Raw genomic sequence first — 57,671 nt, 5'->3', positions numbered from 1 at the left:
TTAGATAGATGACAGAAAATCAAAAGCCCGGCAGCAGAAGAAGACAGTACAAACAGAGCTTTAGAACAGCTTCTCCTTTATATCCATCGGATGTGGAGGAGAAGCTTGGTTTTGTTAAGACTCGGGAAGAGATTTTGGAGAGATGCGGCAATGAAGTCAGCAGATATCTTGCGGAAAGCATTAAGTTCTCTACCGACTTCAAGGAGATTTCCCATCAGCTCTCCCTGGTAAGAGAGATGCAGACGCTTACCGCATCTTCCGGAAGTGCTTTCCCCTCCACAAGATATGGGGATATTAAAGAAGCTATTTCTGCCATTCGCCCCGAAGGAACGTATCTGCCCATAGAGAAGTGCATTTCGTTGAGAGAGCTTCTGTCTGCTTCCGAAGAGGTGCAACGCTACTTTGAGCAGTATTCCAAGCAGGAGGGCGAAGATTCTCCGATTTGTATCGACAATCTCAGAGAAGTAGCCTCTCAAATCGTACCTGTAAGGAATGTCTCCAAAAGACTTTCCGTGATTCTGGACGATGAGGGCAATGTTTCGGACAGTGCTTCTCCGCTTCTTCGAGAGATTCGGAGGGAGATGGCAAGAATGGAAGTCGGCATTGGGAAGACGATCCAGTCTATCCTCGCCCAAGCACATGCCGAAGGCTGGGTAGACAAAGATCACAGCGTTACGATGAGGGATGGCAGACTTGTTCTTCCCGTGATACCTCATGCCAAAAGAATGGTTCGAGGGATACTGCACGACGAGTCCGCCACGGGTAAGACGCTCTTCATAGAGCCGGAAGCCGTTGTCGAGGCGAATAATAAGCTTAGAGAAAAAAGGAGCGAAGAGAAGAGAGAGATCGTGCGCATACTGAAGGAGTTCACGGCACTTGTTCGCGAGCATCTTCCCGAAATCAAAAGCAACTCGCTTGCTCTCGGAGTGTTGGACTTCGTCACTGCCAAAGCGAAGTGGGGCAGCAAGTACAACGCGATTGTTCCTCTTCATCTTTCTGCCTCTCCGGGGCTTCAGTGGAAGGAAGCCCGCCATCCTTACCTGGAGCATCACCTCAAGCAGGAGGGGAAAAGCATTGTGCCTCTGGACATAAGGCTGACCAAGAGGGAGCGCATATTGGTCATTTCCGGTCCCAACGCCGGAGGCAAGTCCGTCTGTCTGAAGAGTGTCGGGCTCCTGCAATATATGCTGCAGTGCGGTCTGCCCGTGCCGATGTCCGAAGAGAGCCATGCCGGCATCTTCAACAACATCTTTCTCGACATCGGAGACCAGCAAAGCCTGGAGAACGACCTCAGCACCTACTCCTCTCACCTCTCCAACATGAAGCACTTCATTCTTCATGCGGGGTCTCACTCTCTGCTGCTTATCGACGAGTTTGGTTCCGGCACGGAGCCCGTCATCGGTGGAGCCATTGCGGAGTCTCTGCTGGAATGCTTCATAGAGAAAAAATGCTTCGGCGTGATCACCACCCATTACACCAACATCAAAGACTTCTGCGAGACCCAAGAGAGTGCCGTCAACGGAGCCATGCTTTTCGACCGGCACAAGATAGAACCTCTTTTCAAGCTCTCCATCGGTCAGCCGGGAAGCTCCTTTGCGATAGAGATCTCCAGGAAGATAGGTCTGCCGCAGGAGATACTCGGCCGTGCTTCCGAGAAGGTGGGTGAAGAGTTCATCATGCAAGACCAGTATCTTCAGAGCATCATGAGGGACAAAAAGTACTGGGAAGAGAGAAGAGCCGACCTCAAGACAAAGCTGAGCGAGCTGGAGCAGGAGAAAAGAAAATGGGAAGAGCGGAACGAAAAGCTCAAGCTCAAACAGACACAGCTGATCAAAGAAGCAGAAAAGCAGGCGGCAGCAATCATAAAAGGCGCCAACTCCGAGATCGAGAAGACCATCCGGGAGATCCGGGAGTCCGGCGCGGACAAGTCCGTAACCAAGGAGCTGCGACAAAATCTCTCCGAGCAGCACCGCCGCCTGGAGACCAAGAGCCGATCTTCCGAGAAGGCATCCTCCCCTGCCCCGACCTTCAAGCCCGGAGACAGCGTAGCCGTAGAAGGTTCGGCAGAAGTGGGAGAAGTCCTGGAGATAAAAGGCAAAAAAGCGCGCATTCGTTTAGGGCAGATCTCTATGGAAGTGCCGGTGAGCCGGCTCAAGCCCTCCCTAAAATCGCCCACGAAAGTACAGAAAAGCACCTCGAAGATCGTTCTCGAATCCGGCTCCGAGAGCAGGCTCCACTTCAAACCTCAGATAGACCTGAGAGGCATGAGAGCCAACGAAGCCATGGAAGCGCTGGCGTACTACATAGACGACGCGTATAAGATAAACATCTCGCCCGTCCGCATCCTTCATGGCACGGGCACCGGGGCATTAAGAGAGATGGTACGAAGCTTTTGCGCCTCCTCACATCTCGTCAAGTCGTACCGGGACGAACACGCCGACAGAGGAGGAGCAGGCATCACCGTCGTGGAGCTGTAATCCTCTCTCTTCTACCCTCTTTCCCGGCTCCTTACCCTCTTCCGAAAGAGCTTGCGACAAGCCCCAAAAATCTTTTTTCGGAGACCTCCCAATACTTATAGACACAGAAAAAACCTTCCGTTCGGAAGAGCAAAAATTTCTATGGGCATAGAAAAAAATTTCTATGGGCATAGAAAAAAATTTCTATGGGCATAGAAAAAAATTTTCATGGGCATAGAAAAAAATTTTCATGGGCATAGAAAAAAATTTCCGTGGCCAAGAAAAAAAATTTCCGTGGCCAAGAAAAAAAATTTCCGTAGGTAAGAAAAAATATTTTCGTAGGTAAGAAAAAAAATTTCCGTAGGTAAGAAAAAATATTTTTGTAGGTAAGAAAAAAAATTTCCGTAGGTAAGAAAAAAAATTTCCGTAGGTAAGAAAAAAAATTTTCGTAGGTAAGGAATTTTTCATGCTTCCCGAAAGCGGCTAAATGCCTGAGTATTAAAGCTGTTTTCGGAGAGGGCGACTTTTAAGATCAAAAAGCAGAAAAAGCATCCCCGTCCGGCTTGTGGCGACACAGGACAGAGCAGCGAGAAATGAAAAAGTTCCCGGCGCCAACAGATGCGGCACCGGGAACTTTTTGTTCGTTGGCGGATGCCCGAAACGAAGATTCGGGACATCGGCGGATCATATTGCAGACTAATCGTTCATGTTTTCGAGGAAGCTCCTGTTGTCCAACGTCAGCTCCATGTTGCTCTTTATCTGCTCCATCGCCTCTATGGAGTTCATCTCCCCGACCATGCGGCGGATGATTCTCATTCTGTTGAGCGTGAGGTCGTCCTGGAGCAGGTCGTCGCGCCTTGTGCTGGACGCCAAAATGTCCACCGCCGGGAAGATGCGCTTGTTGGCAAGACGCCTGTCGAGCTGAAGCTCCATGTTGCCCGTTCCCTTGAACTCCTCGAAGATCACTTCGTCCATCTTGGAGCCGGTCTCGGTGAGTGCCGTAGCCAAAATGGTGAGACTCCCTCCCCCTTCGATATTGCGCGCGGCACCGAAAAATCTTTTGGGCTTCTGGAGCGCATTCGCTTCCACCCCACCGGTCAAGACCTTTCCGGATGCGGGCTGAACGGTGTTGTAAGCACGTGCCAAACGGGTGATGGAGTCGAGAAGAATGACCACGTCGTGCCCGCACTCCACGAGTCGCTTCGCTTTGTTCAGGACAATCTCCGCAATCTTGACGTGCTGGTCTGCCGGCTCATCGAATGTGGAAGCAATCACCTCCGCATTGACGCTCCTCTGCATGTCCGTTACCTCTTCGGGACGCTCGTCTATGAGCAGCACAATCATGTAGACCTCAGGGTGATTGTACGCAATGGCATTGGCTATATCTTTGAGCAGCATCGTCTTACCGGTCTTTGGCTGAGCCACGATCAAGCCTCGCTGACCCTTGCCGATGGGAGAGAACAGGTCTACGATGCGCGTGCCGATCTTGTCGAAAACTTTTGGGGACTTGGGTGCTTCCAGGTTGAACTTCTCCGTCGGGAAAAGTGGCACCAGGTGGTCGAACGGAACGCGGTCTCTCACCTTCAACGGGTCGCAGCCGTTGATGCCCTTGACCGTGGCAAGAGGGAAAAACTTGTCGCCATCTTTCGGTGCTTTTACGACGCCTTCGATGACGTCGCCCGACTTCAATCCGTAATACTTGACCTGCTGAGGAGAAACGTAGACGTCATCGGGAGAAGAGAGATAGTTGTAGTCCGCCGAGCGTATGAAGCCGAAGCCCTCACTCATCACTTCCAAAACACCGCTCATGACGAGCGCCTCGCCAAAGTCGTAGTAGGCATCCGTGGGCAGAGCACTCTTCTTGCCGGACTGCTGATGAGGGGCAGGAGGATTTACGGGAACGACCTTAACGCCTTTTGCCACGGGCTGAGCAGCTTTGTGATCTTTGGCTTCAACATTTGCTCCTGCTTGAGGTGCGCCTGCCGCTTGGCCATTCTGCTGTTTCTTCTTGTTCTCCTGCTGCTTCTTCTGCAGGTTGGGAGTAGAGATGAGAGGCATCATCTCTCCAAGCAGAGAGTTGTTGGCTTTCGGATTTTTGAACACAAAAGCACCCTGCGATGCCTCCGCCGGCTTTACCACCTCCTCTCTTGATGATTCTTCCGGGTGCTCCGAAAGGAGATTCTTCTGCACTCCGTTCTCCTGCGATGGCTCGGAAATCTTCTTTGGAGAGCCGGATGGAGATACAATCTTGATATGTGAGTCCGGTCTCGCAGGCAGAGATTTTACTTCCTCCGAGGTTGGCTGTCTGTTTTCTTCCGCACGAGGAACCAGCCTGATATTCTTGGAAATCTCTCTTGTTGCTGCGTTATTATCGGTCGACGGAGTAGCAGAAGATACGGGTTGCTCCTGCTCCTTTTTTCCCTTTTGAGAGGGTACGAGCTTGATGTGAGACTTCTGAGACTTGCCCTCTTCCGCCTTCTTTGCAGATGCTCCTCCCACAGGATCTTTTGCTCCCTCCGGGGTCTGAGCAGAAGGCTTCTCTTTTCTTTCTTCCGCCGCTTCGGCTTGCTGTTCTTCCTTCTTGGGACGCCCTCTTTTGCGCTTGGCTTGAGCCGTATTTCCGGCTCCGTTGGGCTGTTTTGCCGAATCTTTCCCCTGCAATTTCGCAGCCATCATTACGGCTTGCTTGTCTAATATGGAGTATATAAGATTCTGCTGAGTGGCACTCTCCGCATTGGGAATATCCATGGACTTTGCCACCTCTTGCAACTGCTCCGGCGACATTTTCTCAAGTTGAGAAATATTGTAATTCTGTGACATACTTATTTTAATCTCATCTCCATCCGCAAAAGAATGAAGAGTATCGGTTTATAGTAATTTGATGTATGAACTTCTAATCGGATTTCCTTAGATACAAAGGAAAACGTACAAAACTAAAAATGAAAAGAAAACACTCGGTCCGGAAAAAGACCAAATAAGATAAAAACAAAACAGAGAATCTTTCCAACTTTCAGTCCTTAAAACAGGAATTTAGAAGATAAAAGGTTATTCGGAAAGAAGCTCTAAGGAATTTTGTTCTGCGCAAAGGTAGATTAAAAATGCGACTTATACAATATTCAGAGGTGGATACGAGGATCGGAATCAATTAAAAACCTCTTATTATCTATCGGAATGACAAGGATGTTCCCATTTGAGGCAGAAAACTTTCCGTGTATTAGGACGGATCTTGACGGAATCTGCGACTCTAAAGGGCAAAACTCCCAATACCTCTCCCACAGCTTCTATTACCAAATAATTGGGTCTGAAAATATTGGGTACTCCATGATCTTTAAGAAAGTCCGTTGCCTCCTTTCGTCCCCTCATCCCCATGGGAGAAAAAGAGTCTTTGGTATCTACGGTACGGAGAACGAGTGTCTCCGGAATTGTATCCGCATCCAGATATAAACATCCTTTATCGTATGCTCCGACTTCCTCGACATCGAGAAACGAAGCAGCAATAGTACCTTTTCCTACGTGCCAAGAGCCATTGACTTTGGGTATTGTTATCTTAAACTCTCTTTCCGCATTGGCAGGAGAGAGATAGAGCGCGCCTCTAAAGAGTTCGGCCTCATAAGACAAGTCTCTATTGAAAAAACGACGTCCCGAAAGCATAGGCTCTCTTAAAATATCCGCGATAACTTCAGATGAAAAATTATAGTCCGAAAGATACTCATGTAAAAAGGCAGCAGGAGAAGTGCTTATCACAAGTTTGTGCATATCTAACCTCTGCCCGAAGCGTGTAATTGCAACCTTTGCAAAATCCAAATAGGACTTCTGAAAAGCAAGATGCTCTTCCTTCCAGTAATCTACACTCTTGAATAACGTGTCTTCTATCGATGGATTAAACTCTTTAAGCAAGGGTAACAGCTCCAGTCTGACTTTATTTCTCTTGTAGATAGGCTGATAATTAGAGGAATCTTCTATGGATGGTATGGAATGAAGCTTCGCATACGCCCTCAACTGTTCTTTTTTTATTCCCAAAAGAGGACGTAAAATAGGAGATCTCCACTCTTCCATTCCCAAAAGGCCTCTGATTCCTGTTCCTCTAATCAGATTTAGAAGGATCGTCTCTACTTGGTCCGTATGATGATGCCCAAGGGCTATAGCTTCTGCTCCATAGGTCTCTTTTAGTTCTTTCAGCCACGCATGACGGAGATCTCTCGCAGCCATTTCGATGGAAATACCTTTCTCTTTTGCTACCTTTTGTGTATTAAACACCATGTAGAAAAAACGGTGATTAGACCAACGTTCTGCGCAGACATCACGCACAAAAGCTGCATCTCGTTCCGACTCTTTGCCTCTAAGCTGAAAATTACAATTGGCTATAATAAGATTGTAACCGGCCGCATTCAATAAGTGGGTTAGAACCATGGAGTCCAAACCACCACTAAGACCAACAACTATGGTAGCACCTTCCGGTAAAATATCGGAAGTGCGCTCCATAACATACGATTTCAGATCTATTTGCATAGTAAGACCTGCAGGAATATAAACGACAATAATTACAATCTAAAAGCCAATCTTCCCTCTCCCCTTCGAGAAGTGAGGAAAAATCAAGTAAAGAGTATCACAAAGAGAAAACCTTACTTCTCTTCTCCAAGATTCTTATCTACCAAGATGCGCCCGCAGTACTCGCAAACCACAACTTTCTTTCGAGTCTTAATCTCAAGCTGTTTTTGAGGAGGAATCTTGTTAAAGCAACCCGAACAGGACTCTCTATCTACTGTTGATACAGCCAATCCGTTTCTGGCAGATTTGCGGATACGCTTGAATGCTTTGGAAAGTCTCTCATCCAACTTTGTCTCCAACTTGGATGCCTTCTCTCTAAGTTTCTCTTCTTCCACTTTGGTTTCCGAGACTATCTCATCCAACAAGCCTTTCTTTTCTTCAAGATCTTTGCTTCGTTCAGAAACAACCTCCATGATCTCTTCCAAGACCGACTTGATATGCTTGATCACACCTTCATCTTCTCCAATCTTCTTTTCCAAGAACTGAATCTCAAGAGACTGATACTCAATCTCCTTGGTTAAGCTCTCATATTCTCGATTGTTCCGAACAGAGTCCAACTGAGCAGTATATTTTTCAATCGCTGTCTGTGCTTCTTTGATCCGCACCTTTCTGTCAGCAATGATTTTCTTAATCTCTGCAATGTCTGCCTCGCACTTAGACTGTCTGGTTTGAAGGCCTGCGATTTCATCTTCAAGCTCTTGAACTTCTATCGGAAGCTCTCCGCGAAGAATACGAATACGGTCAACCTCAGACATTACGTCCTGAAGATCATAAAGCACCTTCAGTTTCTCCTCGATGCTTATCTCTTGTTCTACTTTTTTCTTGGCCATGTATATATTACTAATGTATATAGTGAATCGGATTTTGATTTCTTTCTGAGAAACAGAGTGCAAAGTTACTGAATTTCTGTGATATTACCTCCTTAAAGCATTTCAATGCAATCATTTCGGATTCATAATGCCCTATCGTTGCCAAGACGATGCTCTCTTTTGCGTCCAGATAATCGTTATATTTTGCCTCTCCGGTGATAAAAATATCAGCATTGGCACGTATGGCGTGCTTTAACAGGAATGCACCGCTACCTCCACAAAGCGCAACCTTCCGAATCTTTGTCTTAATCGGATGGGAATGAGCTATCTGCTTTATGTTCTCATTACTGCTTTTCAGCAAATTCCAAACCTCTTCAAGGGGCATTTCTTCGGGAAAATCTCCCACGATACCTGCTCCATAAGAAGAAAAAGATGTCTCAAGAGGCAAAATATCCATAGCAACCTCCTCATAAGGGTGCACCGCCTTTATTCTTTTTACTCCTTCATGCAGAAATATTCGTGGTACCACCGTAGATATTGCCTCTTCCGGCTCGGTGTGAATCTCCCCCGGAGAACCACAGAACGGATTCGCTCCATCAAGTGCTCTAAAACGTCCTTCTCCTGTATGGGTAAAGCTGCAGACATCATACAACCCCTGCTTCCCCCAACCGGACTCTGCCATAGCTTCACGAACTTTTTGAGCATGAGACTGCGGCACATAAACCTGCACTTTACAGTACTGCCCCTCCATAGGAAGAACGGGGCGAAGATTTACGAGCCCCAACTCTTTCGCCCAATAGTGGTTAAGCCCGTCGGGATGATTGTCCAAGTTCGTGTGGGCTGCATAGATTGCTATACCATTTCGTAAAGCAAGTACGACGGCTCGTTCCTCGTACGTGGCTCCGGTAATCCTCTTCAGCCCTCTGAACAGAAGAGGATGATGCGCCAAAATAAAGTTATATCCTTTCTTTATAGCCTCTTCCACCACCTGCTCCGTAACATCAAGGGTCAGAAGTACTCCCGTCACCCGATCAGAAGGGATGCCCACCTGCAGTCCGCTATTGTCGTAAGACTCCTGCAAAGGGAGTGGAAAAACCTCCTCTATGGCACGACAAACATCTTGAACAGTAACAATCATCCGAATCTTTTATTACTTCTTCTGAGGAATACAGACCTGCAAACAAAGCTCTTCCAGCTGTGCATTATCTATGATCGAAGGAGCATCTATCATGACATCCCTTCCTGAGTTATTTTTAGGGAATGCGATACAGTCCCTTATACTGCCAAGACCGGCAAAGATGGAAACCCATCTATCCAATCCGTATGCTATACCGCCGTGAGGAGGAGCCCCATATTTGAAGGCATTGATAAGGAAACCGAATTGATATTGAGCCTGCTCATCCGAGAAGCCAAGCACTTTGAACATCTTTTTCTGAAGCTCGGAGTCGTATATTCTTATAGAACCGCCACCCACTTCTACTCCGTTTATGACCATGTCGTAAGCATTTGCACGAACAGCGCCCGGATCGGAATCGAGAAGAGATATATCTTCCGGTTTTGGAGATGTAAACGGGTGGTGCTTAGCATAGAACCTCTTGGTATCTTCATCCCACTCCAATAGAGGGAAGTCCACAACCCAAAGACAAGCATACTTATTCGGGTCCATGAGTCCGATACGACGCGCCACTTCAAGACGAAGTTCACCAAGCTGTTCTCTCGTCTTCATGATATCGTCTCCGCTCAGAATCAGGATCAAATCTCCCTCTTTGGCATTCATCTCCTTCTTTAGCTGCTGAAGCACTTCCGGAGTATAAAACTTATCCACACTGCTCTTTACGGATCCGTCTGCTTCCACACGGGCATATACCATACCCTTAGCCCCAACCTGCGGACGCTTCACATAGTCTGTCAGGCTGTCTATCTCCTTTCTTGTCATGGATGCTTTGCCTTCCACACAAATGCCTCCTATGTATGCGGCGTTGTCAAAGACGCTGAATCCGTGTCCTTTCAAGATGTTATCCAGCTCCACAAACTTCATATCGAAGCGGATGTCGGGCTTATCCGAGCCGTAATATTTCATGGCATCGTGCCAAGACATACGAGGATAGCTCTCTGTCTGCTCTACTCCGAGAATATTCTTGAAAAGATGTTTGGAAAGCCCTTCAAAGGTCTGAAGAATATCTTCCTGCTCTACAAAGCTCATCTCACAGTCTATCTGTGTAAACTCCGGCTGTCTGTCGGCACGCAGGTCTTCGTCTCTAAAACACTTCACGATCTGGAAATATCTGTCGAAACCACTGACCATAAGAAGCTGCTTGAATGTCTGTGGAGATTGTGGCAGAGCATAAAACTCTCCTTCGTTCATACGTGAAGGCACCACAAAATCCCTTGCTCCTTCCGGAGTGGACTTGATAAGCACCGGGGTCTCAACCTCCAAGAAGTTAAGCGAGTCCATGTATTTTCGCACCTCGATAGTCATTTTATGACGAAGTTCGAGGTTCTTTCTCACTGCGTTTCTTCTTAGATCGAGATAGCGATACTTCATCCGAAGATCGTCTCCTCCGTCTGTATCATCTTCGATGGTAAAGGGCGGAGTGGCTGCTTTGTTCAATATCTTAATCTCCTTAACATCTATCTCGATCTCTCCCGTCGGGATATTTTTGTTCTTAGACACACGTTCTATGACTACTCCACGAGCTTGTATCACAAACTCTCGCCCAAGATGCTCTGCCTGTTCCTTTAGATTGTTATCTCTTTCTCCATTGAGAGTCAGCTGAGTAATGCCATATCTGTCTCTGAGATCGACAAAAACCAATCCTCCCATAGTACGTACTCTTTGTACCCAACCGGCAAGAGTAACCTCTCTTCCTGCATCTTGAAGTCTCAGACTTCCGCAAGTCTCTGTTCTAAGCATGATATTTATTCTGTTAATCTATTACTTGTCTCATAGTCTTTACACTTCCACAAAAGTACATAAAATCTCTGTATTATTTGTAGATTTCCTTTGCATTAAATCTCTTACAAACTCTGCTTTTTTCTCCAATCTGTATCTCAAATATTCTGAGCAAATGATCGAATTAAACCGGTCTTTTTTAGACGTAAAAATCGACATAAAAAAGAGGCTTTGGAGATGGTATTTTTATATAAAAATGAAGAGCGAAAAGGTCCCGAAAAATGAAGTCGTCAAAACAGGGAATCTCCTAAAAATTTCAGGATAAAACCGATAACAAACTCACCATGAAACGATTACAAAATATCGCGAATTTGAAAACTTTTTCCTCGTGATCGAATTGAAGCCCCAAATTCGAGTTAATAAAGATCAAAATAAGCCCACAGAAATGTAAACAAAACACAACGAGGAAAATCGGGTAAAATCGGCAAAATCGACCACGAAATAGATAAAACACTAATAACCAACCGATTATATAAAATTTCTAAACACGTTAATCGAATCCGGTAAACGTGTTTAATGAAATCACTAAACGTGTTCATTGAAAAATTAAACACGTTAAGCCGACAAAATATGCTCGNTTAATCGAATCCGGTAAACGTGTTTAATGAAATCACTAAACGTGTTCATTGAAAAATTAAACACGTTAAGCCGACAAAATATGCTCGTTTAGCGTTTTTGCTTAGCAGGTATCAGAATTTGTGTTAATAAAACAGGCTCAATTTAACAATTCGATCGTGCTCTGAAAACGACCCCTCCGATCAAAATAGAGAGAGCGAAAAAAGTGAGCATTTTTCGGGATGGAATATATAAAAATGAGGCTCTGAAAAAGGGGTCTCTATTGACAAAAAAGAGCGTAAAATGTACACGATACAGGGTGTATTTTTTAGGATATTTATCCGAAGAGTTTTGAGTATCCATTTGGGTGCCGAATAGCGATCGAATAAATCCGAAATCAGGAAACATAGAATGATTGGAAAATTGAGATAAAAACGAGAGACATTAGAACCGGATTGGTCAAACGCTCATCACTCGTTATTTTTTGTACATTTGTAAGCTATATAGAATAACCCTATAAATTTAACTTTAAGTAAATGACAACTCAAATTAACCACACTACCCTAAGAGAAAATGTATGGGTAAGATGGGGACTGCTTCTCGCAGTATCCTTCACGATGTTTTTTGCCTACATGTTTGTGGATGTTCTCTCTCCTATTAAGACAGAACTGGAACGCCCCGAAGTGTTAGGCTGGTCTTCTTCCGTGTTCGGAACGTATGCCGGCAGTGAATTTTTCATCAATGTCTATCTGCTGTTCCTCATATTTGCGGGTATCATTTTGGACTCTATGGGGATTCGCTTCACTATCCGTCTCTCCGGAGGGCTTATGGTGCTCGGTGCGCTCATAAAGGTTTATGCCCTGAGTGGTACCTTTATCAATGGAGGACCCGGATATGAGTTCTTCAACTCTTTTTGGCCCGAATTTCCTGCAACGGCTAAGCTTGCCTGTGTAGGATTTGCCATATTCGGCACCGGATGTGAAATGGCCGGCGTTACCGTGTCTCGCATCATCGTGAAGTGGTTTACAGGCAAAGAGCTGGCTTTGGCAATGGGGATGGAGATGTCTATTGCCCGCCTTGGTGTTTTTGCCGTATTCTGGCTCTCTCCATACTTGAACAAGACTTTTGAAAGTGTGCAAGCACCTGTTATCTTCTGCACAGCGCTTCTCATGATAGCATTCCTGCTTTATCTTGTTTACTGCGTATTCGACAAAAAGCTGGACAAGCAAGAAGGAGAAAAATCCATGGAAGCACAAGAGGATGAAGCTTTCCACATTAAGGATCTCAAATATATCGTTTTCAACAAGATGTTTTGGATTGTTTCGCTGCTTTGCGTTCTGTTCTATTCTGCAATATTCCCATTCCAAAAGTTTGCTTCGGATATGCTTCAAAGCAATCTCGGACTGAGTGTCGAGACAGCAGGACAGATATTCAGCTTGTTCCCTCTCGGCGCTGTGTTTATCACGCCACTAATGGGTATTTTCCTCGATAAAAAGGGTAAAGCAGCAACCATGCTGATGATGGGATCTTTCTTGATGTTTGTCTGCCACTCCATATTTGCTTTCTACGATTTTGACAGAGGAACAACAAGAGCCCTTGTTGAGGCTATCATGGCAATAGTTTTGCTTGGTCTTGCATTCTCTCTTGTACCTGCCGCTCTATGGCCTTCCGTACCTAAGCTAATAGACAACAAGGTATTAGGATCGGCATACTCTGCTATTTTCTTTATTCAAAACATCGGACTGATGCTTGTACCAACGTTTGTAGGTAAGGTTTTGGACTCTACCAACCCCAATGTTCAGGCAGGAGAACCAAAGAACTTTATGTTTGCAATGATGGTATTTGCCTCTTTTGGTGTTTTGGCATTCTTTTTGAGTCTTCTTCTTAAAATAGAAGATAAAAAGAAAGGCTACGGATTGGAAAAACCGAACGCCAAATAAACAACAAGAACATACACTTTTATTTGAATGATAAAATCAAAAGACATAGCCCTTGCGGCTATAAAAGGACTTGAAGAGAAGAAGGGCAAAGATATTGTCCTTCTTGATCTGACTGTTTTAGATGATCCTATCTGCGACTATATGGTCATTGCCAATGGTAACACCAACACGCAAGTGGAGGCTCTTGAAGACTCTGTCAGAACCATTGTAAGAAAAGAGACCGGAGAAAATCCGACCTGGAGTGATCGTGGTAACGGCGAGTGGATCGCAATAGACTATATTTCCGTTATGGTACATATATTTGTACCCGAATTGCGTAACTATTATGCTCTGGAACAACTTTGGGCAGATGCTAAAATTACGCACATAAAAAGCGAAGAATAGAGTTTCTCCGACAAATTATCTAATACCAAAAACAGCATGAACGGAAATACGAACAACAATAGACCTCAAGGACCGAACTCTTCAAGGGGTAGAAACCCCATGAAGGGTATCGGTTTTGGGTGGATATATGTCGTTATTCTAATAGTACTGGGAACGATGTTCCTAATCAGTCCATCTCCGGAAAACAAGATGGACTGGAGCGAGTTCCAGTCTTATATGGATAGCAATAGTTTTGAGTCCATAACAGTCTATACCGAAAATGGAGAAGCTGTGGGGACTCTGAAAAAAGAGGCTGCCGAGAAATATCACAAGTCAAAGCAAGAAGAAGCCGGTAATGACGATTCCATAGGAGCCAAAAGGACTCTATTGGCAAATAACGATGTTACGACGGAAGTACCCGGAGCAGGAAGTTTTGAAGCCTACTATCAGAAGTTGAAAGAAGCAGACAAACTCCCGGATGCAAGGATCAAGTATATCAATCCGAAACCGTCCATATTCCAATACATCTTCTCTTCTCTACCGCTCATCATTCTCATTGGCTTCTGGATATTCGTGATGAGTAGAATGTCGGGAGCTAAAGGTGGAGGTGGAGGCATCTTCAACGTGGGTAAGAGCAATGCCCAGCTGTTTGACAGAGAGAACAAAGTACGAGTAACATTCTCCGATGTTGCAGGTCTGAGTGAGGCCAAAACAGAAATAGAAGAGATCGTACACTTCCTTAAAGAGCCCAAGAGATATACTCATCTTGGCGGTAAAATACCTAAAGGTGCTCTGCTTGTAGGACCTCCGGGAACAGGAAAAACACTTCTTGCAAAAGCCGTGGCGGGAGAGGCTAATGTCCCTTTCTTCTCTCTATCCGGATCCGATTTTGTGGAAATGTTCGTAGGAGTCGGAGCTTCGAGAGTTAGAGACCTGTTCAAGCAAGCAAAAGAGAAAGCACCTTCTATCATATTCATAGACGAAATAGATGCCATAGGTAGAGCAAGGGGTAAAAATGCCGGATTCGGAGGAAATGATGAAAGAGAAAACACATTAAATCAGCTCCTCACAGAGATGGACGGATTTGATACCAATAGCGGGGTCATCATACTTGCCGCAACCAATAGGGCCGATATCTTGGATAAAGCTCTGCTTCGTGCCGGACGATTCGACAGACAAATCCACGTGGATCTTCCGGATCTCAACGACAGAAAAGAGATCTTTAAGGTGCACATGAAGAGGCTGAAGATGGACGAAAGTGTCGATATAGATCTTCTCTCCAGGCAAACACCCGGATTTTCCGGAGCGGACATTGCAAATGTATGTAACGAAGCTGCTCTTATTGCAGCTCGTAATGGTAAGGATGTAATACAGCGTATAGATTTCATGAACGCTGTGGATAGAATAGTGGGTGGTCTTGAAAGAAAATCCAAGATAACCACTTCGGAAGAGAAACGCTCGATAGCCATTCACGAAGCCGGTCACGCAACAATCTCTTGGCTGTTGGAGCATGCCAATCCTCTTATTAAGGTTACTATTGTACCTCGCGGTAGAGCACTTGGAGCAGCTTGGTACTTACCGGAAGAGAGACAGATTACCACTACTGAACAGTTGTTGGACGAAATGTGTGCTCTCTTGGGAGGACGAGCAGCCGAAGAAGTTGTTCTTGGTCGTATATCCACAGGTGCATCCAACGACTTGCAAAGGGTAACAAAAATGGCACAAGCAATGATTACCTACTTTGGGATGAGTAAGACGATGCCTAACATCAACTTCCAAGATTCTCAAAATGAGTATGGATTTACCAAGCCTTTCAGCGAAGAGACTGCACGAAAGATAGATGAAGAGATCCTTGAACTGATCAATGAGCAGTACGACAGAGCTAAACAAATACTGAGAGATCATAAAGATGGTCATGCCGAAATAGCCCAACTTCTACTGACCAATGAAGTGATCTATACGGATGATGTGGCTCGTATCTTGGGAGAGCGCCCATGGAAAAGCAGGACCGAGGAGCTTCTATCGCACGATATTCCCGAAGATAAAGTAGAACCCAAGGAAGAAGAAATCTTTGAATAGAAGAAATACCTCATTGATAGGTAGTTTTTTCTTAACTTTGTTCATGATATACTGACTTTTAGATACAAGAAACAGAAAAAATATGCTTGAAAAGATACTGATCTTAGACTTTGGCTCTCAGACGACTCAGCTTATTGGAAGAAGAGTGAGAGAGTTGAATACTTACTGCGAAATAGTCCCCTATAACCAATTTCCGGAAGACACCACTAATATAAAAGGTGTTATCCTTTCGGGCAGTCCTTTTTCTGTTTATCAAGAAGAGGCTTTCAAGATAGATCTGCAAAAGATTCGAGGGAAGTTTCCTCTATTAGGAATCTGTTATGGTGCACAGTATATCTCACACTCTTTGGGCGGAAAGGTAGAGTCATCTAACACTCGTGAGTTTGGAAGAGCAAACCTTGTAGAGATATCTTCTTCCGATCCTTTGATGAAAGGAATTGCTCCGAACAGTCAGGTTTGGATGTCTCATGGAGATACGATAACCTTCCTTCCCGATAGTTTTTCAGTGGTAGCATCAACAGAGAGTGTGAAGAACGCAGCATTCCGTGTGGAAGGAGAAAAGACTTGGGGCGTTCAGTTCCATCCGGAAGTGTATCACTCCGAATGCGGATTGGGTCTGCTCAGCAACTTCTTGGATATTTGTGGTTGCGAAAGGAATTGGACACCTGCATCATTCATCGAAACAACCGTGGCGCAACTCAAGCAGGAGTTAGGCAATGATAAGGTTATCCTTGCGCTTTCCGGCGGCGTCGACTCTTCTGTTTGCGCCGTTCTATTGAATAGAGCGATAGGAGACAGACTCACTTGCATCTTTGTAGATCATGGGTTACTCAGAAAGAATGAGTTTGAAAATGTTCTAAAAGACTATGAGCATCTTGGTCTGAATGTCAAGGGAATTGATGCAAAAGACTATTTCTATGAACAACTGAAAGATGTTACAGACCCTGAGACCAAACGCAAAATCATTGGTAAAGGATTTATAGATGTTTTTGACCGTGAGGCGCATAAAATAGATGATGTAAAGTGGCTGGGACAAGGAACAATCTATCCTGATGTCATAGAGTCTCTTTCCATTACCGGAACGGTCATAAAGAGCCACCACAACGTGGGGGGGCTTCCTGAAAAGATGAAACTTAAACTTGTGGAACCTCTTAGAACTTTGTTCAAGGACGAAGTACGTAGGGTCGGACTTGAATTGGGTATGAGACCTCATCTTATTCATCGCCATCCATTCCCCGGTCCCGGCTTGGGTATCCGTATTATTGGAGCAATAGATGCGGAGAGAGTAAGAATACTCCAGGATGCAGATGATATTTACATCAGTATGCTTAGAGAGTATGGGCTATATGATAAGGTATGGCAGGCAGGAGTGATCCTTCTTCCAATAAAATCTGTCGGAGTAATGGGAGATGAACGCACGTATGAAAATACAGTAGCTTTAAGAGCCGTAACTTCTACGGATGCCATGACAGCAGATTGGGCACATCTGCCTTATGAGTTTCTTGCAAAAGTTTCAAACGAAATCATCAATAAAGTCAGAGGTGTCAACAGAGTGGTGTATGACATAAGTTCAAAACCACCGGCAACCATCGAATGGGAATAAAGGCAGAAGCCTCTGAGTCTCTTGTGTGCTCAGAGGCTTTCTTTTTTTGAACAAAACAGATTAGAATATTTTGTATATTTGTTCAAGCTAGTAACCAACCATAAACATCGCGCAAGCGATAAAACTATTATGCAAATGAGTACCAGAAAAAACTTCATCTTGGATACCAATGTTATCCTGCACGACTCCGAATGTCTAAAAAAGTTTCAAGAGAATGATATTTACATTCCCATCACCGTTGTAGAAGAGCTTGACGGTTTTAAGAAAGGGAATGAACAGCTCAACTATAATGCCAGACAGTTTATACGCACACTCGATCGCTTTGCTTCAAAAGAGGATATAACCAAAGGTGTGTCTTTGGGAGAAGATATGGGAAGACTCTATGTCGTTGTAGATACCAACTTGGACCCCAAAGTACATAACGCTCTTGTACAAAATACACCGGATCATCGTATTATCTCAATAGCCATCGCCGTGGCAAGAAGCGAACCGGAAACAAAAACAATTCTGGTCAGCAAGGATGCCAATCTCCGTCTCAAAGCACTTGCATTCGGGGTACAGGCGGAAGACTATAAAAGTGGGCGAGTAGAGAATATCCATCACATGGAGCAGCAACATATCTGGAGAGTTCTCACCAAACCGGATGTTTTGGCAAGAGTGGCGCAGAAAGAAGAGGTAACCATAAAGGAGGTTATGTCCACAAGAGGCAAGAAAATCCTCCCGAACTCCTGCTTCGAGCTACGCGAAAAACGTGGAGATACTCCCCTACTATGCAGAACGCATGGAGATAGTCAAATATTAAAACCGGTAGAGTTCTCCGTCAATGCGGGCATAAAGCCAAGAAATATCGAGCAACAGTTTGCATTTGATCTTCTCAATGACGATGCTCTCTCTCTTGTTGCTATCACAGGAACATCCGGAACAGGTAAGACCTTGCTTGCCATCGCTTCTGCTATCGAGCAAAGAAGAAGGTTTAAGCAGATCCTTATTGCTCGTCCTATCGTTTCTCTTTCAAATAAAGATTTAGGATTCCTTCCCGGAGGTTATGAAGCTAAAGTAGAGCCTTACATGCAGCCGATCTTTGACAATATCAACGTCATAAAGGATGTTACCGGACAGCGACATGGTTCAAACTCTGAGATAGATGAACTTTTAAGGACTCGTTTTATCTCTGTGGAAGCATTAGCATATATCAGAGGTAGAAGTCTCAGCAACGTTATCTGTATTATTGATGAAGCTCAAAACCTCACACCTCTGGAGATAAAGACAATCATCACCCGCGCCGGAGAAGGTACGAAGATAATTTTCTCCGGAGACATTTATCAGATCGACTCCCCTTACTTGGATGTCAAAAGCAACGGGCTATCTTACATGATAGACCGCATGGCAGGACAAGAGTTTTTTGCGCACGTACATTTGGAAAAAGGAGAACGCAGTCTTCTCAGCGAAAAAGCAGCCAAATTGTTATAGATAACAGAAAAAATTCTCTTAATATACTTGCCGTGTCTATCTAACTTTGTATCTTTACAATCAGTAGTATAACATCAGTGTATATATATGAAACGACAAATCAAATTTAGTTTAGTTTACCGCGACATGTTCCAATCGTCCGGTAAGTATCAGCCAAGATTAGACCAGTTAGCAAGAATAGCACCCGTAATCGTTGATATGGGTTGTTTTTCAAGAATAGAGACCAATGGAGGTGCATTCGAGCAAGTGAATCTTCTTTATGGTGAAAACCCCAACAAGGCTGTCCGTACTTTCACAAAGCCATTCAATGAAGCAGGTATCCAGACTCACATGTTGGACCGTGGATTGAACGGACTGCGGATGTACCCTGTACCTGCAGACGTAAGACGTCTCATGTATAGAGTCAAGAAAGCACAAGGAGTAGACATCACACGTATTTTCTGCGGACTCAACGACGTCAGAAACATCATCCCATCCATCAAGTACGCATTGGAAGCGGGCATGATACCTCAAGCGACACTCTGTATCACACACTCTCCGGTACATACTGTGGAGTATTACTCGAATATTGCGGACAAACTCATCGAAGCAGGCGCACCGGAAATCTGTCTGAAAGATATGGCGGGAATCGGTCGTCCGAAGATGCTCGGACGTTTAGTGAAGTCCATCAAGACTAAGCATCCTGAAGTGATTGTTCAATATCATGGACACTCCGGGCCGGGCTTCTCGGTTGCCTCCATGCTTGAAGTGTGCGAGAACGGAGCAGATATTATCGACGTGGCAATGGAGCCGCTATCCTGGGGAAAGGTTCACCCGGACGTGATCACCATCCAAGCCATGTTGAAAGATGCGGGATATGATGTTCCGGAAATCAACATGAATGCATACATGAAGGCACGCAGCCTGACACAAGAGTTTATGGACGACTTCTTGGGATACTTCATGGATCCGACCAATAAATACACCTCATCACTTCTTGTCGGATGCGGACTTCCGGGAGGTATGATGGGATCTATGATGGCAGACTTGAAAGGGGTACACTCCGGCATCAACATGTATCTCCGAAACGAAGGCAAAGAGGAGCTTACGATAGACGACTTGTTGGTGAAGCTCTTCAACGAAGTGGAGTATGTATGGCCAAAGCTCGGCTATCCTCCTCTGGTAACGCCGTTCTCTCAGTACGTCAAGAATGTCGCTCTGATGAATGTCTACAACATGGAGCGAGGAGAAGGCAGATGGCAGGCAATTGATGCCAATACCTGGGATATGATTCTTGGAAAAGCCGGAAGACTTCCGGGAGCATTGGATCCGGAGATCGTGGCGCTTGCAAAAGAGAAAGGTCTTGAATTCTCCGATGCCGATCCTCAATCCAACTATCCCGATGCTTTGGACACCTATCGTCAAGAGATGAAAGAGAATGGTTGGGATTTTGGTCAAGACGATGAAGAACTGTTCGAGCTTGCGATGCACGACCGTCAGTACAGAGACTACAAGAGCGGTGTGGCAAAACAACGCTTCAATGAAGAAGTAGAAAAGGCTCGCAACGCAGAGATGACCAAACAAGGCTTCTCCGCCGAAGACATCCTTGCCATCAAGAGAGCCAAATACATCGCCGTACCTGCCACTGCAACGGGGCAAGTCTTCTGGGAAGTGGACTTCCAAGACGGCTCTACACCTCCATCCGAAGGCACCGCTTACCGCGCAGGTTCCAAGCTTTGCTTCGTCATGACACCTATGGGCTATCCTGAAGACGTCAAGGTGAACATCTCCGGACGCATCCGCGAAGTAGCCGTAAAGCAAGGTCAGGTGGTAAAGAAAGGCGACGTCATTGCCTACTTTGAAGAGATCACGGACGAATCTCAGCTTCCACCCGTTGAAAACTCACAAGCGGCAGTGGACAGAGTAGAAAAGAAAAAGTTTGAATCCAAACCAAAAGCAGAGAAGAAGAAGTAACACGCTTCTTTCGGGATAAAAATAGAAACACCAAGCAGAGCTGCGGATCTTTCCGGTCCGTGGCTCTGCTTCTTTATATCTCCACATTCAGACAAAAGCCGCAAAACATCCGCTCTGTTCGGAGAGCTCTCTTCCTTTCGTCCAAAATCTCACCGGTTTTGCTCTGAAAACCGACTAAAAAAAGTTTAATTCCTATTGACTAAAAATCAAAAACTTACTTATCTAAAATTGATTTCCCAATAACCTTTTCTATATTTCACGGCGAGAAACTAATATTTCACGGCGAGAAACCAATATTTCACGGCGAGAAACCAATATTTCACGGCGAGAAATATAGAAATACTTATTAGTAATATGACTTTTACTCATTAGAAATCTATCTTTTATTCATTATTAAAAGAAGTATTATTCATTAATAAGGCAGCTATCACTCATTATCAAGACAGACATCGATAATTATCAAAATAGAAAACGATAATTACCAAAACGAAAAACGGTAATTATCAAAACGAAAAACGGTAATTATCAAAACGAAAAACGGTAATTATCAAAACGAAAAGCGGTAATTATCAAAATAGAAAACGATAATTATCAAAATAGAAAACGATAATTACCAAAATATAAAACGATAATTATCAAAACAGAAAACGATAATTACTAAAACAGAAAACGGTAATTACCAAAACAGAAAACGATAATTATCAAAGTAGACATCAGTAATTATCAAGACAGAAAATAGTAATTACCAAAACAGAAAACGATAATTACCAAAACAGAAAACGATAATTACTAAAACAGAAAACGATAATTACTAAAACAGAAAACGATAATTACTAAAACAGAAAACGGTAATTACCAAAACAGAAAACGATAATTATCAAAGCGATCTTCAAAAGCAGAGAGTGCAGCCTTTGCTCCCTCGCCCATTGCCACAACAATCTGCTTATAGGGAACGGTGGTGCAGTCTCCCGCTGCGTAGATGCCGGGAGTATTGGTGCGACATGAAGGATCTATCAGAATCTCTCCGCGAGGATTGGTCTCGACCAAATCCTTCACAAGTGCAGTATTGGCAGCAAGACCGATCTGAACAAAGACACCTTCCAAAGCGATCTCCGTCTCCTTGCCGGTGGCACGATCGGAGAGAACGATGCTTGTTACCTTGCCGTTCGTTCCGCGGATCTCCTTTGTGGCAGTGCTGAGGATGATCTTGATGTTACCCATTTCCTGCGCTTTCTTCTGCAACACTTCGTCCGCTTTCAACACGTCAAGAAACTCCACTACGGTAACCTCCGTGCAGATCCCTGCAAGGTCAATGGCAGCTTCCATGCCGGAGTTTCCGCCCCCGATCACGGCAACACGCTTGTTCTTGAAGAACGGACCGTCGCAGTGAGCGCAGTATGCCACGCCGTTGCCTGTGTATTCCTTCTCGCCCGGAACGCCCAGCTTGCGCCAGGAAGCACCGGTCGCCATGATAAGAGCAGGTGCTGTGAAGAGTTCGCCCGATGTTGTTTCCACTCTCGATATGCCTCCGTCCTGAGTGATGTTCTTCACGGTGCGAGCCTCGAAGAGCGATATGTCGTTCGCATCAATATGGTTGCGAAGATTGCCCGCAAGCTCTCCGCCGGTGGTGTAAGGCACGGAGATGAGGTTCTCTATACCGACGGTCTCGTTCACCTGCCCGCCGACACGCTCCGCGACGATTGCCACTTTGAGCCCTTTACGTGCCGAGTAGATCGCAGATGCGGCTCCGGCAGGACCTCCACCTACGACAATCACGTCGAAAGATCGCTCCTCCGGCTCTCCGACAGACTCTTGCGGTGTGCTGCCATAGCTCTCTTCCAGCTTGTTCAGCAGTGTCGCCATGTCTCCTCTGCCGACATGAATCACCTTGTCGCCCGCCATCACGGTCGGAACAGATGCTATGCCGAGGCTCTCCACTTCGTCCGGAAAGAAAGATCCGTCCACCATCGTGTGAGAGATGCCGGGGTTGAAGATGGCAAGAAGATTAAGAGTCTGAACCACGTCGGGGCAGTTCGTGCACGAAAGAGAGACATAAGTGCGCAGCTCTATCGGGCCATTAAGGCTCTTGATGCGGCGGCAGACGCCCTCGTCGGGAAGATTCTTTCCGATGCCGTCGTGGTTAAGAATGGAGAGAAGAAGCGATGTGAACTCGTGTCCGCCCGGTATGCCTCGGAAGCTGATGCCCGAAGGTGTTCCGTCCACCAAAAGATCTATCCGGAAGTTTTCGCTCTCCTCATACGCAGCCGACAGCTTCTCCGATGTGGAAGCAAGCTCTTCGATCATCTCCTTGGCATCGTTGTACGAAGGATGAGAGGATTGTGCTTTCAGCAAAAGCGTATATTCCCTCTTGAGTGGCGCAAAGTAGCTGCCCACCTGCACAAGTGTATCTTTATCAAACATGGGTATAAATATTCTTTGTTTTTCTTGTTTCAGACTAAAAAAATAGCCCCCGACGGACTAATAAATAGTAGTCGAGGGCGTATTTGACTCATCTCTCAGCCCACCGGGCTACAGCATAAAAGCTCCGGAATCAGATCTTACCTACAAGGTCGATGCTTGGCTTCAGTGTCTGCTGACCTTCGCGCCACTTTGCAGGACACACTTGACCATCGTGAGAAGCCACATACTGCGCAGCCTTGATCTTACGTAGGATCTCTTCTGCATCACGACCCACGCTGTTGTCGTTAAGCTCTACGATCTTGATGACCCCTTCCGGATTCACAACGAAAGAGCCACGGTATGCCATCTGATCCTCTTCGATAAGGATACCCAACGCACGTGTCAAAGCTCCCGTAGGGTCTGCCAACATAGGGTATTGCACTTTCTTGATGGCAGCAGAAGCGTCCGCCCAAGCCTTGTGTACGAAGTGAGTATCGCAGCTGCAAGAGTAAACCTCAACACCCAGTTGCTTAAACTCTTCATACTTGTTCGCAAGGTCTTCAAGCTCGGTAGGACATACGAATGTGAAGTCGCCCGGATAGAAAACCACCAAAGACCATTTGCCTTTAAGATCTTCATTGGTAATCACTTTGAATTCGCCGTTTTGGTATGCGTTCAGCTTAAACTCCGGAAATGTTGTGTTCAAAATTGGTGTCATAATAAGTTGGATTGTTTTATGGTTTATAATTTTACTGACATCTATATTATTGCAAAACAAAGTTAGATATACTCATCAACCCGTTCAACAGATAATATATATAGGGTTATAGATACGATCTATAAGAAAAGCTTTACAAGCTCATCCATCGGATAGTCTTTTTGCTCTCCGCTCTTCATATCCTTGATGTTCACCACGCCGTTCTCCAGCTCTTTTGTCCCCACAAACGCGACGAACGGGATGTTAAGGTCATCGGCATAGCTCATCTGCTTCTTCATCTTGGCGGCATCCGGGTATAGCTCTGTCCGCACACCCTGCATACGCAGCATGTTCAATACGGGCAGCACGGCATCCACCTCCTTTTCGCCGAAATTGATGAACAGCAGCTGCGTGCCTCTTGCACTCTCTTTCGGATAGAGATCCAGCATGTTCAGCACATCGTATATACGGTCCGCACCGAAAGAGATACCCACGCCGGAGATATTGTCCAGACCAAACACGCCGGTAAGGTTATCGTATCTTCCGCCACCGGTGATGGAGCCCATCTCCACACCCACAGCCTTTACCTCGAATATCGCACCCGTATAGTAGTCCAGCCCGCGAGCCAGTGTCAGGTTCAGCTCAAGCTCATTCTTCAACGGCGTAAGGGCAAGTTTGTCGAGGATGAACTCCACTTCGTCCAAGCCCCGAATAGCTGTGGACGACTCTGCAAGTACCTCCCGAAGCACCGCGATCTTCTCTCTGTTGCCACCGCTAAGGCGCAGTATCGGAATCAGTTTCTCTATTGCGGCATCAGAGATTTCACGCTCTTTCAGCTCCTCCACCACTTTGTCCAGACCAATCTTATCAGTCTTGTCCATCGCCACGGTAATATCTATGATCTTGTCCGCATGCCCGATGTACTCCGCAATACCGGTAAGAATCTTTCTGTTGTTCAGCAAGATGCGCACCGGGAAGCCGAGCTTCGTGAAGACCGTGTCTATAATCTGCGTCAGCTCCACCTCATTGAGCAGAGAGTCGGAGCCGATCATGTCCGCATCGCACTGGAAAAACTCCCGATACCTCCCCTTTTGAGGGCGGTCGGCACGCCATACGGGCTGAATCTGATAGCGTCTGAAAGGCAGCGTTATCTCATTGCGGTGCTGCACCACAAAGCGAGCAAACGGCACGGTAAGGTCGTAGCGCAACCCTCTGTCGCACGCTTTGGCGGCAAAAGAAGCAGAGTTTTTTGCCAAAAGCTCCTCGTCCGTAAACTTCGCCAGACAGTCTCCCGAATTTAAGATACGAAACAGCAGCTTATCCCCCTCGTCTCCATATTTTCCGGTGAGAGTGGAGAGGTTTTCCATTGCAGGCGTCTCTATCTGACGGAAGCCGAAGCTGTGAAACACGCTCTTTATGGTCTCGAATATATAGTTTCTCCGCTCCATTTCGTGAGGAAGAAAGTCCCTTGTTCCTTTGGGTATGGATGGTTTTTGCATCTTTCTCTCTGTTTTTTTGATTCTACTACAAAAATACGACTAAAAACCGACTTCCGGAAGCAAAAATCAAAATGCACTCCTCTCTCTCCAATCCCTCATATCTTTACCAACAGACTGCCATCTACCTGTCCCTCTCCCCTTTCCCAAAACACGATATACGGCTTAAAAACTTTCTCTGATCACGTCTAAATCTTTGATTGAACAGATTTAGAAAAAGAAATCGCGGCTTGATTTCTAAAAATCAAACCGCGATCTGTACCATTCAAGCCTTGCTTTCTCTCATTCAAGCCCTCATCTCCCTCTCTTTACACGTTCACCCCATCTTTTATCCCCTTTCAATCATTCTTCTGAACCCTTTTATCTCAACTTTCTTACTTATCAATCTGATGTAAATAGGCTTAATGACTGAATGTGTATAGATACTCACCTACATCTTCAAAGATTATAGAGAGACAAAAGAGTCTTGATAGTCTTACTGACTGAATATGTATAGATACGGCTCTGCGAAAGCGGAGCCGATCCCTATAAAAAAGTCTTGATAGTCTTACTGACTGAATATGTATAGATACGGTATCTATAAGACCAACTCCAGTCCCCGAATTAGGGTCTTGATAGTCTTACTGACTGAATATGTATAGATACCGAAATATGGTTGATGGTAGGAATGGAGTCCGAAGTGTCTTGATAGTCTTACTGACTGAATATGTATAGATACGCATCGTTGTGATAATGATTATATTCCTTTCTTTTTGTCTTGATAGTCTTACTGACTGAATATGTATAGATACCTTTTTTGAAGGAATCGGAGAGGGGATTTACCCAAATGTCTTGAGAGTCTTACTGACTGAATATGTATAGATACAAAACAAAAATAAAAATTTTGATACTCGGCATTATTAGTCTTGATAGTCTTACTGACTGAATATGTATAGATACCGAAGGAGCAGGCAGTCCTGAAAAATTAAATAGAATAGTGTCTTGATAGTCTTACTGACTGAATATGTATAGATACAGGACAATCCGAAGAGAGGCACACCATACCCCATCATCGTCTTGATAGTCTTACTGACTGAATATGTATAGATACTACAATGTTCCTCTTATCAAAAAACTTACAAATATAGCGTCTTGATAGTCTTACTGACTGAATATGTATAGATACACTTGAAAGTCTACAAAGAGAAAAAAGAAAAATTCGTCTTGATAGTCTTACTGACTGAATATGTATAGATACTTGAACTCTCTGCTTAATCCCAAACGGGAAGGGGTCTTTCGTCTTGATAGTCTTACTGACTGAATATGTATAGATACTCAGCTTGTCATCGCTCACACCGAGCGAATTGACGTCTTGATAGTCTTACTGACTGAATATGTATAGATACTCCAATACATCAAGGAGAATTTTTGATCAACCAAGAGTCTTGATAGTCTTACTGACTGAATATGTATAGATACTGTTCAGTGAGTTTGAAGTCTATCTAGTAACTAGAGGTCTTGATAGTCTTACTGACTGAATATGTATAGATACTGTAGGATGGATGAAGAGAATGAGAATAACATTCTCGTCTTGATAGTCTTACTGACTGAATATGTATAGATACTAAGCCTGAGAAACCAAGGCGGAGAAGAGGGCATTCGTCTTGATAGTCTTACTGACTGAATATGTATAGATACCGGTCAACTTCAAACTAAAACTAACAACCCCAAAAAGTCTTGATAGTCTTACTGACTGAATATGTATAGATACGACAATCCAAGAAGGGAAGCCCTCTTCCCTATCCGTCTTGATAGTCTTACTGACTGAATATGTATAGATACCTGAAGGTATCTATAAACCCAACTCCAGTCCCTGAAGTCTTGATAGTCTTACTGACTGAATATGTATAGATACGCCTTTGAGGTAGAAAATACAATCACAGGAGGATTCGTCTTGATAGTCTTACTGACTGAATATGTATAGATACACGGATTTGCTCAAAGTACAGATTCTCTATTACAGTCTTGATAGTCTTACTGACTGAATATGTATAGATACCATCATCTCTTGGCAAGCAGGAGGCAATGAAAAAATGTGTCTTGATAGTCTTACTGACTGAATATGTATAGATACTTATAGTAACACATACTATGATCGTTATATTTCCGTCTTGATAGTCTTACTGACTGAATATGTATAGATACGCAACCCTGACCATTACAGGCAAAAAAGAGGGTGAAATCGTCTTGATAGTCTTACTGACTGAATATGTATAGATACAAAAATTTAAAGCGATTTGGTGGTACGGAAAAAGGTCTTGATAGTCTTACTGACTGAATATGTATAGATACTAGATGAACAACAGGAGAGAGGATATCTTGAGCAAAGCAGCGTCTTGATAGTCTTACTGACTGAATATGTATAGATACATGGCATATTACAATCTCGTCTCTTTAAGGACTTTTCTGTCTTGATAGTCTTACTGACTGAATATGTATAGATACGGAACCGAGAGCCACTCTCAGAAGGCTTTCCCCAAACAGTCTTGATAGTCTTACTGACTGAATATGTATAGATACCAAGTGACGGTTACAGCTACTGCCAACAGTGGTTATAAATTCGTCTTGATAGTCTTACTGACTGAATATGTATAGATACAGATACAACCCAGGTTCAAGCTGGGTCCGACCTTTTAAGTCTTGATAGTCTTACTGACTGAATATGTATAGATACAACAGCTCTCTGAGCCTTTGAAGGGGAACCTCAAAACGGGTCTTGATAGTCTTACTGACTGAATATGTATAGATACAGTATTTGAAAAAATTATACGAACTAGAGGGTTTTTTTACGTCTTGATAGTCTTACTGACTGAATATGTATAGATACTCATTAACAAGAATAAAACATAAAAGCTATGAAAAGTCTTGATAGTCTTACTGACTGAATATGTATAGATACAATTTGATTATCAACGATATACAAAAAAGTAAATTCGCAACTCTCTGATTATAAACAAGCAAAATAATTTCGAAAATACCGATATATAACTGCGCATGTGTCGTCAATATATCTCATAGAAAGATTATACTTTCTTGATTGACAAAGATATCCCGCCGGCTATCTAAAATTCCTATTCAAGAAGTAAAGGCTCTCCGTTCCGAAGAATGAGGATATTGTTCTTGGAGCAGTACTTTATCATGTTACCGCTTAGAGTAACACCTTCTGCCTCTATAGAGATCTCCCTTACTTTCGGAGCCGGCAGCTCTCTCACTATCCGGTTATCCTTGCGAATCAGTATAGTATCCCTGCTTATGCCGATAGCAGAACCCTCTTCCTCTATAACAACAGGAGCAAAGGAGTGAGGGCTTCTTCTCCGTTCTCGGAAAGAAGAAACCGACATCTCTTTAAGGGAATCCCCTTGCTCTGCTACGATCTGTCCGTTACCCGATACGGTGTGAGTACCAATATGCACCCAATGAGCCACAGCCAGCATGGCAGCTGCAACAGGATGATAGGAAGTGCGGTAGTGAAGCTGTCCCAAAATACCGGACATATCGTAGTGTCTGTTCTCCTTTATGGTAGACTTACGCGGCATGCTTACTTGGGAGAGTAGCAGATCGTCCCTGTCCGGAAAGATGTATGGCTCTATCTGCATGCGCTCATCGGTAAGGAGATAGTGCCGGTAGAGGTCGTGAAGTCTCCGAGATACCCGGTTCATGAGACGAGAATATGGAATGAGATCGGTAAGGATATGGTCTATCTTGAGCGTCGTGGGCGAAAGGAAGCGAATGGTAAGGATATCCTCCCATTTCGGTGCATGCTTCAAGAAGAAACGGATATCGAGCCGAGCATTCTCTGCTTTCAGATCGGTCTGATACTTGTCCGTTGCCGGGTCGAGCAGCTGATAGGAGTGGTAAGAGAGATGGTTCTCGTGAAAGAAGTTGTACTTCTGCCATTCGGGAAGAAAACGAAGGAATTCATCTACCGGTGCGGCATCTTTTGCCACTATGGTGATATAGAGATCCAACGGCTCTCTACGGGCTATGCGATGCCGATTGGGCTTGTCGGCACGGATAACAATCCGGGAAGAGATAGTGGATGCCTTCTCTTCTTCTCCTCTTGTACTCTCCGGCTTGAAAAGATCGGAGTAGAGATGCGAAAAGGTTTTGCTGTTTTTGAGAGCATTGCCCAAAGCAAAGCGAGGCAGGAAGTACCACTTGCCCTTAAACTCCACCTCCTTTTGTGATACAAACCTTACCCGAAAATGGTAAGCAGAGAACTCCCGAAGAAATATAGGGAGTTCTTCTGCTTTAATACCGGTATCAGGACTATTTATCTGTAAACTGTCCATATCCTACGTTGGTTTTTGCTCCGAGTCCGAACGTCAGTATGATCTCCCGGAACAGTTTTTCCTTAGCTTCCGCCGTAAAAGAGCCATTGTTCCTGAATAGAAAACGGAATCGGTAAGTAACACCGGGATTTACTCTGAGGAAACGTACCGGATTGGGATCTTTTAATGGATTTTCGTGATGCGTAATATAATCGTCTCCAAAGAGAGAAGAATCACCACTTACGGAGACAGGATAAGCATCCAGAAAAATATCCCTATCGTAGATAGACTTCCCTTCACCTTCAAAGATCTCTTTTATAAACTCTTCTTTTTTCCAACCGCTCCACACTTTTTGTTCGTCTCCTTCCTTATATTCGAGAAAATCCCACTCTTCAATGGCAGACCTCAACGCACCCTTTATGGAAGATCCGGGTATAACGGGCAGACCGGAAGTGTAATCAAAGTACATCCCAAGGTTGTAAACCTCTGGTGCGTTATCTTCCTTCGGCTCATTCTTAGGTTTGTTTATCTCATGGTGATAGCCCACGCCACACAGCAAACCCGGATAGCAAGTCGTTAGCTCAAAACCCATCCCCCCCTCAACTTCCTCTTTATAGGGAAGAGTGGCTCCCTTTAGTTTATTCTTTAGTTTATCATTCTTCTCTTTATTGAACTTCGAGAAGTTAGTCACAATACCCTTGCTATTGAGATTTATTGTATCAAAATACTCTTGGTAGTACCAGTGTCCAAAATTCATCGTTCACCCCCTTTCTGTTGTTCCGTTTCGTCTTTCTTGGACTCTTCAACGACAAAAGTTCGAAGAGCCAACTTGAGAGCAACTGCATACTCAAGTATTTTGTACTCCCACTCCTTTGCTTTGGGCTTTAACTGTTCTATGCTTCCCCCTTCTTTGCCTATTATAAGCCGGATAATGTCTGTGGAAAATTCATCAATCCCCTTTTTCTCTTCGCCCACTGCCATATAGTATAAAGCTCTGAGCCATAGAGTTCGCTCATCCTTATTGTAGAATATGAGTGTAGGGAGGAGTCCCGACTGAACTATATTAGGACCAAGCGCATTGATGTACCCCTCGTGGACTTTCTTAAACTTCTTATCCTTACCAACAATACCCACTTCTTCAATGGCCTGCATAGCCTTAGGAATCAAATTCTGTATGACTTTCTTATTCATTTTTGAGAGGATCTTTAATATTAGTAATCTTGCAAAAGCCGTAACCAATAGAACCATTAGCGCCTATTTGGATGACTCCCTTTTGGATTATCTCGTTGAAACTCGCAAAAATCTTTTCATTATCGTAAGATACGAAGAAGACAAAACGGCTCTCGGCAGGCACGACCTCTTCGTACCATAAGTTTTCACTCTTCCCATTGTCCAATTTATTACGGGCTATGACCGGGAGTTGCTCAAGATCCTCATTGGATAAATCCCTTTCAGTCCCTTCAGGTAACATCTCTTCAATATTCGATGGAGCGGAAAGAAGGTTTGCTAACTCCTTTATAGGCTCTTTCAGGGTTTCGTTTGTTTTAAGCGTATAAGAAGTAGGCTTGTCTTGTTTCGTCCGAATAGGATAGGCTAATAGGTTGGCTTGGAAGAACGTAAAGTTACCAATGCTATGCTCTTTTTCATTTTCCTGATTCCTGTTTTCTTTTTTCTCATCCCTATTCACATCAGCTCCAAACACGTGCTTGATGTCGGCAAAGCTATGCTTCAAAAAGAATTGTCTCAAAGCCCCTTTAAGGCTAGAGGAGTAAATGCAGGGCATCTCTGTGGTTACATCTCGTTGTACACATTTGTCCACCACTTCGTAAGTGGCATCTCCCTTACCCACATGCATATTGGTAAGGCAACGGATCATATAAGTTGCTGTTTTCATATTCTGATTGTTGTTATTCTTTTGTTTTTGTTGGTTCTATAATGATGGCATGATTATAGCCGATGGTATGGAAGTTATTGATGTTTTCCTCTTTGTTGACTTCTTCCTTGAGGTGCTTACAGAATAGTTCCGCTTGCTCTTTAGTATCAAAGTAAAACACGGAGCCTCTAGTGTATAGTTCATTTTGATGACTTAGGGCAGTTCCTGCTTCTTTGAGGTATTGTTTCTGTCTCTTCTTCTCCTTGTTGTAGAACTTTTTTGTCCCTATGTGAGTGAGTAAACAAGCAAAGTCTTTTACCTCCGTACTTGCGAATATCACCTCGCCAAAGTGATTAGGCTCAATCATAGCATCGGACAGGAGTACTACGGTATAGTGCTTTTCATCGCTCGTAAGAGAGGTGCTCTCAATAGTGAGGTTGAGGGTCTCTTCGCTTACCTCCATAAGGAAAGGCTGTCGTTCTCCACCGAGGTAGACAACTCTCTTATCTAACTCTTTGTATCTTATATCTTTGTGGGTCTCCAAAAGTAGTGCAAAGCAGAAGTCGTGCTCTCTTACGAGCGGTTGCTTGCACTGCTCAGTCTTTTCGCCCTTTACCTTTTTGAAGTTGTTGAAGCGATAGTATCTCTGACGAAAGAAAGCATCATCGTTAGTCGCTCCTTCATAATCTTTGCGTATCCCGATACGCTCATCTTTTGTGAAGAAGTCCTCTTCGTTAAGGAGCGTATGGCTTTTGGAAGATAGCCAGCAAGATGCCATGCCTTTCTTGGATTTGTATTTACTAAAGATAGGAGGGCATCCATCCTCACAAGAGAGGTGTAAGAGTTCATATAGGTCTTCTCCTTTCTCCTTTTGAAACCGTCTACCCACAGGTAGGAAGTACTCATCCTTATTCTTCTTATCTATGATAAAGACAGGGGAGAGCGACTCGATAATACCAAACTGCAACTTCTTCTCAGCGAATGGAGAGAAGCTCTGTTCGCCAATCAGTTCTGCAGCTTTCTCTTTGTCTTGTATTTTATTATTCTTGAAGACTTCCTCTCCTGCTATTTGCAATAGTTGATAACGCAAAAGCCCCAACAAGGCAGTTTGCTGTGGGAAGAGGGAGGAATACACAAAGTAGTTGGCATTGTCATCGCCAAACGTTTTCTTCTGCCCAAAGAAAAACTTATCCAATGGCGTAAGCTTAATAAGATAGGTAGACATATTATTTCTCTGTTTTAGAAGTTACAAATTGACAGTAGCGTAAGATGCCGTGGAGCAATTTTTTGTTGTCAGAGAATTTTCCGGGAGTATCTTCGGAATGATGCATAGAGTGGATAAACTCCTTGAGGAGCTCGAAAAATTCTTTGTTCTCCTTGTGAATCTCTTCGTCAAAAAAGTTGTCAAAGACCGCATTGATACGCTCTCGAGATTGGGTAACCTCCTCAGTGAAAAGTATCTCATACATCTCTTCTATCCAATAGATAAGACTATTGAGCATATTCCCATCGCCTTTGAAAGCTCGTACAAGCTCGACAGTCTTTCCATACAAGCTTTCCTTTCGATCAGTCTCATCAGTACTGCTATGCTTACACGGCAGCAGGAACTCTATCTTCTGCCCACTGTGTTTCTGTATGGATATAGCTACGGCATCTTTCTTGTTCTTGTTTTTGTTTTCCTTTTCCTCTTTCTCTTCCTTTGCTTTCCTTAACATACTATCGGCCATGTCTATTGCCTCTGACATGGGACTCTTGTAGTAAAAGATACTTACTCCGTAAGACATCGATAGACCTGTACCTATCTTCTTTTGGATAAATAAGTCATCTATCTTCTTGATAAGGTGGAATACATCCTTCTCAATATCACCCTCTAATACAGGAGCAAAAAGAAAGAGATCATCCCCTCCGATATAGACAGGTATAGCCTTTGTTTTCTGTATTAACTCATCGGCCACCTCGACAGAGAACTCGAAGAATGATTTCATAAATCTGCTTAGCTTATTTTCCTTTTCCTCGTCTACTTTAAGGTTTTCGATGTATGTCCCAAAGCCATCTCCATCCGCCTTTATGACTGCCAAATACTTGTAGCAGTTTCGAAATTCTGTCTTTGAGGTTAATTGGGTGTACTCTACCTCTCCCTTCTCATCTTTGGGAGGATTTTGTTCCCATCCCGATACAGCTATCTCTGAAGTGCTGGGGAAAGCTCTCTTTTTTGTAGAAGACTCCTTTAAGTCTTTATTTGAACCACTTGAAGAAGTATTCTCCTTGGAATAATCTTCTAAGAACGAATTCTTCGAAGCCTCGATAAAGAGCTCCATATAATCTTCATCGGTGTGTGAGGTGGCTTTGTTGAACAACTCCTGTGTGTCTAAGTATTTATTGAGTTGCTCCAAAATGCTACAATCGGAGCTAAGCTCTACCGTTATGCAGGAGATAGAGAGGTAATTCTCTAAGTACTCGCAAATATACTTCTCGTCCTTCGAAGCAGCATTGCTATACCGACTTTTTATTTCTTCAAACTCTCTTCCACTTTTGGGCAATATTCTCTCTTTTTCCTTCCGAAAAGTCTCCTTGAATTTCTCAGCAAGTCCACAGAAGATTTCTCTTTTTATTTCTTTGATTTTTTCCTCTTCAAGCTTCCTTTCAGCAAAAAGTCTATCGGGGAATAAGCCCACCTTTTTAGAAATCTGCTTAAAATCAAAAAAGTCCTTAAAAATGTCATCCTTGGGTTGTATCGGAGAGATGATATTTATCTCTTTTTCGGGCATCCTTTCGAGCAATTCCCCCATTATCCAAGAGAAGAGGTAGCTCGCTGTCCAAAAGGACCTCACGCTTCGAGCCTTGTCTAAGGTTTTACCTATCGGCCCAATGGTTATTGCTGTGTATACTTTATTTTTTATTTCCTTCGAGTTCATCGTGAAGTTCTTTATGAAGTTTATTGTAAATAGCTTTTATATCATTGAAAATATCCTTACCCTCTTTCATTGCTGTTGATTTTCTTTGTTCCGGATCTATATTTGAGAATATATACCTAAGAGCTTTTTTCAAATCAATATTCGTTGGAACTTTCAAGATGAGGGGCTTCTCTCTGAGAGGAGTAGCATTTTCTTTGTGTAGAGCTTTCACGCAAACTTCGCTACCTAAAAAGTCGTTCCATCCAGAAGATTCCGGGAAGACATCAAAAAACACAGTAAAATTATTGCCAAAGCAAATAGGCTTGAACTGGATGGGAGACTTCAAACGAGAAAACTCTTCTACCCCTTTATCCGTTTCCTTTTTGCAAGTCTTCTTGACCTGATACTCTTTGCCTCGTGCTTCATCGGTAGAGAAACCTAATAGATCTCTAAAATCGTATTTCTCTTTAGAAGAAATATCTTCTATTTTATGCCTCTTCTTTTCCTCTTCAAGTTGCTGAGGAAAGAAATACTCTTTGATGCTCTTTTTGTCCCATTGTTTATTTAGAACGGTCGTTACGTAGTAATGTAGTGCCGACTTGAAGTAAAGGATACTTGTCTTTTGTTCTCCTTTCCCTCTATACTCGTTTATACCACTTCTAAGGCTTTTATAAAAGTAGTTTATTCTATTCATAACCTCTTTGTAGTCGTCGCCCGAAACATCGAAGGAGTATTTATAGACATCTCTAATTCCCTTTTTTCCATCGCTCATTACTGTAAACGAACCGTATCCTTTGGATTGTCTTGTACCAAAGTTGTGAAGTTGAAAGAACCGAACAATGGACTGCTCTATACAACCTTTTAGAACCTCATCCTTTACCAATATGATTATCTTCACACTCTCTGCCGTAGCCAATCGTTTGGGCTTTTTTGCTTTTATGTTTCCAAAGTACATAGGTGCACTTTCTGCATCTATGTCTTTAAAATCTACATTATGAGCTATAATCCTCATTTTGTAGTCAAGACTTTTTCGAAACTCTTTGGCTTCTTTCTTTTCTTTATCTTCTTCTCTCTCCTTAATAACACTCTTAGGAAGTTTTTCTTTGTGTTCTTTCAAGATAAACTTATCAAGCTTTGGTTTGACCTCCGATGCACGAAGTGTTGCCCCTTTATCATTCGCCTGAAAGTGAATGATAGGGGTATGTTGAATGAGTTCAAATGTTAGTCTTTGCATACCTTTATTAGTTATGTTTTAATTATTACTCTCAGTGCTTATCTCTGCAAGACTTAATGATTTCCTCATTGGACTTTAGTACAGATTGTATTACTCTCTGCCAATCAGCATGATTATTTAAGATCGCATCCTGACGAAATTTATCAATCTTTCTCTCATGCTCCAGCTCTTCTTTTCGGATCTTTAGTTTTATACATCTGTCAATCCAAACAAATGCAATAGAGGCTATTGCTAAAATCAAAATAGCAACACAACAACATACACAACAAATAACATTCATAGCTTTTTATTTTTTATGAGTTAAGTAATATCGAATAGGGACAAATAGGCACAAAGCCATAACAAGAAGTGTTACAATATCTCCTGCATGCCATTGGATGTATAAGTCACTACCAAGGAATTCAGAAAAGATTCCTCCCTTTGCAAATGTATTTATTCCCAAAACTCCTGTTAATAGCCCTAAAGGCAGATACAGATTGGCAATTCTATTTAGCTTACTCTGTTCATCTATATCCAAGTAACCAAACAGCTCTGTCATTTCGCCTTCTAAGGCCTTGGTATCACGCTCAATATTCATATTCTTTTGGAACATCTCATACATCTCCATACCTTGTATTTGCGATGTAACCTCTCGGAAATAGAGTTCGTTCAAAAAACGAATATAGTTTTCATAAAGCTCCTTGATATTGCTACCGGCTTTCCTCTTTCCCCTACGAATCTGACTTGTAAGATAGGATATCTCTCCGCTAAATCTTAGGACAGAAGCACGCTGCACCAAACACAAAATAGCCATCTGATAGTACATACTCATAAAATGTCCTTCTATAACATCCCAACCTATGGTGTATACAGCAGAATCTCTCGTAATACCAATCAGGGTACCAGCCTCTATCCATCTCTCATAAGAGCATCTTTTGATCTCTTCCAACTGCAGACGATCACTTGCTACCCCCTTAAAGAGTCCGTCTCCGAACAGATAGCGATACCAGAAATCTCTTTTCTTTCCAACTTCGTATGCATATCCCATCTCCGGCAAAAAGCATAGTCCCCCTTGTATTTTTTCTTCTCTTGAAAAATTCCTTTCACTTTCTTTTAAACTCTCAGCTAGTTCTCTACTATAAAAACAGCTTAAAAAATACATCCTGTCATCCATGACCGGAGATATTCTAATTCGCCCTGTCTCTTCATCGCTATTTCTAAAGACAAACTTACACCGGTCATCTCCGAGTTTATCCGTTGGCTTATAACCAAAAACCTGACGAATATGATCCGGAGGTAAAAATATATCGGTATGATTTATGGGCTGTTCAAACTGACTGAAGTCATCATAAAAGCTCATATCTCCAATACTTCCGGAGATAGAGTTTGCCAAGAAAGTTGTTTTTGCTTTTAAGCGATCATCCGAAGCCATAAACTGAGGATAGAGACGACGTCCAAAATCGTTTATACGTAAAATATCTTCCTCCTCAACATATTTATCATTATACAGAGAGAAAGAAATAACACCGACACCCGTATTAAAAGCATGAAGAGAGACACTTTCAAGTCTTAATTCATAGGTTACAGACAAAGAACCCGTATTTATATCTATACAGTAACGTCCTCCATCAACCTCCAATTCATAAAAATAGATCGATCTATTTTCTTTGGTACCGTAGAGTGCTTTTCGAGCAAATGGGTGAAAATAAACATACTCGCTATAATGCTCTGCGGAAAGACCTATCTCAAAATAGCGTCGTTTCAAAGGACTGACCTTTGTAAATAGTCGGTCAAAAGCATCCAAATCGGTTCGTTTACCATACGATGTATTCTTCTTTTTGCCGGAAGGGTGGTCTATATAGTCCCACTGAAAAGGGAATATAAAAATATGTCTGCTATGTTTAGGTGTTTCCATAAAGGTGGATATTTAATACGTTTTTGAAAAAAACTCTGAACTCTTCTACCTTCTTCCCTTATTTCTGCCTTTCATAATAGTTAGAGGTATCCAAAAGAAAAAAGTAGAGATTCCATAAGCACTCAACAAAAGCAAAAATAAACAAAAATATCAACTCATTCAAGGGGTTTTCTTCTATTTATATCTTTTTCATTTCAAACTTTTCTCTTACACATTTTCTCTCCTACAAACCCAAAACAATGGCAATAAATTTGACATAAAGAGGAGGTCAAAAAGAGAGTATTTGTGGTATGGAATATATAAAAATGAGGCTTTAGAATTTTCCGGAACAGGTTACCTCGCTCTCTCTTTGGAAAGATGCGGAGGGAGAAGATATAGGATAACAGACTCATAATAAGAGCAATACAGAAAATTCAAAACTTGAGAAAAATTTTTTCTTTGGGCGTCTGATCGCTCTCTCCTGAGTTAACAAAGCAAAAATTAAAGCTATTCAAATGTAAATAAAAACTAATGCAAAATCTAAGACAAAAATGCTCTTTTTGTAGAGAAAAACGCTAACTCTCTAATAATCAATAGCATCAATAAAATTTCTAAACACGTTAATCGAATCCGGTAAACGTGTTTAATGAAATCACTAAACGTGTTCATTGAAAAATTAAACACGTTAAGCCGAAACAATATGCTCGTTTACCGTTTTTACTTAACAGGCATCAAAATTTATGTTAATAAAATGGGCAGATTTAACAGTTTGCTCGTGCTCTGAGAACACCCCCTCCGAGCAAAATAGAAAAAGGGATGAAGAAGAGATGGAATGTATAAAAATGAATTGAGAGACGATATTTTCCTTTTTCATTATTCTCTTCTAATAAAAAAGTCATCGGTCAAGAAAGAATAATTTTTCTTGACCGATGACTTTCCGGAAACACTCCTTTTTGAGAGTTCCTTGTGAACCACTAAAGAGTAATCCGATAAAGAAAATTTAAGATCTCTTTCCCAATAATATCAATGCCATGAAGCCATAAATTCCGGATAATAGAATCAAGGCGGAAGATAGGGCTAAGAGTGGTAAGGTAACTCGCTTTCTATACCGGATGAAATATATCAGAGCCAGGACAAGAGAGAGTGCAAGGGTGTAAAGATTGCCGAGCTCGCCTCTCGGATAGACGTGTGTGCTCTCCCCCGAAGAGAAAGTAAGACGAAAAGGAAAAAGGATGTTGCCGATCTGCTCTACCTTGTCTGTCTCAAACTTGATGGTATGACTCGCCACCTGATTGCCACTTTCGGTCTCTATGGCAATAAAGGAAACGCCATCGTTTTGCTGAATACGATAAGTGGTGTAGAACATATTCCCTATTGCCATCCAGCCTTCTTGGGTGTGTTTGAGTTTGGGTAGATCCACCTTCTGAAACGAGTATGGCTGATGCTTCAAGAAGTAGAGTGCGCCATCTTCGGTATAGATGTAGGCGAGCTTGGAACGGTCTGTAAATCCGCACAGCTCCATATATAGAATCGGAGCAGAAAGGTTCTCTGTGGCAATCTGCTCTAAATAGGGTTTTCCCTCTACCTGCTTGAAGTGAAAGAGAGAACCTTTGGAGTCGAGCAGGAGATAACCTTCGTCATACTCCTTTCGAGCGTTTCCATTACCGGCTGTCTTATATATAGGAAAAGAGAGATTGGAGTTCAGAAAAACGGAGTTGAAGCGTTCGTTCTTTTCTTCATCAAGAGCATTGGTTTTGCCATTGATGAAACAAATTCTGTGATTTCTAAATACAAAAATATCTTCTGCCGGATTAAGATTGACACGTCCGGAGGCACTTTCGATCAGCTGATAGGCTTTTGGAGGTGTCCTGTTTATATCTTTAGGCGAAAACCTGTGAATAAAGTTGGTGGCTCGGACAGCCTGGAAGTTAATCTTTCTGCCCAGCAGTGTGTCGGGAAAGCGATTATCCGCGACCAGCTGTCTCGCATAAAAAGTGGGGAGGATGCTGTCGAACTCTACCTCTGTGTACTCTTTTGCCCCATCTATGGTACTTCTGAGAAGTTTATCGTCCTGCACTTCGGTTTTTACAAAAGTCTGTTCCACTTCACTGAACAGAACGAATGGGACTTTATCCGACCGAGTAAAAAGATAACCATAGAGCTGTGGCAAAAAATAGCTCATCAGCAATATGGCAACAGGTATGAGTATGAATCTTATATATTTCATGATGATACTAAGTCTTTTTTGAAAGATACAGGAGCACTAATAGACATATCCTCTTCTGAAACGATACACTGCATAAAGAGGTAAAAGAGCCGTAAACAGGAGGATAGATGAAAGCAAAATCAACATTCCGAATGTGTAGGCTTCGGGCGCAGTATCCAAAAAGAAGAGACTCTGAAGCCCCACAGAGATAAGAAGAGCTATGGCTCTCATACGCATATTACCTTCGAGAATGATCCAAGAAGTGAGAAAATAGGAGGAGAAACCGCCCAAGCACCAAGGGATAAGAGAGTAGAGAATGCGCCCTAAAAGCTCTGAGGGAAGATACATTCCGTAAGAAACAGCAGACCCAAGTAGCAGTAATAGGACAAAGAGCAGGATAAAACTTACTCCATAAGCCAACATATAGTAAGTGCTTCTAATGTCTGAAAGAGGCAGGTGAAGCGTCAGCTTGAGTCTCTTTTGCAGTACTTCCGGAATCATTTGGGCAGTGGCAAGAACAAATCCAAGAATCATCGGAATATATCTGAGGCGATCCACAAAAATGGCATCCCTCTCCAACATCACGGCCCATAAGTGAGCAGCATCCTGTATGCGCAGTGCTCTATGAAAGTTGTACAGTGTATAGAGAAGAAAAAGAAGAGCGGCAAGGAAAAGAACCACAGTGGTTACCCTGGTTTTAATCCACTCTTTATAGAGTAAGGAACGAAATAAATTCATCTTGTTTTGTGTTAATATTTACCGGTAAGACCTATGAAGATATCTTCCAATGAGAGGTTACGCTCTTCTTCTACTATGACCCTCTCTCCTCCGGAAAGGGTAGTAAGAAGCTGCTCTATCTCTTGAGAGGGTAAGAAACTAAAGAGTTCGACCCGCTTACTTAACAGCCTCGACGGCTGATAAAACGCTTCATGCTGTGGCAGATCGTCATGATGCCACTCAAAGGTATAGCGTCTGAATCTCTCCATAAGCTCGCCTACACTCTTCTGTACAATGATACCTCCATATCCCATTACGATACAATCGTCTATGAGTCTCTCCATATCCTGTATGATATGGGAGGTCAGAAAGATGGTTTTCTGCGTTCCGGCTGTGTACTCTTTCAGTATATCGGTAAAGAGTCTGCGGTAACCGGGATCCAATCCGAGCGAAAAATCGTCAAGGATAAGCAGATCCGGCTCTTGAGCCAATACTACACCAAGGGCCACTTGAGAACGCTGACCATTACTCATTGAGCCTATGGTCTGGCGAGGATTGACCTTTAGTCTGGAAGTGAGTGTATGGTATATCTCACTACTCCAAGCCGGATAGAATGCGCTGTAAAAACGCTCCAACTGCTCTATACGCATAAAGTTGTACTGAACGTGTCCCTCTATCAAAAGTCCTATACGGGCTTTAGTAGCAGGAGTAAGTCTGTGACACTCTTCTCCAAAAATGGTACACGATCCGGAAAGAGGCTTCAGGTAACCGTTCAGGATGTTTATGGTTGTCGTCTTTCCCGTTCCATTCTTTCCCAATAATCCCATGATTCGTCCCTGAGGAACAGAGAAGTTGAGATTTTCGTAGATGATACGCTTGCCGTAAGCATGAGACAACTGCTTACACTCAATAACATTAGACATAAAAGTGATTGTAATACACAATAAGTGATAAACTTTGAATACAAAAATGTATCGGGAGTCTTCGGGCAGTTAGAATGAATATGCAATGTTGCATGTTCCTTCGAGAGTCTGTCCTAATCCTCTCCAATGCAAAATCTGCACTGTTCCTCCCAAGACCACAGCATTTTGTTTTTTGGCTCCGACCGGTAGCCGAAACTCTTGTTGAAGAGCATAAGCATCATCCGCTCCACGCCTAAAGAGCAGACGATCTCGCTCTATTATATATGTGGGCTGCTCTTTATTGAGCTTCTGTTCGTATCGTCCGGAGATAAGATGCCTGCTTCTGAACATTGTATGGCTGTATAGTGTTTCGTTCCGGTTCTTCCAGCGCAGACTCAATACCGGAGAAAGGCTGCTTTTATCAAAGGATGAAAAAAGAGGTTCACTAAGATGACGAGCATTAAAGTGCTGTTTCTCGTAGTCCAGTGATGCGGAAAAGATGCTGTTTTGAAAATGTTGCAGCCACTTGATTCCGGCAGTTAGATCATACTGCGACTCGGCATAACTCTGCTGAGAAGCGACTAATACCGGTTTAGTCAAAGAGCTGTGTTCGTCTATCTGAACCCTCTTGTAGATTCTCTCTTCTCCCTCTTTGGTTTGTGTGGTGTATGTTCCGTGCAGGGATAGACGGGATCTGCTCCAAAACCAAATATCTGCCTGAAAATCGGTACTGATGCTTCGCCCTCTAAGTTCACTGAGATAAACACCGGCGTCTCTCGTCTCTAAACGGGAAGATGTTCGGAGGTAAGAGAACCCAAGCAAAGCATTTCGGGAAGGCAATATCCATGCTCCCCGTCCGGAAAGAGCCGTGTATTTGTGGCGGTAAGCTCCGTTATCATTTTTCCCTGAATACCTGAAGTTGTACTCTCCAAGAGGTCTCATGATATAAATGAGCTGAGATGAATGCGGCACCAAGACACTATAACTGAGTTGTTGTATCTCCTTTTGTATTGCCGTTCCTGCCGTTAAGATGCCGAAACGATTAAGATTCAAACTTACAGAAGATGCGCCATCAACGGTGGAAGATAGATTTTGAACTCGCGGATCTTTCCTGCTATACCGGATCTCTCCTTCGTATCCGGCAGAAAGACCGATAGAAAAAAGACGATTCAGTTTATATCCTGCATCAAAAGAGAGAGTATAGATCTCGGAGTTTGCATTCTGCCTTACGGTATCCGCTATAATGAATGGATAGAAACGATCCGAGTGATTGCTCAAATTGTGCGATAGCTCTTGCTCTCTCTTTTTTCTGAATTGTGCCATTCCTCTCAAGGAGAACAGCCTGCTATCTTTTGCTCCTTGAGCAAAAAGAAGATAAGAATCTTCCCTCTTTGGAATAGATGATAAGATGCTCGGATAAGAGCTTTTTGAGATATAAGAGACTCCTACATCGGATGGTTTTCCCTTAGGAGCAAAAACAAGAAGAGAGGGCAGCCGAAGCTGCTCACCCACAAGATAATGCAGAGAATCGCTTCTCCAAGTCCAATCAAGAGTAGACGGAAGAGAGGCAGAACTCCTCTGCTGACCTGAAGCCTGAGATACAGATGAAACTCCCAGTAAGACTGACAGCAGTAGAAATATTATTCTTCTGTTTGGATGAACGAGTCTCGGCAATACCATATCTTTTTTATTTAAGCCAAGTCCACCTCTTCCCTTTATTCCGAAAGAGGTGGCAGCTCGATGAGTTAGTTAAATAGATTATCCCGACTTACAGAAGAGAAGATGGTTTATCTCTTTCAAAGTCATTCTTAGAGTCGTTGGTATCTACGCATACAACGCGATTGTCCTTGTTTGTTGTCTTACGCTGTATGGTGAATCCTTTACCTGTCTCGGAACAGAAAGTATGAGACTTATCCACAGACGATGGCAATGCTTTTGTTATACCGTTTTCAGCGTTGAAAAGTTCCACACCATCCAATATCCAAGAAGTAGGAATTACAGGTCTCTTAATGGGAGGAATAGTAGGATTAGGGAATGGGAACATCTTTGCATGCTTCTCAAACAACTCTTCCTTGCTCATGTTCAACTTGAAGATAAAGTAAGATGTAAAGCCTCTTGAGTGCAAAGCTGTAATAGTTCTACTCGTTTTGAAAATGATCTCCATGTTAGGAACATCAGGATTGTCTGTTAACTGATAAAGATCATTAGGCTCAAACCACTCGAAGTTTGCTTTCTTCGACAAGTTCGGAGCATTGCTTGCAATCTCATTATGATTCTTAGCCTCCATACAGATCACAATCTCCTTACCCGGTTCCACAGGATACTTTGTCCCATCTCCCGGTATCATGAATGCAAAGTCTGCGACAACTTCATTAGGCAGATATTCACGATACTTATCACTTGAGATCTTAGTGTTTGAAGCAGTCCCTACAAAAACCAGCTTATCTGCGTATAGAGTTACATCCGAATTGTTACGGAGAATAAGGTAGTGCGCAAAGTTATAAGACTTCTTTGTCTCATTATTTGTGGCACCACTGTAAAATATCTCACTTATCACAAATGTACTACCTGTATGGCTAAGCAACATATCCATTACGATATTATCACTCTTCGGAGTAATAGCCACGTTGGAAAGTAAAGCTGTGTATGTGTATGTTGTTTTAACGCTACCCTCTGCCGTGATGTCGTACACACCATAAGGGATTAGCTCTTCTACCTTCTTATCTCCCTTGATACCTGTTATTAGAATCTCCTTGCCGGTATCCTTGTTAAGGATTTTAAGCGAGATGTTATCCAAGATATTCTTATCCCCTTCAGGCATTCTGAAAGAAAAGTTTACCGCAACGGTATTTTCGGGTATTTCTCTTTTAAGATCGATGGAAAGTTCTGTCAGCTTTTCTGTAATAGCGAAGTTTTCAATGGCTGCACTATACTTGTGTTTAGCATCTTTGCTTCCTTCTGCGCTGATATCATAGTTGCCAAGCTGAAGTTTTACTGTCTGCTTCTCGTTGCTTTTGAGATTATTCAGAACAATCTCCTGATTTGTGTTCTTGTTTACAAACTTAAGCGTTACATTGTCAAGGTTACCCTCAACATTTTCGGGAAGAGTAAAAGAAACAAGAAGATTCTTGTAAATAATCTCTTCGTGGTCTTTCTTACATCCCACTGTTGCTAAAGCTATCAGCATAGCAACCAAAAGAAATTTAATCTGTTTCATGAATTTTGTTTTATAGTTTATGATTAAAAGATTAGTAGTTCATTTATAGACGTAGCCGGATCTCGCTTCCAAAGAATGGAGTACGCCATGCCTGGTGTGTTGTTTTAAGGTTAGACTCGTATATCGGATCGTAAGTGATCAGATTGTTTACATAGAAAGAGACCTTCAATCTCTTCCCTATCTCTTTCGTCATCTTCAGATTAAGAGAAGCAGAGAGTGGTTCTGTCCAGCGTTCAAACAGATGGTTCGGTACCGGGATAAAGAGTCGCTTCTGCAACGGATCGTTTTTATCGAGCGTACTTCCCTCGTGTTGTTTTCCATACTCATCTACCCAATACACCGGCATTCCGCCATAAGGCAAATCTTGTCGAGCGGTAAACCAAATCGTCTGAAGGTTACAAGAGAATATCATCTTAAGGTAAGGGATGTGAGTGTCTGTACGTACAAGAGTATGAAGTCTCTCGGTATCCGTATCATTTCGCCCTTCATAGAATCCCACATAGGGGTAACTCCTTCCATTGAATATTTCAGAAGGTCTGTAAGCGGTAGGCAGACTATTACCATAGAGAGTCTTATACCATGAACCTTGTACCGTGATATTGGTCTTAAGACTCTCTATTCTGGGAAAACGAAGCAGGTACTCCACTCCCCTTTTAAGCACTTTGACACTGTTGTCGGGAGTAGAGTATCCGGAGGTCATATCTATTCTCTCCTTATTGAAAAGATCCAGTGTAGGCTTTCCCTCTCCCACTACACCGTCATAGGTATATCTGTTGTATGGTGTATAGGCAAGTTGTGTGCGATTTTCAAATCCGGCAGTAGTAAGATGTCTGAAGAGATTGATGCTCAACTCTGCCTCCTTCCAACTCATATTCACACCCAGTTCAAACTTATCCTCTCTATTCGGGCGAAGCGATCTATTCACACGATCCACCACATAGGTACGCACCCATAAGAGTCTGTTTTCCGGTTTCTTGTGGTAGTAGTTGGCCTCTACAAAATCTATATATGCCCTTTCCGGATAAAGGTATCCTAAGGTTGGCATCTTCAAATGACGCCCATATCCTCCGAAGATACTGCTTCTAAAGCTCGATCCTGCAATCTTAATCTCCGGAGCTGTAACGGATATCTGCGCTCTCGGTTCTATCAAAAATCGTTCGGAAAGATAGCGGTCTGTATTCCGGAGAGCCAGCTCTTGAGTAGCTCTTAATCCTGCACGAACCTCTCCTTTCCACCCGTTTCCGAAATAGTGCCTAAGCGTCTGCTCGGCAAAAAGAGCAAGAGGTACTCTTGCAGGAATATCTCTATATGCGATGGGACGAGAAGATAAAGACGAACCGGGATTAGGAGGTAAAAGAGGATCGTAGACTGCTCCCAAGCCGAAGTTTTTCTCGACACGCAGCTCCGCACCCAGCATCAGAGTACCACTCCACCGGTCTCGCATAAAACGATGAGTGGATCTTACCTGAGAGAAAAGCTCGAACGGTCTGCCGTCTGTCTTGAATACAGAGAAATATGTCGGCGGAAGATAAGCCCCTTCACCCTCTCCGGTCTCTTTCAGTATAGGCTGTACAAGTGTGCTTTGAGGCGATATGTATCTCTCCTGATCTACCAAATCGTGAGTATAAGAAAGAGACAAAGTACCTTCTATCTGCTCTATAAGATTTGTCTGAGGACGAAGAGAGAAGCGTCCGTTCAGCGTGAAGCGGTCGTAAGTGTTACGATAAATCTCACGAGAAGTCATGATCTCCGGATCAAACTTCTTCTGATCCAATGTACCCGTATAAGCAAAAGACAAAGAGGTATTAGGCTTCCATTCTCCTCTTCCGGAATATGAATGTTTCAGAAGTGCAGTTATACGGCGATAGCCCGATATGGGACTGACGATATTGCCCAAAGAGTGTGCATAGTCCACTCCCCCGTAGAAGTTATGTTCCCTGTTCAGGTTATACCCTTTTCCTAAAGAGAAGAGTTTGGTATAGGGATCGGCTTGAGCCCTAATCTCCCAAGGGCTTCGTCCTACTTTGGTATTCAGGATAACGACCCCGCTGGTAAGGTTTCCATACCTCACGGAGGGGATTCCCTGTATCACTTCTATACTCTCTATATGGTCTATGGATATCTCTCGGAGGTCTATCCCTCTGTTCATGGTACTTTTTTCGGACAGGGCTTGATTATGATTTCCCATCCCTTGCAGGTTGGCATCATTGGATATAGGAGCATCGTCCAACACGATAGCCGTTCCCAAAGCACTATTTACGGAGTTTCTTGTCTCTCTCATCTGAATCTGCTGAACGCCCCTAAGTCCCGGATTACGCACGAGACCTCCCGGAGTGAGAAGGAGAGCATCTTGCAGTCCGGTCGGCTGCAGATAGTCGAGAGCCGTTTTACTGATTTTGGTATGACCTGTCTGTTTGGTGGATCTTCTACCCTGCACCTGAACGCCTTCCAGAGCATAAGAGGAGGGATGAAGCATAAAGGTAACCTCTTTGTCACCGGCAAGCGTAACCACAGACTCGTGAGACTTGTATCCCAAATAGGATATCCGAAGCGTGTATCTCTTATTTGGCCGGAACAGACGTATCTGAAACCGCCCGTCCGAGCCCGTTCTTAAACGCAGCTCCAACTCCTCAACCTCCACCCTTGCCATGGACAAAGCTGCCTTCGTCTCAGCATCCAAGACAATTGCATTAAAGAGATGAGGGGGCTTTGCTACCTCTTTTTGTTCGGCAGCAACACTCACGCCACAGCATACAACAGAAGCGAGAATAAAAGCCCATAGTAGATACATACTTTTCATTAGGGCGAATTTAGAAAGAGTTCACATGGTCAAAAATCACAACATATAGGTAAAATCCGACCTAAAATACCTACATATAACTATCCCCTTTACGCATCGGACAACAGAAAAAAGCATGAGACAAATCCCCTTACCAATGAAAAAGTCTTTCCCAAAAAACACAAAAACAGATCAAGACTTCTTCCTCCGGGATGAGCGGGCACATATCTCTGAGATAGGAAAAGAGAAACAGGAAGAGAAAAACGGAAAGAACAGATTTATAAATAGGCACAGAATAAATCCCTGCCATAGGGAATAAAAATAGTATATCTCCATAGCAATCTTAATAGTATTTATTCTCCTTTTTTGGGGGCTGATTAAGCAGACTTTTCGAGGGAGTTTTTATATAAAAATGAAGTCAGAAAAAGCTCCGAAAAATGCGAATCTCTCCACACCTTGTTACAGATCAGAAGTGAACAATAAACCATAAATCACTTATAAACAGCAATATATAAAAATATCGTATTTGAGAACTTTTCTCCTCTCGGTCGGATTTAGGGGCTGTTTTTGCGTTAATTGGTGTAAAATTCAATACGCCCATTTGTAAACAAAACCTAATACACTTTTGCGGCTAAAATGGGCAAAAAAGAGGGTGAAAACCTCAAATCACTAATTATCAACACCATAAGTAAAAATTCTAAACACGTTAATCGAATCCGGTAAACGTGTTTAATGAAATCGCTAAACGTGTTCATTGAAAAATTAAACACGTTAAGCCGAAAGAATATGCTCGTTTAGCGTTTTGAGTGAACAGGTATCGGAATTTTTGTCAATAAAACGGGGAGATTTTAACAACTTGGTCATGCTCTGAAAACACCCCCTCCGAAGCAAATAGAGAGAGGATAAAAAAGTGAGTATTTTCCGGGATGGAATATATAAAAATGCTCTTCTAAAAAGGGCTGAAAACAACATCGCTCAAGAGAAAATAAATTCACTTGAGCGATATTATATTTAAGCCCTTTCTTATATAAGAAGTATGCTTCTATTTGAAAGTCATAATCACATCATTTCATCCTTATCCAAGACTGGCGTCATCACAATGTTTTCACTACTACATCCGGTCCAATCCGTTTGAAGCATACCATCAAAGAGCTATTACAGCTTACCTCCGTTTGCCTTCAGAGCCTCTTCCAAAGCCACCTCAATGGCTTGTCCGCGAAGTCCGCGCTTTACAATCTTGCCTTGTGGATCTATAAGCATGATATAAGGAATACCCTGAACACCATAAAGAGTTGGAGCTTCTTCGCTAAGCATCTGTGACCAAGGGATCTCCATATCTCTTACAGCGATCTTGTGATCCTCTACCTTGTCCCACACAACTACTCCGAGGATTTCAAGTCCAAGAGGTTTATACTTCTTGTAGACCCCCATCATTCTCGGCATTTCCTGTCTACACGGCGCACACCATGAAGCCCAAAAATCCACTAAAACATAGTGCCCCTTGCCTACATATTCGCTAAACATCTTGGATACCCCATCTGCATCTTTTCCGGAAAAGTCGGTAAACAGATTTCCTTCTTTCGTTTTTTCTGTATTCTCTATCAGTTCTATCTGAGCCTTAACTATCGGATAGTTCTTAACGTAATCTCCTGCAAAAGGAATGAACCTATTGGCTAGTTCCGGTTTTTCAATGATTAAACTTGAACAATGGCTCCAAATATAAGCTCCGACAGGATCGTTAGGATGCTCTTTAAACATCTTTACGGAGTAATCCATGACCTCATCCTGATAAGCCACAATGCTTGCTTCTTGCAGGCTATCAATATTCTTGCCGATAAAGATAGAGTCATGGTCAAAAGAGTCGATATACTTCATGGTCTTAATCTGAAGCTCTTCAAGATTAGACAAATACTCAAAAAGAGCCTCGTTAAGTGGTGTCCCTCGACCGGAAACATCTGCAAGATTCAACGAGATCTCTCCTGATTCCAATATCGCTGGAGCAAAAAAGCCACCATGATCTTGTTCTATATTAACAATGGAAATACTGTCAATTACCTCTCCTTCAAATCTGAACGAATTGTTTTCTATCTTGGCACTATCCAATATTCTGTTTTGAGTATCGTACATATAGATATACTTCCCGTTGGCTTCTGCCACATCGGGTATAGTACCCTTTATGAAATACTTATCGGAGATTGTCTTTTGAGAGCATGCACTCCCCAATACAACTGCAAGAACAATGCTTGCAGCAAAAAAAATCTTCTTCATGTAAAAGATGTGTTAGGTTGTCTATATTTCTTACACGTAAATCTGCTTCTAAAAGTTTAGCTGTTAGAGGATAAACAGATCGTATCATCACGCAAATATAAGGATAATAGCTAACAAACGGCACGACCCTAAAGAATAGCAAGACAAGCAACAAGAATATTAAATATATAATACATATATTTGCACAAATACTATACCTGCAAAATATCAATAAGGAATAAAGCTATGACAAATCATGAGAATAAGACTCTGCTTCAAGGCATAAGGGAGCCTCTATCAACACACTTCAAACCCATTTTTCGCTTATCTCCTTTTCGCTATCCGGCTTGGATTTGAAGAGAAATAGTTCTCTTTATTTGACACCTATATTAAGAGTTGACTGTATCTACCGGATCACAGGAGTCTTTTTCTACTCTACAGACTGTGGGAAAAAACTCTATCAAATAACATGAATAATATGGACTCTTCTTGTATTCTTTCTTATGGTACTATTTAGGCATTACAATACTTCTATTGTACAGCATGATCCAAAAGAACTCTTTAGCTTTATCACCTAATTTTCCTCTTTTTCATCCCATACTATCAATTTTTTCAGGACACATTAGTTTTTTCGAGAGCCATGTCAAGAGCCTCTATAAGTTTTTGCTTTTCATCGCTACCCACCGTTGAAAAACGCAAAAGAGGAATCTGATATAAAACCAGTATATGATCTTTTCTCAAGTCTCTCTGATACTGCTCTGTCTGCTTATTATGGTATAAATATCCATCTGTTTCTATAGCCAAAACCGGCTTTTTGCTGACACGATTGATAATGAGAAAATCAACATGAGTACCATAGTTTGAAAAGTAAGTCTTCTCTTCTTCATCCATAAGAGACGTATCCCTGATGATGCGGTATAGTGGTACATGACAAAGCGGAAGCAAGTGATTATATTCACTGTTCTCTGTGAGGACTTTATCTATCAAGGCAAATGTTAAGTTCTCAGAATCATAATTGGAAATCTTTGGATGATTCTTAATAAAAGCCAAACGTTGTTGGGTATAATGGCTATACAGATAGTCAAAAATAGAGTGAATCTTACTCTCCGTTATCGCAAAATTATTGTACTCAATATAAGATAGAAGTTCGCTTATATTGCCTTTCAATTCCTGTTCATTACCGGAAACAACCAAACAAAATCTCTCTTTTGCTCTTGAAATGGCCACATTCAGAAGATTGGGATCATCACTAAATTCCGTGATCTGATCATCTACAACACTCATGATTATAGTATCCTTTTCTCTTCCTTGGAACTTATGAATTGTTGCCGACTCAACGTCCGGAATCTGTTGTTGCAGCTCCTCAATCTGTGCGTTATATGGAGCTATAATTCCAATATCTTCAACATCAGATAAAACAGGTAATACTTCTCTCTTTATTACATCTATTTCCCTTTGATTATAATGGTTACGTTCATGATTTCCTAAAGATGTCTTAACAGCCCAGAGCGTATCCGGAGCGTCGCTATCCTCTGTCATAATCAAAAGATTTCCACCATAAAACTTTTGGTTGCAGAAGTTGATAATACGAGGATGACAACGATAATGTTCTCTAAGTAGTGTCTGAGGCACATTCGGAACAATCTTGCAAATAGAGTGTAAAAAACTATTCTTAGCACAATCGTATCCTTCCGGAATATCAAACTCTTTGGCTATAAGATCAAGCTTTATTCTATCCTCTTTTGTAACGACATTGGGCAACTGCAATGTATCCCCTACAATTATCGCATTTTTAGCACAAGACATGGCTAAAACTCCGGTTTCAACAGAAACTTGAGAAGCCTCGTCCATTATGAGATAATCAAACAGAATATCGCCGACAATACAGTTTCGTGAAGAAAACGTTGTACTTAGAACAACCGGATACTGCTCTAAAAGAGACTCATAATCGTCCTCCAAGAATAAAAAAGGAAAGACAGTACGAGGCTTCTTCTCATACTTATTGAACAATTTATCCCTAAAAAGCTGCAATGAAACCTGATTAAGTTCTTCAGCCTCTTTCTTGGCATCGTAAGATCTTAGAGATGTCTCTAAGCTTACAATATTTGCTTTCAGTTCAGCGATCCTATGTATATAAAATAGTCTCTGTAGTTCCGGAATGATTGTACTTAATTTCTCTTTTTCAAACTGCATATCAAGCTTCAGAAAATACTTTCCTGCCAAGCTCATCCATCTCCATTTCAAAGCTCCTAATAGCTTGGACAAGAAGTTGTGAGAAAGAGATTTTTCATGAGCTTCATACTCCTGAAACTGTATCCACAAACGAAGAAAGTGTGACGATTTTACAGATTTCAAGGGTTGTTCTAACACTCCCTCATCAATCTGTTGCTCCCTACAAAAGTGTTTCCATTCCAATTCAATGGACTGTAACTCTTGCTTCGACATGGCAAGTTTTTCTTGCCAAGAAAAGATTTTATCAAGCTTAGATAGTGTAGAATCAAGCCTATTTTTCACCATTCGCTCTTCCGACCGGCTGAACTTCCACTCTTTTATTTCTACCGGAACCTGAGGTTGATTGGCCATGAACAGATCCCGATTCTCTTTTTTTCCTAACGGAGCAACTATGAACCCAAATCCAAACTTGTTCAACTTCTCATAAACATTGGCTATTGCCGAGTTATTATTAGACACAACCAATACCGTCTGATCCCTCTCTACAATATTTGCAATTATGTTCAGTATTGTCTGAGTCTTTCCCGTACCCGGAGGCCCCTGAATAACACTGATCTGACTTTCAAAAGCCGAAACAACCGCTTTCTTTTGGCTGGCATTACACCCAAATGGGAAAATCAGTTTTGAACTCTTACTCTTCTTTATCCCTCTTCCCGGATTCAAGTAAGAAGCCAAAGCAATATCCTTATCTATAAAGCCGATACTCTCATAATGTCTCTCAAGAATTCCTTCACTGCTCTTACCCTCTTCTTTACCTAAAATATTAGTTGAAGCTACCGCCTTCAGGTACTCAAAAACATCACTTGAACGTTTATCTTTAAGACATGACTCTCTAATAACCAGCTCGCCATCAACAAGGATCTGCTTATAGCCGTTTTTATGTGTTACATGCCAATAATTCCTGTATCCATGAACAAAAACCAAGACCTTTTCTACATCGTAAACTCTCTTGTTACGAATATAAATACGACTATCGCTGATATCGACACCCCTCGGATCTTTTAACCAAAGAATACTCTCACAGCTATATCTGTACTTCTGATCGGATCCGTGAAACTTGACATAATACCACTTCTCTTTTCCATGGATCCACTCCACTTGAGCAGTCTTATTCTCTCCATGTATAAATATAAGATTCTTTGAAGTATCTATCATGACATCTCTATTTTGGGGACATAAATACTCTAAACAAAAAAGCTTCAATACACTGAAAAGCTTTTATTAAAATATCGCTTTGCTACGAATGTACAATATCTTTTTCACTTACAAAGAGATAAACATGATCAGTTTGAATCAAATACAGTCCAGATAGAAAACAGGAGTAAATCTCCCCAAACTCTACGGTACATATCAACGAGTGTAGACAACACTGGGTCAATAAAATTCGTATCTTGGAACTCACAGCAAGATCTCACAACTCTTCACAACAATGAAAGCGAAGCTCATACTCATACTCCCTCTCATCCTCCTCTCTATATCGTGCCGACTAAAGGCGCAGACAAGCCCATTCTTCAACTTTGAAGACGTGTATCACGAATCTTTCATCGGCATCGGCTTTGGCACACTGAAAATGCAAAAAGAGATGGCACCTAATCTCGGTATCGCTCTAAACATCAATCTTTGTGGAGGCTTCATCAGCTACATGATCGGGCTGCCCAGAGAGCAACACTCCACTCGCTTAGGAGAAAAGATCAAGACTAAAGGTACACTTCTTCACGCCGGTTATCAGATCCCTATACACGACAGATTCCGAATTGCTCCACTAATCGGCTACGCCTCATTCCGAAAATATGGCACTGATCTTTCCGAGAGAAAGAGAGGATTCGACTTCGGAGCGATGATGATCATAAACCTCAAGCACCTAAACCTGTATGCAACATACACAAGATTTGGATTCTACGCCGGATGCTCCATTGATGTAGGAAAATATCTTCCACGAACTTTCCCTCTGTGGTAACTCAAAAACGTTACTTGCCGATGCAATATATTTACCTCTCTATCAATTAGACGATTAGCTTTTTAATCGGTACAAATACCCCTTAAATAAATGGGGAAACAGTTTTATCTCACTGTTTTATAAGGATTTACATACTTGTACCGCATGGCTTAGTTCTCAGTCTTTCAATCTTCTTTTGGGTGTTACAATCTATAAATCAATAGATTACAACACCTCCCATTTGTACTTAGCACGCTTGCCCACTGCAAAAGTACCCATTTCGGAGCACATTAAAGCAAAATAATGTAGGGAAAATATTACAATCCCCCCTCTTGGGTATAATCCCGTATTTTATTCAAATAATATCCCCGAAAAGGGGTATAATTGATTCCCATTCCTTATATTTGCCACTGATAAGGTATATAATGACCTTTAAAGAAGTGTACGATGTACAATGACATGCCTGGAATATGTACTCAAAAGAGGCATTTCGTGTACATGTTTGTAGAACGTGTACATAAAAAGGGCGTTTCATGTACATATTCAGAACGTGGAACTTCAAGTAATTGATATAAGATGGTAGCGAAGACAATCATAGCGCAATACGTAAAAGAGATGCGCCAAAAATATAAACTGACACAAGTAGATCTCTCTGAGAAAGCAGGAGTGGGACTACGCTTTGTGCGTGAACTGGAGCAGGGGAAAATCACGCTTCGCCTTGATAAAGTCAATAAAGTATTCGAACTCTTTGGCTCGGAGTGTGGTCCTGTGCCGATGAAACGAGAAGGAGATGAAGTATGAAAACAAAGAGTATCAAGATAACTAACTAATTTGCCAAGCTCATATGAAAGAACTGATAAATAAGATTATTCAAGATTTAGGAGAAGACAAACCGATTAAAACGCTCTTATTAAAGGCGCAAATAATAGCATCAAAACTGAACAACAAGGAATTTGAAGAGTGGATACACAACGAGCAAAATGGGTATCCAAGGGCCGAAAATATCCCTAAATACAGAAGGCTAAATGCCACTGTTAAGGCGGACATATCTATCCCATTCCATGGGATTTACAAAAACTACACAATTCCAAATGGAATTTTTTCTGAGCAATTTATCAACGATTATATGTATCATGTTGATATTGTTCAGTCGTTGTCAGAAATAGAAAGTCTTTCTGATAACAAAGGCGGAGGAATGCTCTCTGTTGGCTGTCCTGCTATAGCATATAACGAGGTTAGTAAATACGTTAGAGGCAATGTGGAGAGAGTATGGCAAGAAATTTCAAGTGCTTCTCTTGCTGGGGTGTTGGACGCCTTTAAGTCAAAGCTTCTATCGTTTTTTTTAGACCTTGACAAGAAAGTTGATGCGGGAATAGATTTTTCAAAAATAGAAGGACAAAAAGAAATAAACCAGATAATGAATACATACAACATAAATGCAGTGGTAGCTAATACAGGTAATGGGACTGTTAGTACAGGGAATATTTCTGAAAACAATCCTGCATTTTGTATCTCTGACGCCGAACAACAGAGAGTAATTCAAAGTTTAGTAGATCAACTTATAATCGAATCAAAAAAAATCAACAACGAAGATTTGCAGATAGCGGTTGAAGCCATTACTGAAGAATGTAAGAAGTCTTCTTGGGGGAAGAATGCTTTGAAGTTAGCATTGAATGCTGTTCAAGGTGTAGCTACAAGTGTAGTCGCTAATCAGTTAACTCCAATTACGACACAGCTATTAGCACTAATTAAATGATGTCCTGATATAGATTCTATTTCTCATATCTACTACTGATAAGGTAAAAGTTGATTCTATATGGAGGCGAGGACGATTATAGCGCAGTACGTGAAAGAGATGCGCAAGAAATATAAACTGACACAGGTAGACCTCTCTGAAAAGGCAGGAGTGGGGCTACGCTTCGTTCGTGAACTGGAGCAAGGCAAGACCACGCTTCGCCTTGATAAAGTCAATAAAGTCTTTGAACTTTTCGGTTCTGAGTGTGGACCTGTACCAATGAAACGAGAAGGAGATGAAGTATGAAGCAGGCTATTGTTTATTGGAAGAGGCTCAAGGCAGGCATTCTCACAGAAAGTGATGAGGGCTATTCCTTTGCTTACGACAAGGACTATCTGACTATGCCCGAAGCTCAAGGCATAAGCTTAACAATGCCTTTGCGAGAGGAACCTTTTCAAAGTAATACTCTTCATCCATTCTTTGACGGACTTATCCCTGAGGGATGGTTATTAGATATTGCTCAGAAGAATTGGAAAATAGAAGCAAGAGATCGAATGGCTTTACTGTTGGCTTGTTGTCGAGACTGTATTGGAGCGGTAAGTATTGAACCTCTAAATACAACTGAAGATGAAGAATAAATGTTTATACTGCTACGAACCTTTGGTTAATGGAGAGGTAGATTACCATGCCAAGTGTTGTCGCAAATTGTTTGGAACGCCCCAAGCACCGATATTGCCTTATACAAGTGGTGAGGTACGAGCATTGGCAGACGAGGTTGTTCGTTCGCAGACCACAGTGACAGGAATACAACCCAAGCTATCTCTTGACTTTGATCGGATGAGCCATTCCCCCAAGCGATTTACCATCGTGGGCCTGTGGGGACGGTTTATTCTTAAACCTCAAACAGAGCGTTATCCGCATCTCCCCGAGCTGGAAGATGTGTCGATGCACCTTGCAGAGATTGCCAAGATAGAAACAGTTCCTCATGGACTGATGCGATTTAGCAATGGCGAACTATGCTATATCACTCGTCGCATAGACCGAACAGGGCAAGGGGAAAAGCTCCCAATGGAAGATATGTGCCAGCTCTCAGAGCGTCTGACCGAATATAAATACAAAGGCTCACACGAGCAGGTAGCCAAGCTGATCTCCAAGTATAGCTCTGTGCCAAAACTTGATCTTGTCAAGTACTGGGAGCAGGTACTCTTTTCGTGGCTGATAGGTAATGCCGATATGCACCTCAAGAATTACTCGCTCTATGCTCCAGAGGGAAATGAATATCAACTCACTCCAGCTTACGACCTGCTGTCTACGGCACTTGTTATTCCTGAGGATACAGAAGAACTTGCATTGACCCTCTGTGGCAAAAAGCGCAAACTCACTCGCCAACACTTCCTCGAAGCGATGACAGCCTCTGGACTAGATGAGAAAGTGTGTGACAATATTTTCGCTCGCTTCCAACACATCCTCCCCGAATGGGAAGCCTGCATCCGCCAGAGCTTCCTTCCTGGGGAGATGCAGGAACAGTATATAGAACTAATCTCCGATAGGAGTAATAAATAAAACGCGATTGCTCTATGCCTACAAATAAAGATGCAGAGGTGCGTTACCGCATTATTGACCGTTGCTTGAGTGATAGACTAAGAAAATATACTATTTATGACTTGGTTGATGAGGTTAATCGACAATTGTTGGATTTGCTAGGAAAGACAGTTAGCAAGCGTACTATTCAAAAAGATTTGGAAGAGTTAACTTATCGACCTTATTGCGCCCCTATTGAATCATATAAGGGACCGAGTAGGAAGCATTATATACATTACTCTGATGACAGTTATTCTATCTATAACAACGATTTATCCGTAAAAGAGGTACAGACTCTCCAGTCCGTAATAGATATGCTCGGTCGCTTTCGGGGCAGTACTACTCACGCTTGGTTAGAGGAGGTCATCTCTAATCTTGAATACCGATTTGGGATCAAGAACAACGCTGAAAGACTAGTCGCTTTTGAGGAAAATGAGCAACTACAAGGGTTGGAGCATCTCTCTCCCCTCATTGATGCCACACTTCATCGTCAAGTCATTGAGTTAGCTTATGAACCATATGGTAAAACCAAGCGTATTTGTCCTGTTCATCCTTACTTTATGAAGCAATATAACGGTAGATGGTTCCTATTTGGATTAAATACGGAGAAGGG

Annotated in this window: 39 protein-coding genes and 1 CRISPR repeat array (2 of these 40 running past the window's edge); of the genes, 15 read left to right on the top strand and 24 right to left on the bottom strand. The window is 42.6% G+C overall.

Annotated features, from left to right (window positions below; translation table 11 throughout):
- Both rseP and HQ39_RS00725 read left to right on the top strand, forming a co-directional pair.
- A protein-coding gene (gene rseP, locus HQ39_RS00730) for an RIP metalloprotease RseP (protein ID WP_036862718.1) crosses the window boundary here: on the top strand, positions 1–8 show its end. Its footprint begins 1,297 nt before the window's first position; the window shows 8 of its 1,305 coding nt (coding positions 1,298–1,305); the start codon falls outside the window, past its left edge; its stop codon occupies positions 6–8.
- Entirely contained in the window at positions 9–2,477 is a 2,469-nt protein-coding gene (locus HQ39_RS00725; RefSeq protein ID WP_052079278.1) for an endonuclease MutS2, read from the top strand.
- A gap of 675 nt (positions 2,478–3,152) precedes the next feature.
- On the opposite strand, the gene rho is transcribed toward HQ39_RS00725, so the two are convergent.
- The 5 genes from rho to aspS all read right to left on the bottom strand — a co-directional run bounded on the left by rho (position 3,153) and on the right by aspS (position 10,727).
- Positions 3,153–5,276: a transcription termination factor Rho gene (rho, locus tag HQ39_RS00720; protein WP_036862716.1), complete on the bottom strand. Its 2,124-nt coding sequence runs from the start codon at positions 5,274–5,276 to the stop codon at positions 3,153–3,155.
- A gap of 339 nt (positions 5,277–5,615) precedes the next feature.
- A complete protein-coding gene (gene tilS, locus HQ39_RS00715) occupies positions 5,616–6,938 on the bottom strand; it encodes a tRNA lysidine(34) synthetase TilS (protein WP_036862715.1) in 1,323 nt (440 codons plus the stop codon).
- A gap of 140 nt (positions 6,939–7,078) precedes the next feature.
- Positions 7,079–7,834 (bottom strand): zinc ribbon domain-containing protein, encoded by a 756-nt coding sequence (locus tag HQ39_RS00710; protein ID WP_036792139.1) that lies wholly within the window; start codon positions 7,832–7,834, stop codon positions 7,079–7,081.
- Between the two features lie 10 nt (positions 7,835–7,844).
- Complete coding sequence (locus tag HQ39_RS00705) at positions 7,845–8,951, bottom strand: Nif3-like dinuclear metal center hexameric protein (protein WP_052079276.1); 1,107 nt, start codon at positions 8,949–8,951, stop codon at positions 7,845–7,847.
- Between the two features lie 12 nt (positions 8,952–8,963).
- Positions 8,964–10,727, bottom strand: a complete 1,764-nt coding sequence (aspS, locus tag HQ39_RS00700) for an aspartate--tRNA ligase (RefSeq protein ID WP_036862712.1) — start codon at positions 10,725–10,727, stop codon at positions 8,964–8,966.
- 1,130 nt (positions 10,728–11,857) lie between these two features.
- On the opposite strand from aspS, the gene HQ39_RS00690 reads away from it, so the two are divergent.
- From HQ39_RS00690 to HQ39_RS00665, 6 genes are all read left to right on the top strand, one after another.
- On the top strand, positions 11,858–13,261 hold the full coding sequence (locus tag HQ39_RS00690; RefSeq protein WP_036848860.1) for an MFS transporter: 1,404 nt from the start codon (positions 11,858–11,860) through the stop codon (positions 13,259–13,261).
- Positions 13,262–13,288: 27 nt separating this feature from the next.
- On the top strand, positions 13,289–13,645 hold the full coding sequence (gene rsfS, locus HQ39_RS00685) for a ribosome silencing factor (protein ID WP_036862707.1): 357 nt from the start codon (positions 13,289–13,291) through the stop codon (positions 13,643–13,645).
- A 99-nt stretch (positions 13,646–13,744) separates the two neighbouring features.
- Positions 13,745–15,703, top strand: coding sequence for an ATP-dependent zinc metalloprotease FtsH (ftsH, locus tag HQ39_RS00680; protein WP_081965352.1), 1,959 nt, complete (start codon positions 13,745–13,747; stop codon positions 15,701–15,703).
- A gap of 82 nt (positions 15,704–15,785) precedes the next feature.
- Complete coding sequence (gene guaA, locus HQ39_RS00675) at positions 15,786–17,306, top strand: glutamine-hydrolyzing GMP synthase (RefSeq protein WP_036862702.1); 1,521 nt, start codon at positions 15,786–15,788, stop codon at positions 17,304–17,306.
- A 135-nt stretch (positions 17,307–17,441) separates the two neighbouring features.
- Positions 17,442–18,776: a PhoH family protein gene (locus HQ39_RS00670; protein WP_036862701.1), complete on the top strand. Its 1,335-nt coding sequence runs from the start codon at positions 17,442–17,444 to the stop codon at positions 18,774–18,776.
- Positions 18,777–18,863: 87 nt separating this feature from the next.
- Positions 18,864–20,729 carry a biotin/lipoyl-binding protein gene (locus HQ39_RS00665; RefSeq protein ID WP_036792102.1) on the top strand — a complete coding sequence of 622 codons (1,866 nt, stop codon included), beginning with the start codon at positions 18,864–18,866 and terminating at the stop codon, positions 20,727–20,729.
- A gap of 852 nt (positions 20,730–21,581) precedes the next feature.
- Here the strand turns inward: HQ39_RS00665 and ahpF are convergent.
- The 19 genes from ahpF to HQ39_RS00565 form a co-directional block, all read right to left on the bottom strand.
- Positions 21,582–23,150, bottom strand: a complete 1,569-nt coding sequence (ahpF, locus tag HQ39_RS00660) for an alkyl hydroperoxide reductase subunit F (protein ID WP_036862699.1) — start codon at positions 23,148–23,150, stop codon at positions 21,582–21,584.
- 130 nt (positions 23,151–23,280) lie between these two features.
- The gene (ahpC, locus tag HQ39_RS00655) at positions 23,281–23,847 is read right to left on the bottom strand and encodes an alkyl hydroperoxide reductase subunit C (protein WP_036792096.1); all 567 of its coding nucleotides are present in this window, start codon (positions 23,845–23,847) and stop codon (positions 23,281–23,283) included.
- 119 nt (positions 23,848–23,966) lie between these two features.
- Positions 23,967–25,325: a histidine--tRNA ligase gene (hisS, locus tag HQ39_RS00650; RefSeq protein WP_036862697.1), complete on the bottom strand. Its 1,359-nt coding sequence runs from the start codon at positions 25,323–25,325 to the stop codon at positions 23,967–23,969.
- 386 nt (positions 25,326–25,711) lie between these two features.
- A CRISPR array of direct repeats spans positions 25,712–28,260; the repeat unit is 37 nt; unit sequence GTCTTGATAGTCTTACTGACTGAATATGTATAGATAC.
- Between the two features lie 172 nt (positions 28,261–28,432).
- Positions 28,433–29,653 (bottom strand): CRISPR system precrRNA processing endoribonuclease RAMP protein Cas6, encoded by a 1,221-nt coding sequence (gene cas6 / locus HQ39_RS00645; protein ID WP_052079274.1) that lies wholly within the window; start codon positions 29,651–29,653, stop codon positions 28,433–28,435.
- A complete protein-coding gene (gene cmr6, locus HQ39_RS00640; protein WP_036862694.1) occupies positions 29,631–30,389 on the bottom strand; it encodes a type III-B CRISPR module RAMP protein Cmr6 in 759 nt (252 codons plus the stop codon). Before cmr6 ends, cas6 begins: the two co-directional genes overlap by 23 nt.
- Positions 30,386–30,823 (bottom strand): type III-B CRISPR module-associated protein Cmr5, encoded by a 438-nt coding sequence (cmr5, locus tag HQ39_RS00635; protein ID WP_036862691.1) that lies wholly within the window; start codon positions 30,821–30,823, stop codon positions 30,386–30,388. The genes cmr6 and cmr5 overlap by 4 nt, the downstream gene beginning before the upstream one ends.
- Entirely contained in the window at positions 30,816–31,526 is a 711-nt protein-coding gene (cmr4, locus tag HQ39_RS00630; RefSeq protein WP_036862689.1) for a type III-B CRISPR module RAMP protein Cmr4, read from the bottom strand. Before cmr4 ends, cmr5 begins: the two co-directional genes overlap by 8 nt.
- A 13-nt stretch (positions 31,527–31,539) precedes the next feature.
- The gene (gene cmr3 / locus HQ39_RS00625; RefSeq protein ID WP_036862687.1) at positions 31,540–32,730 is read right to left on the bottom strand and encodes a type III-B CRISPR module-associated protein Cmr3; all 1,191 of its coding nucleotides are present in this window, start codon (positions 32,728–32,730) and stop codon (positions 31,540–31,542) included.
- Position 32,731: 1 nt separating this feature from the next.
- Positions 32,732–34,420: a type III-B CRISPR-associated protein Cas10/Cmr2 gene (gene cas10 / locus HQ39_RS00620; RefSeq protein WP_262498697.1), complete on the bottom strand. Its 1,689-nt coding sequence runs from the start codon at positions 34,418–34,420 to the stop codon at positions 32,732–32,734.
- Positions 34,395–35,633 (bottom strand): hypothetical protein, encoded by a 1,239-nt coding sequence (locus tag HQ39_RS00615; RefSeq protein ID WP_036862684.1) that lies wholly within the window; start codon positions 35,631–35,633, stop codon positions 34,395–34,397. Before HQ39_RS00615 ends, cas10 begins: the two co-directional genes overlap by 26 nt.
- Before the next feature lie 286 nt (positions 35,634–35,919).
- Entirely contained in the window at positions 35,920–37,416 is a 1,497-nt protein-coding gene (locus HQ39_RS00605; RefSeq protein ID WP_235317625.1) for a hypothetical protein, read from the bottom strand.
- 1,090 nt (positions 37,417–38,506) lie between these two features.
- Positions 38,507–39,733, bottom strand: coding sequence for a DUF4857 domain-containing protein (locus HQ39_RS00600; protein ID WP_036862677.1), 1,227 nt, complete (start codon positions 39,731–39,733; stop codon positions 38,507–38,509).
- Between the two features lie 36 nt (positions 39,734–39,769).
- Positions 39,770–40,450: a hypothetical protein gene (locus tag HQ39_RS00595; RefSeq protein ID WP_036862675.1), complete on the bottom strand. Its 681-nt coding sequence runs from the start codon at positions 40,448–40,450 to the stop codon at positions 39,770–39,772.
- Between the two features lie 11 nt (positions 40,451–40,461).
- A complete protein-coding gene (locus tag HQ39_RS00590; RefSeq protein WP_036862672.1) occupies positions 40,462–41,352 on the bottom strand; it encodes an ABC transporter ATP-binding protein in 891 nt (296 codons plus the stop codon).
- Positions 41,353–41,421: 69 nt separating this feature from the next.
- Positions 41,422–43,011, bottom strand: coding sequence for a DUF6850 family outer membrane beta-barrel protein (locus HQ39_RS00585; RefSeq protein WP_036862670.1), 1,590 nt, complete (start codon positions 43,009–43,011; stop codon positions 41,422–41,424).
- 88 nt (positions 43,012–43,099) lie between these two features.
- Positions 43,100–44,548, bottom strand: coding sequence for a DUF4876 domain-containing protein (locus HQ39_RS00580; protein WP_036862669.1), 1,449 nt, complete (start codon positions 44,546–44,548; stop codon positions 43,100–43,102).
- A gap of 43 nt (positions 44,549–44,591) precedes the next feature.
- Positions 44,592–47,339, bottom strand: coding sequence for a TonB-dependent receptor (locus HQ39_RS00575; protein ID WP_036862667.1), 2,748 nt, complete (start codon positions 47,337–47,339; stop codon positions 44,592–44,594).
- Between the two features lie 1,143 nt (positions 47,340–48,482).
- Positions 48,483–49,595 carry a TlpA disulfide reductase family protein gene (locus HQ39_RS00570; RefSeq protein WP_036848805.1) on the bottom strand — a complete coding sequence of 371 codons (1,113 nt, stop codon included), beginning with the start codon at positions 49,593–49,595 and terminating at the stop codon, positions 48,483–48,485.
- A 591-nt stretch (positions 49,596–50,186) separates the two neighbouring features.
- The gene (locus HQ39_RS00565; RefSeq protein WP_036862665.1) at positions 50,187–52,961 is read right to left on the bottom strand and encodes an AAA domain-containing protein; all 2,775 of its coding nucleotides are present in this window, start codon (positions 52,959–52,961) and stop codon (positions 50,187–50,189) included.
- A gap of 274 nt (positions 52,962–53,235) precedes the next feature.
- Between HQ39_RS00565 and HQ39_RS00560 the strand changes: the two genes are divergently transcribed.
- From HQ39_RS00560 to HQ39_RS00530, 7 genes are all read left to right on the top strand, one after another.
- Positions 53,236–53,763 carry a hypothetical protein gene (locus tag HQ39_RS00560; RefSeq protein ID WP_036862663.1) on the top strand — a complete coding sequence of 176 codons (528 nt, stop codon included), beginning with the start codon at positions 53,236–53,238 and terminating at the stop codon, positions 53,761–53,763.
- Between the two features lie 555 nt (positions 53,764–54,318).
- On the top strand, positions 54,319–54,543 hold the full coding sequence (locus HQ39_RS00555) for a helix-turn-helix transcriptional regulator (RefSeq protein WP_036862662.1): 225 nt from the start codon (positions 54,319–54,321) through the stop codon (positions 54,541–54,543).
- 43 nt (positions 54,544–54,586) lie between these two features.
- Entirely contained in the window at positions 54,587–55,498 is a 912-nt protein-coding gene (locus tag HQ39_RS00550) for a hypothetical protein (RefSeq protein WP_036862660.1), read from the top strand.
- Positions 55,499–55,558: 60 nt separating this feature from the next.
- A complete protein-coding gene (locus HQ39_RS00545; RefSeq protein WP_036862658.1) occupies positions 55,559–55,783 on the top strand; it encodes a helix-turn-helix transcriptional regulator in 225 nt (74 codons plus the stop codon).
- Entirely contained in the window at positions 55,780–56,115 is a 336-nt protein-coding gene (locus HQ39_RS00540; protein ID WP_036862656.1) for a HipA N-terminal domain-containing protein, read from the top strand. The genes HQ39_RS00545 and HQ39_RS00540 overlap by 4 nt, the downstream gene beginning before the upstream one ends.
- Entirely contained in the window at positions 56,105–57,040 is a 936-nt protein-coding gene (locus tag HQ39_RS00535; RefSeq protein WP_036862654.1) for a HipA domain-containing protein, read from the top strand. The genes HQ39_RS00540 and HQ39_RS00535 overlap by 11 nt, the downstream gene beginning before the upstream one ends.
- Positions 57,041–57,054: 14 nt before the next feature.
- A protein-coding gene (locus tag HQ39_RS00530; RefSeq protein WP_036862653.1) for a helix-turn-helix transcriptional regulator crosses the window boundary here: on the top strand, positions 57,055–57,671 show its 5' portion. 385 nt of this gene lie beyond the right edge of the window; only the first 617 of its 1,002 coding nucleotides appear in the window; it begins with the start codon at positions 57,055–57,057; the stop codon falls past the right edge of the window.

It is taken from the genome of Porphyromonas sp. COT-108 OH2963 (assembly GCF_000768895.1).
Taxonomy (GTDB): Bacteria; Bacteroidota; Bacteroidia; order Bacteroidales; family Porphyromonadaceae; genus Porphyromonas_A; species Porphyromonas_A canoris.
The sequence above is the reverse complement of the archived record's forward strand: the minus strand, read 5'-3'. Positions and strand labels throughout refer to the sequence as shown.

Excerpts from the sequence above, each read along its gene's own strand:
- HQ39_RS00725 (WP_052079278.1), top strand. The coding sequence starts at position 9 with ATGACAGAAAATCAAAAGCCCGGCAGCAGAAGAAGACAGTACAAACAG.
- rho (WP_036862716.1), bottom strand. The coding sequence starts at position 5,276 with ATGTCACAGAATTACAATATTTCTCAACTTGAGAAAATGTCGCCGGAG.
- tilS (WP_036862715.1), bottom strand. The coding sequence starts at position 6,938 with ATGGAGCGCACTTCCGATATTTTACCGGAAGGTGCTACCATAGTTGTT.
- HQ39_RS00710 (WP_036792139.1), bottom strand. The coding sequence starts at position 7,834 with ATGGCCAAGAAAAAAGTAGAACAAGAGATAAGCATCGAGGAGAAACTG.
- HQ39_RS00705 (WP_052079276.1), bottom strand. The coding sequence starts at position 8,951 with ATGATTGTTACTGTTCAAGATGTTTGTCGTGCCATAGAGGAGGTTTTT.
- aspS (WP_036862712.1), bottom strand. The coding sequence starts at position 10,727 with ATGCTTAGAACAGAGACTTGCGGAAGTCTGAGACTTCAAGATGCAGGA.
- HQ39_RS00690 (WP_036848860.1), top strand. The coding sequence starts at position 11,858 with ATGACAACTCAAATTAACCACACTACCCTAAGAGAAAATGTATGGGTA.
- rsfS (WP_036862707.1), top strand. The coding sequence starts at position 13,289 with ATGATAAAATCAAAAGACATAGCCCTTGCGGCTATAAAAGGACTTGAA.
- ftsH (WP_081965352.1), top strand. The coding sequence starts at position 13,745 with ATGAAGGGTATCGGTTTTGGGTGGATATATGTCGTTATTCTAATAGTA.
- guaA (WP_036862702.1), top strand. The coding sequence starts at position 15,786 with ATGCTTGAAAAGATACTGATCTTAGACTTTGGCTCTCAGACGACTCAG.
- HQ39_RS00670 (WP_036862701.1), top strand. The coding sequence starts at position 17,442 with ATGAGTACCAGAAAAAACTTCATCTTGGATACCAATGTTATCCTGCAC.
- HQ39_RS00665 (WP_036792102.1), top strand. The coding sequence starts at position 18,864 with ATGAAACGACAAATCAAATTTAGTTTAGTTTACCGCGACATGTTCCAA.
- ahpF (WP_036862699.1), bottom strand. The coding sequence starts at position 23,150 with ATGTTTGATAAAGATACACTTGTGCAGGTGGGCAGCTACTTTGCGCCA.
- ahpC (WP_036792096.1), bottom strand. The coding sequence starts at position 23,847 with ATGACACCAATTTTGAACACAACATTTCCGGAGTTTAAGCTGAACGCA.
- hisS (WP_036862697.1), bottom strand. The coding sequence starts at position 25,325 with ATGCAAAAACCATCCATACCCAAAGGAACAAGGGACTTTCTTCCTCAC.
- cas6 (WP_052079274.1), bottom strand. The coding sequence starts at position 29,653 with ATGGACAGTTTACAGATAAATAGTCCTGATACCGGTATTAAAGCAGAA.
- cmr6 (WP_036862694.1), bottom strand. The coding sequence starts at position 30,389 with ATGAATTTTGGACACTGGTACTACCAAGAGTATTTTGATACAATAAAT.
- cmr5 (WP_036862691.1), bottom strand. The coding sequence starts at position 30,823 with ATGAATAAGAAAGTCATACAGAATTTGATTCCTAAGGCTATGCAGGCC.
- cmr4 (WP_036862689.1), bottom strand. The coding sequence starts at position 31,526 with ATGAAAACAGCAACTTATATGATCCGTTGCCTTACCAATATGCATGTG.
- cmr3 (WP_036862687.1), bottom strand. The coding sequence starts at position 32,730 with ATGTCTACCTATCTTATTAAGCTTACGCCATTGGATAAGTTTTTCTTT.
- cas10 (WP_262498697.1), bottom strand. The coding sequence starts at position 34,420 with ATGAACTCGAAGGAAATAAAAAATAAAGTATACACAGCAATAACCATT.
- HQ39_RS00615 (WP_036862684.1), bottom strand. The coding sequence starts at position 35,633 with ATGCAAAGACTAACATTTGAACTCATTCAACATACCCCTATCATTCAC.
- HQ39_RS00600 (WP_036862677.1), bottom strand. The coding sequence starts at position 39,733 with ATGAAATATATAAGATTCATACTCATACCTGTTGCCATATTGCTGATG.
- HQ39_RS00595 (WP_036862675.1), bottom strand. The coding sequence starts at position 40,450 with ATGAATTTATTTCGTTCCTTACTCTATAAAGAGTGGATTAAAACCAGG.
- HQ39_RS00590 (WP_036862672.1), bottom strand. The coding sequence starts at position 41,352 with ATGTCTAATGTTATTGAGTGTAAGCAGTTGTCTCATGCTTACGGCAAG.
- HQ39_RS00585 (WP_036862670.1), bottom strand. The coding sequence starts at position 43,011 with ATGGTATTGCCGAGACTCGTTCATCCAAACAGAAGAATAATATTTCTA.
- HQ39_RS00580 (WP_036862669.1), bottom strand. The coding sequence starts at position 44,548 with ATGAAACAGATTAAATTTCTTTTGGTTGCTATGCTGATAGCTTTAGCA.
- HQ39_RS00575 (WP_036862667.1), bottom strand. The coding sequence starts at position 47,339 with ATGTATCTACTATGGGCTTTTATTCTCGCTTCTGTTGTATGCTGTGGC.
- HQ39_RS00570 (WP_036848805.1), bottom strand. The coding sequence starts at position 49,595 with ATGAAGAAGATTTTTTTTGCTGCAAGCATTGTTCTTGCAGTTGTATTG.
- HQ39_RS00565 (WP_036862665.1), bottom strand. The coding sequence starts at position 52,961 with ATGATAGATACTTCAAAGAATCTTATATTTATACATGGAGAGAATAAG.
- HQ39_RS00560 (WP_036862663.1), top strand. The coding sequence starts at position 53,236 with ATGAAAGCGAAGCTCATACTCATACTCCCTCTCATCCTCCTCTCTATA.
- HQ39_RS00555 (WP_036862662.1), top strand. The coding sequence starts at position 54,319 with ATGGTAGCGAAGACAATCATAGCGCAATACGTAAAAGAGATGCGCCAA.
- HQ39_RS00550 (WP_036862660.1), top strand. The coding sequence starts at position 54,587 with ATGAAAGAACTGATAAATAAGATTATTCAAGATTTAGGAGAAGACAAA.
- HQ39_RS00545 (WP_036862658.1), top strand. The coding sequence starts at position 55,559 with ATGGAGGCGAGGACGATTATAGCGCAGTACGTGAAAGAGATGCGCAAG.
- HQ39_RS00540 (WP_036862656.1), top strand. The coding sequence starts at position 55,780 with ATGAAGCAGGCTATTGTTTATTGGAAGAGGCTCAAGGCAGGCATTCTC.
- HQ39_RS00535 (WP_036862654.1), top strand. The coding sequence starts at position 56,105 with ATGAAGAATAAATGTTTATACTGCTACGAACCTTTGGTTAATGGAGAG.